Annotated in this window: 43 protein-coding genes, 1 tRNA gene and 1 pseudogene (2 of these 45 running past the window's edge); 21 read left to right on the top strand and 24 right to left on the bottom strand. The window is 37.4% G+C overall.

The window, feature by feature from the left end:
- The 3 genes in view from D0817_RS01880 to D0817_RS01890 are tightly spaced (at most 1 nt apart) and all read left to right on the top strand, a layout consistent with a single transcriptional unit that may run on beyond the window.
- Nucleotides 1–809 carry the 3' end of an AsmA family protein gene (locus D0817_RS01880; RefSeq protein ID WP_127336686.1) on the top strand. 2005 nt of this gene lie to the left of the window's left edge, so the window shows 809 of its 2814 coding nt (coding positions 2006–2814); its start codon lies off the left edge, out of view; it ends in the stop codon at nt 807–809.
- Nucleotide 810: 1 nt separating this feature from the next.
- A complete protein-coding gene (locus tag D0817_RS01885) occupies nt 811–1299 on the top strand; it encodes a low affinity iron permease family protein (protein WP_127336687.1) in 489 nt (162 codons plus the stop codon).
- Nucleotides 1296–2495: an NAD(P)/FAD-dependent oxidoreductase gene (locus D0817_RS01890; protein WP_127336688.1), complete on the top strand. Its 1200-nt coding sequence runs from the start codon at nt 1296–1298 to the stop codon at nt 2493–2495. The genes D0817_RS01885 and D0817_RS01890 overlap by 4 nt, the downstream gene beginning before the upstream one ends.
- 83 nt (nt 2496–2578) lie before the next feature.
- On the opposite strand, the gene D0817_RS01895 is transcribed toward D0817_RS01890, so the two are convergent.
- Both D0817_RS01895 and D0817_RS01900 read right to left on the bottom strand, forming a co-directional pair.
- A complete protein-coding gene (locus D0817_RS01895; protein ID WP_127336689.1) occupies nt 2579–3529 on the bottom strand; it encodes a bifunctional helix-turn-helix transcriptional regulator/GNAT family N-acetyltransferase in 951 nt (316 codons plus the stop codon).
- 202 nt (nt 3530–3731) lie between these two features.
- Nucleotides 3732–4757: a helix-turn-helix domain-containing protein gene (locus tag D0817_RS01900; protein ID WP_127336690.1), complete on the bottom strand. Its 1026-nt coding sequence runs from the start codon at nt 4755–4757 to the stop codon at nt 3732–3734.
- 200 nt (nt 4758–4957) lie between these two features.
- Between D0817_RS01900 and D0817_RS01905 the strand changes: the two genes are divergently transcribed.
- Together D0817_RS01905 and D0817_RS01910 are read left to right on the top strand one after the other, a co-directional pair.
- Nucleotides 4958–5455: a DNA-deoxyinosine glycosylase gene (locus D0817_RS01905; RefSeq protein WP_127336691.1), complete on the top strand. Its 498-nt coding sequence runs from the start codon at nt 4958–4960 to the stop codon at nt 5453–5455.
- Nucleotides 5456–5704: 249 nt separating this feature from the next.
- Nucleotides 5705–6139, top strand: a complete 435-nt coding sequence (locus D0817_RS01910; protein WP_127336692.1) for a DUF6526 family protein — start codon at nt 5705–5707, stop codon at nt 6137–6139.
- Nucleotides 6140–6343: 204 nt separating this feature from the next.
- Here D0817_RS01910 and D0817_RS01915 read toward each other — a convergent pair whose 3' ends face one another.
- From D0817_RS01915 to D0817_RS01940, 6 genes are all read right to left on the bottom strand, one after another.
- Nucleotides 6344–8362: a glycoside hydrolase family 97 protein gene (locus tag D0817_RS01915; protein WP_127336693.1), complete on the bottom strand. Its 2019-nt coding sequence runs from the start codon at nt 8360–8362 to the stop codon at nt 6344–6346.
- Nucleotides 8363–8387: 25 nt separating this feature from the next.
- Nucleotides 8388–9632 carry a glycoside hydrolase family 99 protein gene (locus tag D0817_RS01920; protein ID WP_127336694.1) on the bottom strand — a complete coding sequence of 415 codons (1245 nt, stop codon included), beginning with the start codon at nt 9630–9632 and terminating at the stop codon, nt 8388–8390.
- A gap of 245 nt (nt 9633–9877) precedes the next feature.
- Complete coding sequence (locus D0817_RS01925) at nt 9878–11389, bottom strand: RagB/SusD family nutrient uptake outer membrane protein (protein ID WP_127336695.1); 1512 nt, start codon at nt 11387–11389, stop codon at nt 9878–9880.
- Between the two features lie 28 nt (nt 11390–11417).
- The gene (locus D0817_RS01930; protein ID WP_238160801.1) at nt 11418–14417 is read right to left on the bottom strand and encodes a SusC/RagA family TonB-linked outer membrane protein; all 3000 of its coding nucleotides are present in this window, start codon (nt 14415–14417) and stop codon (nt 11418–11420) included.
- A gap of 29 nt (nt 14418–14446) precedes the next feature.
- Nucleotides 14447–15529: a hypothetical protein gene (locus D0817_RS01935; RefSeq protein ID WP_127336696.1), complete on the bottom strand. Its 1083-nt coding sequence runs from the start codon at nt 15527–15529 to the stop codon at nt 14447–14449.
- Nucleotides 15530–15537: 8 nt separating this feature from the next.
- On the bottom strand, nt 15538–16059 hold the full coding sequence (locus tag D0817_RS01940; RefSeq protein ID WP_127336697.1) for a DUF5004 domain-containing protein: 522 nt from the start codon (nt 16057–16059) through the stop codon (nt 15538–15540).
- Between the two features lie 483 nt (nt 16060–16542).
- On the opposite strand from D0817_RS01940, the gene susR reads away from it, so the two are divergent.
- On the top strand, nt 16543–18141 hold the full coding sequence (gene susR / locus D0817_RS01945; protein WP_127336698.1) for a SusR family glycan utilization regulator: 1599 nt from the start codon (nt 16543–16545) through the stop codon (nt 18139–18141).
- Nucleotides 18142–18303: 162 nt separating this feature from the next.
- On the opposite strand, the gene D0817_RS01950 is transcribed toward susR, so the two are convergent.
- The 4 genes from D0817_RS01950 to D0817_RS01965 all read right to left on the bottom strand — a co-directional run bounded on the left by D0817_RS01950 (nt 18304) and on the right by D0817_RS01965 (nt 22873).
- Entirely contained in the window at nt 18304–19527 is a 1224-nt protein-coding gene (locus D0817_RS01950) for a sterol desaturase family protein (RefSeq protein ID WP_127336699.1), read from the bottom strand.
- A gap of 129 nt (nt 19528–19656) precedes the next feature.
- Nucleotides 19657–20943, bottom strand: coding sequence for a Glu/Leu/Phe/Val family dehydrogenase (locus D0817_RS01955; protein ID WP_193555348.1), 1287 nt, complete (start codon nt 20941–20943; stop codon nt 19657–19659).
- Nucleotides 20944–21362: 419 nt separating this feature from the next.
- A complete protein-coding gene (locus D0817_RS01960; RefSeq protein ID WP_127336700.1) occupies nt 21363–22217 on the bottom strand; it encodes an EamA family transporter in 855 nt (284 codons plus the stop codon).
- 62 nt (nt 22218–22279) lie between these two features.
- Entirely contained in the window at nt 22280–22873 is a 594-nt protein-coding gene (locus D0817_RS01965) for a 2OG-Fe(II) oxygenase (protein ID WP_127336701.1), read from the bottom strand.
- Between the two features lie 297 nt (nt 22874–23170).
- On the opposite strand from D0817_RS01965, the gene D0817_RS01970 reads away from it, so the two are divergent.
- Nucleotides 23171–23674 carry an ankyrin repeat domain-containing protein gene (locus D0817_RS01970; protein ID WP_127336702.1) on the top strand — a complete coding sequence of 168 codons (504 nt, stop codon included), beginning with the start codon at nt 23171–23173 and terminating at the stop codon, nt 23672–23674.
- Between the two features lie 271 nt (nt 23675–23945).
- On the opposite strand, the gene D0817_RS01975 is transcribed toward D0817_RS01970, so the two are convergent.
- The 6 genes from D0817_RS01975 to D0817_RS01995 all read right to left on the bottom strand — a co-directional run bounded on the left by D0817_RS01975 (nt 23946) and on the right by D0817_RS01995 (nt 28469).
- Nucleotides 23946–25409: a MoxR family ATPase gene (locus D0817_RS01975; RefSeq protein WP_127336703.1), complete on the bottom strand. Its 1464-nt coding sequence runs from the start codon at nt 25407–25409 to the stop codon at nt 23946–23948.
- A 486-nt stretch (nt 25410–25895) separates the two neighbouring features.
- Nucleotides 25896–27014 (bottom strand): vWA domain-containing protein, encoded by a 1119-nt coding sequence (locus tag D0817_RS01980; RefSeq protein ID WP_127336704.1) that lies wholly within the window; start codon nt 27012–27014, stop codon nt 25896–25898.
- 106 nt (nt 27015–27120) lie between these two features.
- Complete coding sequence (locus D0817_RS01985; protein ID WP_127336705.1) at nt 27121–27501, bottom strand: YchJ family protein; 381 nt, start codon at nt 27499–27501, stop codon at nt 27121–27123.
- Entirely contained in the window at nt 27491–27724 is a 234-nt protein-coding gene (locus D0817_RS01990; RefSeq protein ID WP_127336706.1) for a hypothetical protein, read from the bottom strand. Before D0817_RS01990 ends, D0817_RS01985 begins: the two co-directional genes overlap by 11 nt.
- Nucleotides 27725–27783: 59 nt before the next feature.
- Nucleotides 27784–27930, bottom strand: a complete 147-nt coding sequence (locus tag D0817_RS26005) for a hypothetical protein (protein ID WP_167470919.1) — start codon at nt 27928–27930, stop codon at nt 27784–27786.
- Nucleotides 27930–28469 carry a hypothetical protein gene (locus D0817_RS01995; protein ID WP_127336707.1) on the bottom strand — a complete coding sequence of 180 codons (540 nt, stop codon included), beginning with the start codon at nt 28467–28469 and terminating at the stop codon, nt 27930–27932. Before D0817_RS01995 ends, D0817_RS26005 begins: the two co-directional genes overlap by 1 nt.
- 88 nt (nt 28470–28557) lie before the next feature.
- Here D0817_RS01995 and D0817_RS02000 point away from each other — a divergent pair, with 88 nt between their 5' ends.
- The 12 genes and pseudogenes from D0817_RS02000 (at nt 28558) to D0817_RS02055 (ending at nt 47365) form a co-directional block, all read left to right on the top strand.
- A complete protein-coding gene (locus D0817_RS02000) occupies nt 28558–28809 on the top strand; it encodes a hypothetical protein (protein WP_127336708.1) in 252 nt (83 codons plus the stop codon).
- A gap of 205 nt (nt 28810–29014) precedes the next feature.
- Nucleotides 29015–29455, top strand: coding sequence for a KTSC domain-containing protein (locus D0817_RS02005; protein WP_127336709.1), 441 nt, complete (start codon nt 29015–29017; stop codon nt 29453–29455).
- Nucleotides 29456–29715: 260 nt separating this feature from the next.
- Nucleotides 29716–30477 carry a DUF4369 domain-containing protein gene (locus tag D0817_RS02010; RefSeq protein WP_127336710.1) on the top strand — a complete coding sequence of 254 codons (762 nt, stop codon included), beginning with the start codon at nt 29716–29718 and terminating at the stop codon, nt 30475–30477.
- Between the two features lie 18 nt (nt 30478–30495).
- Nucleotides 30496–30882, top strand: a pseudogene (locus D0817_RS02015) (peroxiredoxin family protein); the annotation flags it as partial.
- A 419-nt stretch (nt 30883–31301) separates the two neighbouring features.
- Nucleotides 31302–31385 (top strand) — tRNA-Tyr (locus tag D0817_RS02020).
- Nucleotides 31386–31947: 562 nt separating this feature from the next.
- Nucleotides 31948–34239 carry a beta-glucosidase BglX gene (bglX, locus tag D0817_RS02025; RefSeq protein ID WP_127336712.1) on the top strand — a complete coding sequence of 764 codons (2292 nt, stop codon included), beginning with the start codon at nt 31948–31950 and terminating at the stop codon, nt 34237–34239.
- A gap of 215 nt (nt 34240–34454) precedes the next feature.
- Nucleotides 34455–38609 carry a two-component regulator propeller domain-containing protein gene (locus D0817_RS02030; protein WP_127336713.1) on the top strand — a complete coding sequence of 1385 codons (4155 nt, stop codon included), beginning with the start codon at nt 34455–34457 and terminating at the stop codon, nt 38607–38609.
- A gap of 485 nt (nt 38610–39094) precedes the next feature.
- Nucleotides 39095–42154 carry a SusC/RagA family TonB-linked outer membrane protein gene (locus tag D0817_RS02035; protein WP_238160803.1) on the top strand — a complete coding sequence of 1020 codons (3060 nt, stop codon included), beginning with the start codon at nt 39095–39097 and terminating at the stop codon, nt 42152–42154.
- Between the two features lie 59 nt (nt 42155–42213).
- Complete coding sequence (locus D0817_RS02040; RefSeq protein ID WP_127336715.1) at nt 42214–43737, top strand: RagB/SusD family nutrient uptake outer membrane protein; 1524 nt, start codon at nt 42214–42216, stop codon at nt 43735–43737.
- A gap of 8 nt (nt 43738–43745) precedes the next feature.
- Nucleotides 43746–44849, top strand: a complete 1104-nt coding sequence (locus D0817_RS02045; RefSeq protein ID WP_127336716.1) for a CIA30 family protein — start codon at nt 43746–43748, stop codon at nt 44847–44849.
- A gap of 140 nt (nt 44850–44989) precedes the next feature.
- Nucleotides 44990–46381, top strand: coding sequence for an endo-1,4-beta-xylanase (locus D0817_RS02050; protein ID WP_127336717.1), 1392 nt, complete (start codon nt 44990–44992; stop codon nt 46379–46381).
- Nucleotides 46382–46438: 57 nt separating this feature from the next.
- Nucleotides 46439–47365 (top strand): glycoside hydrolase family 16 protein, encoded by a 927-nt coding sequence (locus tag D0817_RS02055; protein ID WP_127336718.1) that lies wholly within the window; start codon nt 46439–46441, stop codon nt 47363–47365.
- A 99-nt stretch (nt 47366–47464) separates the two neighbouring features.
- Here D0817_RS02055 and D0817_RS02060 read toward each other — a convergent pair whose 3' ends face one another.
- The 5 genes from D0817_RS02060 to D0817_RS02080 form a co-directional block, all read right to left on the bottom strand.
- Nucleotides 47465–49702 (bottom strand): xanthine dehydrogenase family protein molybdopterin-binding subunit, encoded by a 2238-nt coding sequence (locus D0817_RS02060; RefSeq protein ID WP_127336719.1) that lies wholly within the window; start codon nt 49700–49702, stop codon nt 47465–47467.
- 27 nt (nt 49703–49729) lie between these two features.
- Nucleotides 49730–50749 (bottom strand): FAD binding domain-containing protein, encoded by a 1020-nt coding sequence (locus D0817_RS02065; RefSeq protein WP_127336720.1) that lies wholly within the window; start codon nt 50747–50749, stop codon nt 49730–49732.
- The gene (locus tag D0817_RS02070; protein WP_127336721.1) at nt 50742–51227 is read right to left on the bottom strand and encodes a (2Fe-2S)-binding protein; all 486 of its coding nucleotides are present in this window, start codon (nt 51225–51227) and stop codon (nt 50742–50744) included. The genes D0817_RS02065 and D0817_RS02070 overlap by 8 nt, the downstream gene beginning before the upstream one ends.
- 232 nt (nt 51228–51459) lie before the next feature.
- A complete protein-coding gene (locus D0817_RS02075) occupies nt 51460–52191 on the bottom strand; it encodes an SDR family NAD(P)-dependent oxidoreductase (protein ID WP_127336722.1) in 732 nt (243 codons plus the stop codon).
- 177 nt (nt 52192–52368) lie between these two features.
- On the bottom strand, nt 52369–53508 hold the full coding sequence (locus tag D0817_RS02080) for a Gfo/Idh/MocA family protein (protein WP_127336723.1): 1140 nt from the start codon (nt 53506–53508) through the stop codon (nt 52369–52371).
- Between the two features lie 522 nt (nt 53509–54030).
- On the opposite strand from D0817_RS02080, the gene D0817_RS02085 reads away from it, so the two are divergent.
- Nucleotides 54031–56172, top strand: coding sequence for a catalase (locus D0817_RS02085; protein ID WP_127336724.1), 2142 nt, complete (start codon nt 54031–54033; stop codon nt 56170–56172).
- 18 nt (nt 56173–56190) lie between these two features.
- The gene (locus D0817_RS02090) at nt 56191–56763 is read left to right on the top strand and encodes a YciE/YciF ferroxidase family protein (protein ID WP_127336725.1); all 573 of its coding nucleotides are present in this window, start codon (nt 56191–56193) and stop codon (nt 56761–56763) included.
- 106 nt (nt 56764–56869) lie between these two features.
- Here the strand turns inward: D0817_RS02090 and D0817_RS02095 are convergent, their stop codons facing one another.
- Nucleotides 56870–57671 carry the 3' portion of an aldo/keto reductase gene (locus tag D0817_RS02095; protein ID WP_127336726.1) on the bottom strand. 161 nt of this gene lie beyond the right edge of the window, so only the last 802 of its 963 coding nucleotides appear in the window; the start codon falls outside the window, past its right edge — the gene reads right to left on this strand; its stop codon occupies nt 56870–56872.

Here is a 57671-nt window from a genome sequence, read left to right on the forward strand (position 1 = left end):
AAATGAGCGGTGTCGTTATTATTCCGAAAAACTTAAACGTCGGACTTAGAACAAATGTGGATAAAGTAGCGTACAACGGTTTAATTCTAAACAAACTTGCCGGAAAAATCGGAATCACAAAAGGGAATTTTTACTTAGAAAAGACCACTTTCAATATTATTGACTGCATTATGGGGGTTGATGCCAACTATAAGGATGAATCGCCAACCTCGGCCCATTTTGATGCCCACTTTACAGCCAAAGATTTCAGTGTGCAAAGGGCTTACAAGGAAATTCCGATGTTTCACGATATGGTCAGTGCTGCCGAAAAAGCGCAGGGAATCATTTCTGTGGACTATAATATAAAAGGTGACCTTAACGGAAATATGGGGCCAATTTATGAATCCCTGGAAGGCGGTGGAGTTATTACTTTACGTGATGTACAGGTAAAAGGACTCAAATTATTTGACGGAATCAGTTCCCAAACAGGACAGAAAGGTTTAAATAATCCTGATATGCAAGGCATTGAAATTAACTCCACAATTGATAATAATCTGGTGCACATTGAGCCTTTTACGTTTACTGTCGCAGGTTTCAAACCAACTATAAAGGGAACTACCAGTTTTGACGGACTACTGGATTTACGAATGCGCCTGGGGCTCCCGCTTTTTGGACTTATCGGATTTCCGATTGTCATTACGGGAACACATGAAGAACCGAAAATCAAAATTTTCAGTAAGACCGGACAAAAGATAAACGACGCCGTTTATGACGAAAAAAACAATAAAGTAATACGGGAAGAAAAAGTCAGCAAAAAGAAAGTTAAATAAAATGAAAAATAAAAAACAGAAAGGCACCGGTGCATTCGAAAAATTTGCTTCAAAAGTTTCTAAGGCAGCAGGAAGTACGACTGCTTTTATAACTGCTTTTTTAATTGTTGTGGTCTGGGCCATTTGCGGTCCCGTTTTCGATTATTCTGAAACCTGGCAACTCGTAATAAACACAGGAACAACAATTATTACTTTTCTGATGGTCTTTTTAATTCAGAAAGCTCAAAACAAAGATTCTCTCGCAATACAGCTAAAATTAAATGAATTAGTAGCTTCAAACGAGTATTCGAGCAATAGTCTGGTTGACATTGAAAGCATGACCGAAGAAGAGATGATTATCGTACAGAAATACTATCACCGACTTAGTGAGCTTGCCAAAAAAGAAGAAAGCCTAAGAACATCACACTCTATTGCTGAAGCACATGAGCAGCATGAGCGAAAAGATAAAAACAGGACAAAATTGCGGACCAAAAACATCACAAAAAAATGAAGCTACGTTCAACAGAAACTTTCTGGCCATTAAAACATGCAATGGAAATAAGTTATCCGTCAATAGATTCAGATTTAGAGACGGAAATTTTAATTATTGGTGCAGGAATTACCGGAGCTCTGATTGCTTATAAACTCATCAACGAAGGAAAAAAAGTAATAATGGTGGACCGCCGTGATATTTGCAACGGGAGTACCGCTGCAAGTACTGCGCTGCTTCAGTATGAAATAGATGTTTCCTTGCATGAATTAGTAAAAATGAGAGGACTGGAATGCGCCGTTGACAGTTACAGAAATGGAAAAAAAGCCATTTTCGACCTGCGTACTATCATCGATACCATAAAAAGCGACTGTGAGTTTGAATTCAAAAAAAGCATTTATTTCTGTTCCCTTAAAAAAGATCTTCCCTTCCTTAAGGCTGAATTTAAATGCCGAAAAGAAAGCGGTTTCGATGTAAGCTGGCTGGAAAAATGGGATCTTGAGAAATTAGGGCTCAACGCACTTGCTGCCATCGAATCTAAAACGGCTGCAGTAATGGATCCCTATAAACTCGCCCAGGATTTAATACGTTACTGCGAGAAGAAAGGAATGCAAATTTTTGACCGTACCAATATTACCTCTACTCATACTCAAAAAGAAAAACTTATAGCACATGCTGAAAACAGGCACACTATTACCGCCGATCACATCGTGCACTGCAGTGGCTACGAAAGTACGGAAACAATTACAGAAAAGATCGTGGACCTGAAAAGCACGTATGTAATCGTTTCGGAAAATCTTCCTGATCTTCCCAAATCTTTTAAAAAAGCTATTTTTTGGGATACCTCGTCTCCGTACCTATATTTCCGCGGCACACAGGACAACCGAATCATCATGGGCGGTGGTGACGAAGAATTTAAAGATTCTAAAAAACGTGATAAGTTAATACCAAAAAAAGAACAGTTTTTATTGAAAAAATTTCAAAGAAAATTTCCCAATATTGACTTTAAAATCGATTATTCCTGGGCAGGAACTTTTGGTGAAACCAAAGATGGCCTGCCGTATTTCGGAAAACCAAACCCGAATAAAAACGAGCATTACGTTTTAGGTTTCGGAGGAAACGGAATTACCTTTAGTGTCATCGGAATGAATTCGATTTTATGTTCTGTTGAAGGTAAGAAACATAAGGATTTGGAGTATTACAGGTTTCATAGGTAGTTCTTTTAGGTTCTAAGGTTCTGAGATTCTAAGGCACTAAGTTTTTCTTAGCAACTTAGAATCTCAGAACCTTAGTAACTTCATTAAACAGCTAACTCCATCTGTATATTACAACGCTTATAAGGTGTTGCCAGTCCTGATACTTTTTGGAATCCTAATTTATGATACAAATTGATTGCGGGTTTAAGGATGGTATTACTTTCCAGGTATATTTTCTTCGCTCCTTGTTCTTTTGCGCTGTTTACAATCGCCTGCCCCAGTAACCAGCCAATATTTTTTCCCTGTGCTTTTGGCGAAACTGCCATTTTTGCCATCTCAAAATCATAAGTGTCATCTTTCATTTTGATCATGGCGCAGACACCGACAGGCTCATTATGATACAAAGCCACGAAAATCTTACCTCCTTTGTCCAGAATATATTCTTTCGGATTATCTAACGCCTTATAATCCGCTTCTTCCATTTCAAAATAGGTTGAAATCCATTCTACATTCAAAGCTTTAAAAGCATCCAAATATTTGGGTTCAAATGGTACAATCTGAACGTCCTGGCTTTCGCGTATTTTTTTATTTTCAATTACTCTTTTAAGCAGTGATTTTTGCTGGAGTAAAAACTCCCATTCTTCGAGTGCAGCCCAAAGATTATGGTTTGATTCTGTAATTAAAGACTCCACAGCCGCTTCAACATCAATCCATTGCAGTTTTAGTTCTTTCGAAAGCAGTATGCCTTGTTCTGTAAGAGCAACACTGTTTCTGCGTTTGTCGGCTGTTTTTAAATTTTCCTGAACGAGACCGACCGTTATCATTTCCTGAATAATTTTACTCACCGAAGGTTGCGAATGCCCAATCTCATTAGCGATTTCAGTAATGGTGATTTCCCGCTCCTCCATTAGCATATAAAAAACCGGAAACCATTTCGGCATAAAGTTAATCCCATACAGTTCATAAATCCTGGCCGCATCATCGGTAATCGTTGCAGTCATCAATCGAAGGCGGCTTCCTAAAGCTACCTTACCCACTTTATTAAAAAAATCCATTTTATAGTTGATTACATAATTAGTTATGCAAATATATGTATTTCTTAGATACTAAGGTTCTGAGCTGCTAAGTTTCTGAGTTTTTTTCTCAGTGTTCTAATAACAAGTTAACTGGTATCCTGATAAATCAACTTTTAAGGTCCAACCATTTCAAAGCATTTTCTTAGAACCTTAGCATCTTAGTGACTTAGTACCTAATAAATTAAGCTGTAATAGCCAACGGATTCAAGTTGAATTTATATTCTTTCGGACTGCAATTGAATTTTTGTTTGAAGATTTTAGAGAAGTAGCTTCTGCTGGTAAAACCGATACAATATACGATTTCTGAGATATTTAAATCGGAGGTTCTGATCAGGATCTCGGCTTTTAGGACACGCATATGGGTGATGTAATCATTCACGGTGCGATTGTGAATCATTTTAAAACCTTCCTGAAGTTTATTTGGAGACAGGCCTGATTTTTTACTTAATGATTTTATGGTAAAGGCTTCCTCCGGGTTTGCTTTAATAGCTTCCGAAAGTTCTTTTATTTCTTCCATTTCTCTTAAAGTAAGACAATTGGCATCTCTCGATGTAGCTGCTAAATCGTCTGTATGCTGCTGAATTTCCATAGCCAGGATAATTCGTAAAATACCTTCTTTCAGTAAGTTTCGAACAATTCCAGTCTGTGTTACAGCATTTAATTGTTCTATTTTCTCCCCAATTCTCAGATTATACGAACCCAGGTAAAAGAAATCTTCGCGTAAATCATTTTCAAAAAACGTTTCTTTTACTTTTACATTCAGGGAGTTAGGCTGGTTTTTATCGGCAATTTGAGTTCCGACAATAATAAGTGTAAACTTGGTTTTCACATCTTTTTCAAAAAATAAAACATTCTCATCGTCTCTCTTGGAAGAAAGTATTGCAGTCTGAAACGTTTTTAGTTTTCGTTCCTCACCCAAAATTCCAAAACTGTGGGACAGGTTTCCTTTCGAACAATACGCAAAATAAACAGGAGATGCTTTCGGATTCGTAATATTCATCCTTACATCTGCAGAGAAAGTCATGTCAAACTGAACATAAGAGATATCATCATTAAATGACGATCCGATTATGGATCCTTTAGCAAAACTATTATTGAAATCTAAAGTATATTCGTCTAAATCAAAAGTGACTTTACCTCCAATATTCAAAGCTAAAGCTTCAAAAATATCTTTAATTTTCTCTGTATTTATAGTAACTACTTTCATTTTGCTGTATTTTAAAATTCGATAATCTTAGTTTACTTATGCTCTTTTAGAAGAAACTCCACTTTGTAGAGAAATTCCTAAAATTGATAAGTCAAAGTTCCAATAAACAGCGTCGAAAATTGTTATATAATTTTTGTAAATTGTTTTATAATTTAATCTAAATGATTACTTTAAATATCAAATTTATTCCACCATAAAGCATGAAAAGTTTTTCTTTCTCCCCTATAAGCACAGAAGACGCTACCGTATTGATACTGGGAACTATGCCGGGCACTAAATCGCTGGAATTGAGTCAGTATTATGGTCACGCCCAAAATAATTTCTGGAAGTTTATTTTTACCGTTTTAAATGAAGATCCTTCCTTCGATTACGAAACTAAAAAGGCAATCCTCGTCAGGCATAAAATTGCTGTGTGGGATGTTTTGCAATTCTGCGACAGAGTCGGAAGCCTGGACAGTGCCATCAAAAATGAAATTTCAAATGACTTTGAATCATTTTTAAAAGAGCATCCTCATATTAAGACGATTCTCTTTAACGGACAAAAAGCGGCGGCCTTTTTTAAAAAATATGTATCACTCGAGAAAAAATACGAACTGATAACTTTACCTTCATCGAGTCCCGCAAATGCCAGTAAATCATTCGAATCAAAACTGGAAGAATGGAAAATTATAAGTTCATTTATTAGAGAAAACAACTAATGTTTGAATTGTATAAGATTATTGTTTTTAAATATAACAATCTCTTAACCTAATCCGATAATTTTACCAAAAGGTTTTAAGGTATTGAAATAATTTAACTCTTGTGTATTTATAAAACTCACTATTATAAATCATTTTCTAAGAAAAAAATTATAAAATATTGGTTGTTAGTTTATTTTGAGAAAAAAGCTATTCTTTTATTAGAATAGCTTTTATACTTTTACGATAGATCTCCAAACCCAAATCACTATGAAAATTCAAACTTACAAAAATCATATACGGTTTTACCCCCCTCATCATTTTGTATACTATCCTATTCTGACTGTATTTTTAACTGCCAGTATTTACTTTGCCGTGACAGAGGATGAAAAGTTAATCTGGGCTTTTATTAGCGTTGGTTTTGTCTTTTTATTTTGTCTTGCTTTTATGCTGCGTCAGCATTATGCCTTAACGCTGCAAAACAGGATCGTGAGACTGGAGCTTCGTTACCGTTACTTTACACTTTCAGGAAAAAGGTTTGAAGAATTTGAATACAAATTAACCGACGACCAGCTTTTTGCCCTTCGATTTGCACCCGATGATGAATTATTGCCACTAGTCGACTATGCCCTTAAAAGCAGCCTGAGCGGAGCCGCTATCAAAAAAGCAATTGTGCACTGGAAAGCGGATTATAACAGGGTTTAGGAAGAGTATAGAGTAAAGAATAAAGAGCAAAGAATATAGAGCTTTAGGCCAGATCCAAAGGCGATTTAACCATCACTTTCATTATATTTAAACCTCTGAACCTTTGTACCTCTGAACCTCTGAATTAACCTCAAAAAAAAAACCCGGCCTCTTTTCAGAAACCGGGTGTGTTGCTCAAATATAACTCAAATAAACTCAACTAACTTATTTTTCGACCGGAGTAAATTTTATGGCTGTTCCTCCTCCGGCTGCCAGTTTAATATTTAAAACTGTTTTACTATTTACTTTTTGCTTCGAAATGGTAACCGGATACGGATTTGTTTTATAGTTTGCTCCTGCACCATCTGCGTATATTTCTGCTTCGTATTCTTTGTTTTTATCCAAAAATGATAAGGTTACTTTCAGGTCACGGGCATCTCTGTTCGTGATTGAGCCCAGGTACCAGTTTTTTTCATTCCAGTCTTTACGGACAATTGTGGTATATGCTCCAATTTTAGAATCTAATACCTTTGTATCAGACCATGTGCAGGGAACGTCTTTAACAAACTGAAATTCCGGTTTTCCTTCGTAATTCTCAGGCAGGTCGGAAGCCATTTGCAACGGACTGAAAATGATTACGTACAAAGCCAGCTGATTGGCTAATGTCGTTTGTACTCTCGCTCCTGAAGGCGTTTTATAATCAAAATTGAAATTTCCCGGTGTATAATCAAATGGCCCTGATAACATTCTGGTAAAAGGCAAGGTCGTTAAATGCTCGGGAGTATTTCCGCCATCTGCAGACCACGCATTGTATTCCTGCCCTCTTCCTCCCTCTTGTGACATGAAGTTTGGATAGGTACGCTGGATTCCGGTTCCTTTCATCGGTTCGTGATTATCGATCATGATGTGATATTTCGCTGCCGTTTCAATTACTTTTCTGTAATGACGTGCTCCGTACTGGCTGTCGTGCCACTCTTTTTTATCTAAAAATTTGTTTACATAACCGGTCTTCACTGAATTTACCCCCATTTTCTGATACAATTTAAAGGCATCTTCCAACTGATTTTCGTAGTTTTTAGTAGCCCCGGCAGTCTCGTGATGTCCGATTAAGCGAACATTTTTCATGGCGGCATATTTGGTAATTTCTTCCAGATTAAAGTCCGGATACGCTTTTACAAAACTGAAAGCAGATCCGTCGGCAGTCCAGTCTCCGTCCCAGCCTTCGTTCCAGCCTTCCACCAGAACGCCGTCAAAATTGTTTTTCGCAGCAAAATCAATGTATTCTTTGGTATTCTTGGTGGTCGCTCCATGTTTTGCGCCTTGTCCCCAGGTAAATTTTTCCAAATGCATGCCCCACCAGATTCCAATATACTTGGAGGGTGTGATCCAGGATAAATCTTCAATTTTTGAAGGTTCATTTAAATTCAGCACGATGGTTGAAGTAGCCACGTCGCCCGGCTTTTTACCGACTATTATCGTTCTCCATGGGGTTTTAAAAGGCGTTTCCGCATATACTTTTACACCATCTGCCCAGGCTACGAGATCACTTTTATATTGCTTATCCGATGTTTTCAATAAGGTCATTGAGGCAAAATCGGTCAGGTTCGCTTCGTGAATGGCAACATACAATTTGTCTTTCGTTTCAAAAGTGGCGGGTGTATTGATCGTATCGGTTTTACTCATCAGCGTTTTGCGATAGGTGCTTTCGTAATAGCTGTTTTCGCGGTGTACGGGAATCCACCAGACTTCATTATTCTCTTTGAAAGTAAACTGGGTGATTTCATTGGAGATTTTTACTTTCCCTAAATGGGGCTGTTTCGGAAATTCATATCTGAACCCCAAACCATCGTCAAAAACCCTGAAAATAATATCTACCAAACGCTCTTCGCCTTTTGATTCCTTCAAATGAACAATCATCTCGGTATGATGATCCCTCACTTTTTTGAATTCCCCCCAGGGCTGTTCCCAGATTTCATCAGCCGTTTTTTCTTCGGTTGAAACCACCTCAAAATCTTCTGTCATCTTCCGGATTCCCTGAAATTCAAAACCTAATAAAGAAGGTTCAATAACTGATTTCCCATTAGATGAAAAGCTGTATTGAGGCTGTCCTGAAGCCGTTAATTCAAAAACCAGTGTAGCGTTTTTATCAGGTGAGCTTATGGTATATGTTTTTTTAGTATTGCACGCAAAAATCAGCATCGAAGCTAAAGTAATCAGGCAATAGCTATATCTTATGTTTTTCATTATCTAATTGTATTAATGACAACTCTTATTTAATTTCATTTAATAACTGTTTTGCTTTTGTAGGCTGCATGGAAACAAAATAATTAAAAGCCTGGTCTAATTTTCTCTGGGCATCGGCATTGCCTTTCTTTTGTGTGCGTAAATTGTATAACTGGCTGATATCGGGAAATACATTTTCAGTGTTTTTAACTCCTGCAAAAGCTTTCACTTTTTCGATATAAGTGTATCCGAATTCTACGGTAGGTTCGAACATCGTACCTTCTCCAAAGTCGTTCCAGGTAATTAATTGCAGATAATTCAGATTGGCATTTTTGGCCATGGCAAGTGTTTCGTCAAGTGTTGCCCCATTATTGTGTTCAATGGTCCATCCAATGGCTGCTCCGCCTCCGCCCTGCGCATAAAAATCTTTAAAACCCGGATAGGCACTTCCTATCGCCACTGAAAGTTTTGGTTTTGTATTCGTGTAAAAATTAGTCAGATACGTGCTGTTTTTATACACCCAGGCATATTCGCCTGAAGCATTATCCCCAGCTTCAACCGATTGGTCCCAAAGGGTAACGAAGGTCGGTTTTGCGGTCAGGGTATTAAAAATGTTGGTCCATTCTGCCGGTGTCTGTAATACAATTGGCCCGAAATTCAGCAATAATGGTTTACCGTTTACCTTGATATAATTTTTATCATCGAAATAATTTTTCTCCATGTAAGCTAAATCGGTTTTAGCGGCGCTGGTCACCGAAATGGCTTTACCTGCGTCGACAGCACTTTTCGTTACTCTGTCTTCATATACAATCGCATATTCCAATCCCACCTTTTCCAGCATGGCAATAAGCTGTTCTGTATTTTCTTTTACCATTCTGTAATCGTAAACATCATAAGTGCCGTACCAGTCAATCAGAACACCATCAATTCCTGAATATTTCATCAATAATAAATGATTCTCAATCACACTTTTATCGCCTGAATGATACGGACCGATAAGCGGGTAATAATAAGAAGCGATCTCCCTGCGGTTGTTTGCATCTTTGTTATTTGGATTTTTGTTGGCCATTGTCCAGTGATAGCCCCATTTTTTATCGGCACTGCTTTCGTTGGTTTCAAACCAGGGCATATAGTGCACATAAATTTTAGTGCTGTTTGTTTTTTCAATCGCAACGGCTGCAACGGTTTCCGGCGTTGTTGGTGTATCTGAATTTTTATCGTCGCTGCTGCAACCGAGCGCCACTAAAAAATTTATAATTACACATAATAATAATGTGATGTATTTTTTCATTTGAATTGATGTTTGTTTTTATACCTCGTCTTTCGCTCTGCTTAAAAATGTCTGCCAAAATTTAGTCTGTATCTTTTTGCTACTGATTAAGAGATGAAAAAAGATTTTATATAGTGTTTTCTTAACTTTAGAATCTGTGAAAATCTTTTAATCTGTGGCTAAAAATATATTTTTGTGAAAATTGAGTATTTAAAATATGTCAGCCTTCCACGACTAACCAACATGGAAGACTGACATTCAGAAATCTAATTTACAGGATACCCGGGATTCTGATTCAGGTTTTTATTTGTCGTTAAAACACTGCTCGGAATAGGAAAAATAGCTCTGGTTTTATCGGTAGCCCCTTTTTCCCACCAAGGCAAAAAGAAAGTTCCGAAACGAATGTTATCTGTTCTTCTTCTTCCTTCGAAAGTAAATTCCTTAAGCAGCTCCTGATCGATAAAATGAAGATCTATTGTGGCCGGCATTTCTTCTCCGGCACGTGCTGTAATTTGTTGCAAAAACGGTCTCGCTAACTCAGGTGAACCTAAACGCACATAACATTCTGCCTGCATCATAAGGATTTCCGCATAACGAATCAGGACAAAATCGTGATCACGTTCCCAGTTTTCCCCGGCTTTCATTTCATACTTACCTAAACGGACTCCTTCGTTTTCTTTGGCATCGCCTAAACTCGTCAGGTTTTCTGTATAAGTAAGCGGTTCTCCGTTATCCATAATAATTACTGACCCTGTTGCCAGATTGATCTGATCACCCGCAAGCATACATTTTTTTCTTTTGTCTGTATCGGCAAAAGCAGAATAAACGCCCGGTTGTGCACACATTCCGTTGGCGCTCCAGGGATAATTTCCCGTGGGGGAAAGCGTCAGTTTGTGCAGATAATGACAAGACATTGAACTCATATAATTCCCTACTGTTCCCGCTTTTGAATCATATGGAATAGCAAAAATAATTTCGGTTGATGTCTGGTTTTCTGTGGCGAAATTGGCAAAGAAATCCGGTGTTAAAGTATAACCCGTCACTTTCTGGCACATCGAAAGACAATCCTGCCAGCGCGGTGTTCCGATGAATGCTTCTGAATTAAGATACAATCTTGCCAAAATGGAGTAAGCCACATTTTTAGTCAGTTTTGAATACACTACATTGGAGTTCAGATGCGGAATGGCATCCAGTAATTCTTTCTCTACAAAATCATATACCTGTTTTCTTGTCGAATTAGAAGGCAAATCAAGATCCTCAAAATTGGTTACAATCGGCACATTGCCAAACATATCCAAAAGGTTGTAATAGTAATACGCTCTTAACGCTTTTAACTCTGCATAAATCGGTGTTTTTGCCTGAGTGGTCAACGATGATTTGTCTATCTGATAAATGATCGCATTGATTTTGGCAATTCCGGTGTAGTTGTAACGCCAGGCCGAAAGAATCATTCTGTTGTCGGGTTTCCAGGTATGTTTTTGCGCGTCCTGATATTGTCCGCCATCGTACCAGTTTGTTCCTCTGGTCGGAATGGTCGCTTCATCAGAAACCACTTCATTCAAAAAGAAAACATATTCACAAGTTGGGTAATTATTGGATATCCCGTCTGCAAATCCTCTTAAAGAAGAATAAGCTCCACCTACCAGCGCATCAATTTCTTTTGGAGTATTTCCAAAATTTCCGTCTTCTACTTTATCATATAAATCTTCATTCAAATTTGTACATGACACCGTAAAAAGCATGCTTAAAAGTATCGCTGCTGTTATTTTGATTTTCATTTTTAATATTTTATGGTTATCAATTCGCTTAGTTATTCAGCGTAAAATTTAATCCAACAGAAATCGTTGTTGGTCGTGGATAATTGTTGTATCGGTCAATTCCGGGCGCAGCCAGTCCGGTTTGGTCTGCACCATCTTGTGCATTTAGGCCAATTTCCGGATCTACACCTTTGTAACTTGTAAATACAGCAAGGTTTTCTCCCATTAAATAAATTCTGAGCTTAGAGCCTTTGTATTTCAGCGGTAATGTATATCCCACAGAAAGGCTCTGAAGCCTGAAAAAAGAAGCATCTTCTATCCAGTAGCTGGAATATTTCGGTGCAGAAGTGATTCCGCTTGACAGGAAATCATCCGGAACGTTGAAAGCCGGAAGCCTGTTCGGATCGTTCAGCATCATATTGGTCGCATTCAATGCTTTTTGTCCAAACATTCCATATCCTGAAATACCCAGATCAAAATTTCCGTAGGTAAAGTTCATTCCGATTCCTAAAGTCAGATCCGGCTGTACATTTCCTAAATCTTTTTTATCGGCATCTACCAAGGCACTCTCTGCTACCGTCTCCCCTCCTGCATTGTAGTATAACATTTTTCCATCGGCATCAAGGCCAGCACTTTGAAATCCCCAGAACGTTCCAACCGGATATCCTTCGGCAATCACCTGAGAATATTGTCCGGACATACCGGCTAATCCGTGTAAAGATCCGCTGTAGATTACATCTGTTTTATAGGTTGGATTTGATAATTTTTCAATTTTCTGAATGTTGTGTCCAAGCGTCAGATTCGCATCCCAGGTAAATTTATTTCCTTTAATGATGTTGGCATTCAAAGTAAGTTCGACACCTCTATTGGACATTTCACCCACGTTGGCCAGCATGGTTCCCACTAAATATGGAGGCTGCGGTACTTCATACGTATACAATAAATCTTTTGTCGTTTTGGAATACCATTCGAATGAACCCGTAATTCTGTTGAATAAACCGAAATCTACCCCAATATTAATTTGTTGTGTGGATTCCCATTTCAAATCAGGATTCGGGTTTTGCTTTGGAGAATACGCTAAACTCCAGGTCTTCGTAACCGGATCGTAGTAACTGTCGTTTCCAACTCCTAAAATAGAAAGTGATTTGTACTCGCCAATTCCGTCCTGATTACCCGTAACTCCGTAACCTACTCTTAGTTTGAGGTTGTCTAACCAGCCTTTGGACGAATCCATAAATTCTTCTCCTGAAATTTTCCAGGCAGCAGAAGCAGACGGGAACGTTCCCCATTTATTGTTTTCACCAAAGCGGCTTGAACCGTCACGTCTCACCGTAGCGGTCAGAAGGTATTTTCCGTCGTACGAATAATTCGCACGGGCAAAAAACGAAACCAGGTTTGATTTTCCTTTATACGAATACACATCGCCCAAACGATAATTGTAACCGGCACCTAAATTGTTATATCCGAAAGCATCGGTCACAAAACCGCTTCTTTGTGCTCCGAAACCTTCATACATATTTTCGAAATATGAATATCCGGCTAAGGCCCCAATAGTGTGTTTGTCTAAAGTTTTGTTGTAATTTACAAAGATTTCACCCTGCGCATTGGTGTATTCCGCATAGGTTCTTTGCGCATAACCGTCTTCTGTTCTTCCTTCCATAACCGCGTACGATGGTTTGTAAGTCGCTCCTTTTACGGCATTATGTTCAAGTGAAATATTTGCTGAAGCTGTAAAATCTTTCAGAAATTTAACCTCTGTTTTAAAATATCCCAAAAGTCTGTGTCTTTCGTTGTCAACGGTTCTGTTGGTTAGAATTTCTACCGGATTTTCGTAGATATTTCCACTCACGGAAGAGAAATTTCCATTGGCGTCATACACCGGAATCGTTGGGTTTAAATTATAAGCACGTTCAAAAATTCTGTAATCGATAGGATTCCATTTGTCGATATTGGCAAACAATCCCATATCGAATTTCACGTCTTTGTTATCGCCAAGATATTGGTAGGCACTAACATTACCGCTGATTCTTTCCAGGCCTGATTTTTTTATCACTCCTTCATTATTCAAATAGGAGATGGAAGTTCTGAAACCGCTGTCTGCTTTTCCGGAATTGATACTTAAAGTGTGTGATTGCGAAATAGCAGTTTGTTCTATGGCTTTCTGCCAGTTGGTATTTCCGCCGTAATCGACAGCATCTGTATTTCCGGTCTGACGTACATGGCCTCTCCATTGATTGGCAGATAAAAGATCTAAATTATCAGCCACATAACCCGTACTTGATAAGCCGCTGTAAACGACAGAAACTCCTTTTGTCCCTGATTTAGTGGTAATCATGATCACCCCGTTTGCCCCTCTTGAACCGTAAATAGCCGTTGCCGAAGCATCTTTTAAAACGTCTATCGATTTGATATCTGAAGGCTGAACGACGTTGATATCAACTCCTGCAATACCATCGACCACAATCAGCGGACTGTTACTGGCGGTCAGGGAAGTTCCTCCACGCAAACGCAGCGTAGCTCCTGCAGCCGGATCACCGGAAGGACGAATGATATTCAGTCCCGCTACTTTTCCCTGCAAAACCTGCTCGGTAGAAGAGATCGTTCCTTTTACTAAATCATCTGCCCCAACGGTAGAAATCGCACCGGTTAAATCTGATTTTTTTACTTTTCCGTATCCGACAGAAACCACCTGAACTTCTGCCAGTGCATACCCGTCATTTTGCAGACGGACATCCACATTAGCAGTTGTTGCAGTAATCTGAACTTTTTGGGTCGTAGATCCAATGAAGGATACTTCGATCGCACCTCCTACGGCTACCTGCAAGGTAAATTTTCCGTCGAAATCTGTAGTGGTTCCGTTTTTGGTTCCCACCTCAATAACAGAAGCTCCCGGCAGTACACTTCCTGTATTGTCGTAAACGGTTCCTGATACCTGCTTTTTTCCCTGGGCAAAAGCGCCTGCCGAAAGGAAAAGCATGAAAATCATCAATACCGCCGATTTAGTAGTCCACATAAGATGCAGGACTCCTTTTTTATTTTTACTATTCATTAGAATTGGTGTTTTAATTTGATAGTGAATTATTTGTCTAAAGTTTTAAGCGGAATCGAAGTATCCGAAATCGTCTTGTCCTTGTTATCTTTTACCAGGACATGGATTTCAGTTAAATTCGGAACTCCGTTTAGTTCTGAAACTAAATTGACAAATCCTTTGATTTCAGCGGTTCCTCCCATAAACTCACCAGAAATTGTTTTACTGCCGGCTGTAATCGTGTAAATCAATTTGTTTACACCCGATTCATTATTTTTTCTTGACATTCCCAAAAAGTCTCTCTGACTGATCTGCAAAGGGAAGAAAGCAAAAACCGGTGGCGGTGGCGGCACAAATTCACCAGCATAAATAATCTGATCACCGGAATTCGTAGTCCAGTCTTTTGCGACCATTAAAAACGTTATGTTTTCCATCACAAAACCAGGTTCCGTATTATAATATTCCTGTGGAATCAAATCCATTCTGTAAAAACCATTTCCTAAATCCTTTAGTTTTGTTTTTTCGGAAACTTCCGGAAGCCAGGCCTGATATTCCTGCAGCACCGCCCAGTTGTTTAAACCACTATGGAAGTGAACACTTGGAACGCCTGCGAAACCGTCTTTTAAATTAGAATTAAATAAAATACTTACCGGTTTATCAATGGTTGGTTTGGCAGGATAAGACCTGATTAGTTCGTTTGCGGTATAAAAGGACGAAAAATCAGTATAGGTCATGTTGGCCACATCACTTTGTTTCGATCCGTTTTTGTTTTTCAGGCGGAACCAGAATCCGGCACTTGCGGCGATTTCCTCCGGAGTTTTAGAAAAATACGTTGTCGGGGTCAGCTTAAAACTCCAGATTTTATCGCCCTCGTATTTTAATTTTGCAAAATCAGAGGAGTTTTCCCAATTGCCTGCGTCCGGTTCAGAGGGTGACCAGATCCAGATATAGAGTTCTTCTGTTTCTGCGAAGGTGGTTCCTGAAAGGTCAAAGTACCAGGTTACTTCTTCATCATATTTGTACACTACCGGATAGGATGACATAGGCCCTACGGCTCCTGCATTTTCCTGCGCCGTTACAAAATTTGGAGCCATTAAAAGGGCAAGTAAAATTGTATATATAAACTTTTTCATAGTACTTTTTAATTAATAGCATTTAATTTGAATACGTACGAAACAAAATCAGCTCCGCCGGAAGTACGCATCAGCTGAAGCTGCATTTCTTCGTTTTTACCCGGAACAGAAATGATCCTCAGCTCATCTGTTTTTTGGGTTTTCTGAGCATCGCTGTACAAATAGATTCGTATTGCACTGGCATTTGTCTGCTGAAAGTCTGAGCTTAATGCCCAATATCCTTTTGGAGCAAATAGTGGAGGAACATTTCCGGTAACCTCATAACTTGTAGGTCTATTTTGAGCATCTGTTACGAAATTGATTTTAAAATCCTCGTAATTAAAATAGGTACTCAAGTTTTCTTCGCTTGGTTCGATTTTATTTGCTTTCGCAAATTCATCAACCATTTTCAGATTTGTTAATCCCCAGTTTCCGTTTACTTTCTCATAAATGGTAATGGGATCAACGTGGCTTCCGTCTTCAGTGTTGTCACAGCCAATGGCCGTTAAACTCATCATAACAGCCAACCAATAAATACTTTTACATCTCATAAATTTGTGGTTTGATTGTTAGTTTTTTTTATCCGTAAGGACAGAGCGAATCTATAAGTTAAATAAATCTTAAAAAAAATATCTTTGAAAAATCAAGATAAAATTCAAGTCAATTTTAAAACAAACAACTAACAATCAGTTAATTATAATAATTTTGCAGTAGAAAAAATCAAGACGTTGTTTAGATGAAAAACCGCAAATAATTAATGGTAGAAATGACAATATCAAAATTAAAGCGGATATTTTTTTCACTATACATATATATAATTGCTTTTTATTGTATAATTGCAAATTATTAAACTACTTTTAACATTTAGGTCCTGTTTTGAAACGGGATAGCCCTTGTTTTTTAAACGTATTGCACCTAAATTTGTTAAATCCTAAAAGTTTACATGCGTAAGCGCTTATGCTTACTTTGAATTAAAAACGAATTAACTCAAGCCAGCCAAAAAACTATTTTTTACCCTAAACCAAAACATGACCATGCAAAAAATATTAATGCTATATTTTTTCATTGCAGGTTTTTCTCTCGCTGCGAAAGAGACAAATCCTGTCCTGGAAGAATTAGATAAGGTGCTCCTTAAAAAAGAAGTATATCTCAAAAAGAAATATCAAAAAATAGAAGCCTTAAAAAAAAATGTATCAAAATTTACATTGAGCCAGAACAACACAGCACTTTATAATTGCTACATGTCGTTGTTTGAAGAGTATAAATCTTTTAAATATGATTCTGCCTATTATTATTTAGAAGAAGCAAAAATCAAGGCAATTGTATTGAAAGACCCGAAGTATCTGGCCAAAAGCCGTATTAAAGAAGGGTTTGTGCTCCTTTCCTCCGGTTTGTTTAAAGAAGCTATCGATACTTTGAATGTGGTTGACGACAAAAAACTGGACCTGAGAAACAAATTTGAGTATTACAATATAAAAGCCCGCGCTTATTACGATTTAGCTGATTATAACCGCGATCAGCGCTTTAATATCCATTACGTACAACAGGGCAATCATTTCCTGAAAAAGGCACTGGAATTAATCGGAACGAACACCAACGAATACTGGGCCGCCGAAAGTTTAAAAAGACTCAAACAGCAGGATTGGCGCGGTGCCGAGTTTGCATTTAGCTACTGGATTAACAATTATGACCTGCCTCCGGATTATTACGGAATTGCCACTTCAAGCCTTGGTTATATTTATTCTGAAAGAGGATACACCAAAAAAGCCATTCAATATCTGGCGCTTGCTGCCATTGCGGACGTGAAAAATGCCACTAAAGAAACCGTTGCCTTGCGAAATCTGGCCAACGAACTCTTTAAAATGGGGTATCTCGACAAAGCCAACGAATACATCAACATTGCCATGGATGACGCGACTTTTTATAACGCCAGACACCGCAAAATTGAGATTTCGTCGATTTTACCGATTATCGAAAAAGCACAGCTGAACAATGTAAAAGAAAAAAATGATAAACTTGAAAGAATCATTATTCTGTTAACCATATTGACCGTGATTATCATTTTGTTTTCGATCATTATTTTCAAACAATTAAAAGAAAGAAACAAGGCGAGAAAAATAATGGCTTCTTCGTACAGTCAGCTGCAGGAAATGAACATCAGCCTGAGTGAAGCCAATGCGATTAAGGAAGAATACATTACGTATTTTATCAAAGCAACTTCGGCATTCATTAATAAAATAGATCATATCCAGAAAAGTACGCTTCATAAGATCATTACAAAGAAAACCGATGAAGTTATTGCGAGTTTAAAACGGTATAATGTAAAAGAAGAACGCGAGAATTTATTCCATCAGTTTGATGAAATCTTCCTGAAGTTATTCCCCACTTTTGTAACCGATTTTAATCATTTATTTCCAAACGATCATAAATGCATCGTAAAGAAAGGCGAGCTTTTAAACACCGAACTTCGAATTTTTGCACTCTACCGACTCGGAATCCAGGACAGCAGCCAAATGGCCGAATTTCTCGAGCTTTCTGTAGCTACAATCTACACCTACAAAACCAGAATCAAAAGCAAATCGGACTTTAAAGACACTTTCGAAGAGAAAATCATGGCGATTAAAACGATATAACTTAAAGAATACATGCCACAGATGCCACAGATTCACACAGATTAATAATCTTTTGAGTCCTTTATCCCGATAGCTATCGGGAGTTGCAAAAAAAAAGCGACACCCATTCGGATACCGCTTTTTTTCTATGCTCATTCTTCTACGCTCTTTATTCTATGCTCTTCACTCCGAAGACTCCAACTGCAGCACCACATTCTGATACCTTTTACTCAAGGAGAATAATTGTTCCGCGAAAATCATGACTCCCAGTGGTATAAAGAAAAAAATCATCAGGCCTTCTTCGTATAAAAAATACACTGCGATCATATAAATCCGGGCATATTCCAGATAGTAAATCCATTTTCGCTGTTCCAGTAAAGCCCCGCAATTAATGAGGGTGATCAGGATAATCGACAGCACAAAAATTTTATCAAAGCCATTTAAAAATTCAAAATAATACGTAAAAACAGTCAGCAGTAAAGTCGAAATTCCCAATTGGATGTAAAGATAATTTTTGAATCGAAGCCGCTGATTCGGATTGGCCTTATCCTGTAAAAACCGTTTTTCCAATATCGGCCGAATGTCCTGATCCATATGAGCGGGACTTCCAAAAACCGCTTTCCATTTTGCTTTGAACCCTTTCGAGCGTTTCATTAATTCATAAATCTCAAAGTAATAGTGAAAATGCTGCCATAAGAAACTGTAGCTTTTTAGCGGATGCGTTAATCCGTATTTTGGTTTTTCTTCTTCCGTCTGGAAAGTTCCGAAAAGACGGTCCCAGAAAGTGAACATATCCCCATAGTTTTTATCGAGGTACTTCTCGTCGGAAGCGTGATGCACTCCATGAACAGAAGGCGTTACGAAAACATATTCCAGCCATTTTATTTTTCCGATGAGCTGTGTATGCGTAAAAAAAGAATAAGCGCCATGGACAATCAGCATCGTGATCACCATTGTCGGATGAAACCCAATATAAGGAAGAACACACCAGAATCCGGTGCGGATAATGGCCTGAAAAGTGGTAATTCTCGCTGCAGCGGTAAAATTAAATTCTTCGCTATGATGATGAACAATATGCGCTGCCCAGAAAAAATTGACTTCATGTCCTAATCTGTGGTACCAGTACCAGACAAAATCGGTAGTGAGAATTAACGCAAACCAGACAAAGGCATTCGCCGGAATATCGAAAATGCGATAATTATTATAAATGAAATAATACGCCTGGTAAAAACTTGCAGCGACAAATAAATTGATTAATCTTTCGGCAATACCAATACTAATATTCGAAACGGAGCTTTCATAGTTGAAAATTTCCGGTCTTTTTTTTCGTTGTGCAATCTTAAATTCAATAAATAAAAACAGAAAAAAAGCAGGCATTGCGAAAGCAAGAAAATTAATATGTTCCATTTTAAAAATTACTTTGTTTATTCATAAATAATTCAAAAAGAAAATATTTCCACCAGTCAATACCTTTCTTTCCCTTTAAAAAAGCATCAATTGATGAAAATTATCTTCCTCTGCATTTAGCGTAGATTTTTAATTCTGTTTGTATTTAGGGGCATCGGCTGCCACTTCTTTTACCGATTGTGTTTCAGCTACTTTTTTCAAAGCAATAATATAAGCAGCAATACGCGGCGTTACATTATATTTTGCCGCAACCCTAAAAACAGTATCAAAACCTTTTTCCAGTATATCTTCCAGACGTTTGTTGATCTGGTGAATTTTCCATGATTCCAAAAGTGAATTCTGCAGCCATTCAAAGTACGAAACGGTCACGCCGCCCGCATTTGCCAGAATATCAGGAACCACAAGGACATTATTTTCGTGCAGTATTTTATCCGCATCAGAAGAAACGGGACCGTTTGCGCCTTCCACAATAATTTTAGCACGAATGTCATTGGCATTTTTTCCCGTAATCACGTCTTCTTTTGCAGCCGGAATCAGGACATCAACATCCAGAAGCAATAAATCCTCATGCTTGATCGCTACAGAATTCGGATATCCTTTTATGGATTTATTATTCAGGTTGTAATACAGAATCAGTTCGGGGATATTAAGTCCGTCGGGATTGTAAAAAGCTTCCGAAACATCACTTACGGCGACAATTTTCAATCCTTTTTCGAACAAAAACAAAGCCGAATGCAAACCCACATTCCCAAAACCCTGAATCGCGGCCGTAGCTCTTGCAGGTCTTATCTTTAGTTTCTCCAATGCCAGAATACTGATGATGCTTACGCCACGCCCGGTCGCTTCTACCCTGCCCAGAGAACCTCCGGAATGCAGGTGTTTTCCGGTCACTACGGCATGAATCGTTTTGCCGTGGACCAATGAAAATTCGTCCATCAGCCAGCCCATTTCGTCAGGACCTGTTCCCATGTCAGGCGCAGGTACATCTTTTTCCGGGCCGAAAATATCAGATAGTGCTTTGGTATACGCTCTGGTAATTTTTTCCAGTTCTGTTTTCGAAAGTGTTCTCGGATCACAGATTATCCCGCCTTTTGCTCCTCCAAACGGAATTCCTGTGACGGCAGATTTCCAGGTCATCCAGGCCGCCAGTGCTTTTACTTCATCAAGATTTACGCCTGTGTCGTAACGAATGCCTCCTTTAGACGGTCCTAATGCCGTATTGTGAATGACACGATAGCCTTCAAAATTCTGAATGGTTCCGTTGTCCAGCGTAATCGCAAAATTCACAACGATTTGTTTTTCCGGGCGCTGCAATTTCTGCCTGATGGATTCCTCCAGGTTAAGAATATCGGCGGCGATATTAAATCGATCAATCATGGATTGAAAGGGATTCTGTTTTATTATTTCTGTACTCATTTTATATCTTTTTAATGGGGGATTTTCTTTTTTTTCAGTGCTTCTAATTCCTGCAACACATACAACATGGTATTTTTATCAGACAGCACTGCATCATTATATTGGTATTTCTATTTGATCTCATCTTATAATTTTTTAATAATTCTAAAAAAAAGCCTTTCATGGTGCATGAAAGGCTAAAAAAAAAAAATAACTAACAAGTCCATTTTCTATTAAGGCCATTTCATTACATAGTTCATCATGCAACACATCGTGAAGCTGCACATAAACGGACTGCTATTTTGGCTATAGTTTTTCATTGTCATTGCAAATTTATAAATTACTTTATATATTCTATAGAATTAGTCGAATTAATTTTCAATAAAATAAAATATATTGCAAAACAGGCTGTAAATAAAGGCTTTAGAAAAGTAAAAAAATTACTGTAATTGTGAAAAAACTATAAAAACAATGGCAATTAAGGCTAAAAACAGCCCAATGAAATTAATTTTGGATAGTCTTTCCTTAAAAAAAAGCAGGCCCACCACACTCCCAAGAATGATGACTCCCATATTCATTCCGGCAAAAACAGTCGAAGGATTATCCGAAAATGCTTTATGCGCTTTCAGGTAAAACAGAATATTTCCGAAATTAAAGAGCCCTACCAGACCGCCAAAAAGAATGTTTTTGGATTCGAATCGCGCTTTTTTATTTATAAATTCATAAGTAACAATAAGCAACGCTACAAATAATGCAATTGCAAAAACTACCAATAAAGATGTAGGATAAGGAAGCGTAGTAAAAAGAGCAATCTGCTTAAAAAGAATATCAATAATCCCAAAACCAAATAGGACAATTGCCGGATAAATCCACTTATTCCCCGTATTTGCAGCCGGCTTTTTTAAGATCAGCAAAAGGGCCACAAAACCTGTCAGAAGCCCAATGACCTTATAGCGGTTGAATTCTTCGTTAAAAATAAACCAGGCAGCCAGAATAGGTATAAACAGTGATAATCGCTGGGCTGCATCCGTTTTTACGATTCCCATGTTCTTTATGGACGCCACCAAAAACAGGAACACCACAGGCAACAAAATTCCAATGGCGACATAAATTGTCCAGGGTGCGTTTACAGTAACCTCACTCAGATCCGGACTGAAAGTAAAATAACAAAGCAGCAGGGCAAACACATAATTGAAAGCGACAATCTGTGCCGGATCTGTATTGTATTTTCTAGTGATTTTAAAAATAATACCCACAACAACACTGCAGATAATACTTAAAGCGAGAAATAACATAAGGTTTCTTTTTGAATGCAAAAATAACGTTTATCTCTTTTAAAATTTCCAAAAAAAGTATATTAATCCACCTTAAGCCAGCCCGTAATGCTCATTCGCGTATTTTGGGTAACTAAAACTTCGTGCACCAGTTCGTCACTTTTGAAGAAAACAGTTTTACCCTGAGTTGGTGAAATCTTCTGATTATTATTGAGTTGATGAATCAGCAGTTCGCCGCCATCCACTTCCTGCCAGTTGCTATTGAGGTAACTGATCATAGAATATTTACGACTGGGATTGTTTTTGAACTGATCTAAATGTTTCAGGTAAAAATCTCCTTTTTCGTATAGAGCATAATGAAACTCATAGCCTGTAATTCCGGTATAGCAGCTTTGATTGAGGTACACTATAAAAGCTTCGATTTTGGCAAAAAATTCATTTTCGAAAACATTATTATGCTTTTTATCCAGCCAGTAAATAGAATCGCTTCTGATGGCTCCATCGTACAACAGTTTATCCGAATTTCCGACTCCGGCAGTTACCAATACCTTTCTCTGATTTAAATCGAGTAAATTCTGTTTTAAGTGATTGGCCAGTTCAGGGGTTAAAAAATGCTCCGCTATGCCTACTTTATTCTCGATGTACGAAGCAATCAGATCTTCAAAACTATCTTCCATTTTATTTTAGGAAAGACTGCAATTACAGCCAACAGAACAAGGTAGACTAATTAAAAATGGCAAAAGACTTATTTTTAAGAAATAAAAAAAATGACAGACGTAATCTTAAAAATGAATTGCCAGGCTGAGCATTCTATAATAAAAAACAAATACTTATAACAGTAACTCTTATTCTATGTAACCCTCATTTTTATCTACGTCAGTCACTTATTTCAAGAAACACACCACTTATTACTTCATACGTTTATTATTTAATTTACTAAACTACTTTTACTTTAAAGCAAAAATAAAAATAAAATGAGTGTAGAGGTATACAGATTAATTTCCAAGGAGGAAATTGATAATTTTATAAGGTTTCTTAATAAAGAAGGTATCGATTACGTCGATGAGGATAAACGCAGTTTATTTATGTTGGTAATAATTTATATATCTAAGGCTCAAAAAATTAATAATATACTAAATAGTAAAAGAGAAGTAAAGAATAATACTGATTTTTATAAAAAAGGTATTGAATTAGTTAATATCCTTATCCAATATCATTGCAATATTAACACCCAGGACAGGTATGGTTTTAGTGCATTACATTATGCGGCTCAGAGTAGCTATGATGAATTTGTTGAATTACTGATATTAAATAATGCTAAAGTGGATTTACAAGACAACGAAGGAAACACACCTCTTTGGCATGCTGCAATGAATAGTAGCGGGATAACAAATACTATTCAATTACTATTAGATGCGGGAGCAGATATCAATAAAGCCAATAAGCATGGAGTCTCTCCAAAAGACCTAATTGAATGAAATACTTGCCGGAATATAAAAATATATTCTGGTCACATTAAATATTTACACGTGAAACATTAACGCGCTCTGCGAAGTCGAGGCCCTGCTAATCTTTACATAAATTTTAGAATTAAATCTATTGTTCATATTTAACTTTTTATGGCATGGCTTATTATTTCCAACGGCTTACAATCCGTTACTACAAAATGTGTCGTTCCTCCGAAACTTAACAAAAACAAACCCGACAGGTTTTAAAAGCCTGTCGGGTTTGAATTACTATCGCAAATATCTACAATTTACTAATGTAACTTCCGTACATATCTTTGAACTGATGTCCTTTTGCAAAACGGTCTTTACTCAGCTTTTTATACTCAACTAAAGCCCATAAAATAAATTCCTTCATGAAATACTGATCTTTTTTATCCAGTTGCGGCTGGTATTTTTTCAGTAAAACATCTAAAGGTGTAACTTCATCTAAGATACTTTGATATTCTTCGTCGGTGCAGTCGTCTAATAGTTCGAAACCACTTTCTGCAAAGAACCATTCGATTAAATCAGAATAAGGTGTTTTTTCGCCCGGTTTTTCTAATTTTTCAATTTTAGGAAAATGCTCCGAAAACAAAGTTCTCACTGCCAAACCTATCAGAGTCTGAGCTACTGAAGCTGCTCCCTCCTGCTCTCCTTCGTAAACTAATTCGACTTTTCCTGTAATAGCAGGAATGATTCCGATAAAATCAGACAAACGAAGGGTGGTTTTATCTGCTCCGGCAATCAAAGCACGACGTTCTGCCGTACTAATTAAATTTTCGAAAGCCGTAATACTCATTCTGGCACTTACGCCACTTTTATTATCAATATATTCACTGTCACGCGCTTCGAAACTAATTTGCTCCAGAATATCCTTAGCCAGACCGGGAACGTATACCGTTTCGCTTTGGTTTTGATCTAATTTAGCTTCCTGCTCCGTAATGGTTCTGGCAATGGCTACTGTTTCAGGATAGTGCGTTAAAATTTGCGAACCAATTCTGTCTTTTAACGGCGTAACGATACTTCCCCTGTTGGTATAATCTTCCGGATTTGCAGTAAATACAAACTGCATATCAAGCGGCATTCTCAATTTGAAACCTCTGATCTGAATATCGCCTTCCTGCAGAATATTAAACAAAGCCACCTGAATTCTGGCCTGTAAATCCGGTAGTTCGTTAATAACAAAAATACAGCGGTTCGCTCTTGGAATCATTCCGAAGTGAATCACGCGGTCGTCCGCATAGGACAATTTTAAATTGGCAGCTTTAATCGGATCGACATCACCAATTAAATCAGCAACCGTTACATCCGGAGTAGCCAGTTTTTCAAAAAACCGTTCACTTCTGTGCAACCACGAAATTGGGGTTTCGTCGCCTTTTTCAGCAATCAAATCCTTTGCGAATCGGGAAATCGGATTCAACGGATCGTCATTGATTTCAGAACCGGAAACAAACGGAATGTACTCGTCTAACAATTCAATCATTTTACGGGCCAGACGTGTTTTTGCCTGTCCGCGCAGTCCTAATAAATTGATATTATGACGGGATAAAATGGCTCTTTCCAATTCCGGAATTACCGTGTTCTCAAAACCGTGCACGCCTTCAAAAACAGGCTGTCCGGATTTGATTTTTTCCCGAAGATTGTTTCGCAATTCGTCTTTAATACCTGTATTTTTATATCCTGCGGCTTTTAACTGACCTAGTGTATGTATGTTGTTTATTTCCATTTTTATTGAAATATCTATTTTGTTATTTATATTTTTTGTTTTGTACAAATGCAGCTGCTTTGACGAGACGCACTGCTGTGCGCCTCTACGGATATTCGTTTTCTAAAAAAACGCTTCGACTCCGCTCAGCGGGACAATCAAAACCTAATTTATAAAACCTTTAAACCTTTGCTCCTATGAACCTCTATGTCTCTTCAATTTCGATTCTTCGCTGTGAGGAGACGCACTGCTGTGCGCCTCTACGGGTATTCGTTGTCTAAAAAAACGCTTCGACTCCGCTCAGCGGGACAATCAAAACCTATTTATAAAACCTTTGAACCTTTGTGCCTTTTCAACTTCGATTCTTCGCTGTAAGGAGACGCACAGCTGTGCGCCTCTACGGATATTCGTTGTCTAAAAATGCTTTGACTCCGCTCAGCGCGACAATCAAAACCTATTTATAAAAACCTTTGTGCCTTTGTTGCTATGAACCTTTGTACCTTAAAATTAGCGAACCCTTTTCTTTCTATTCGTTTCATAATCTTCAAAAATCATTTCACCCAGACCTTTAAGTCCGGTGTAAAATGCTTTTCCCTGATTGGCTTCTGTAAAATGATTCACGAAACGCTGCAAATAAGGATCGTTTGCAATCATAAATGTCGTAATCGGAATGTGTAATTTTCGGGCTTGCTGTGCCTGTGTGTAACATTTATCTACAATATAATCGTCGAGACCGTTACTGTTCATATAATAGGAACCATCACGCTCGCGTACGCAGCTTGGTTTCCCGTCGGTAATCATAAAAATCTGCTTGTTGGTATTTCGTTTCCTGCGTAAAATATCCATCGCCAGCTGAAGTCCAGCAACCGTATTGGTATGATAAGGTCCTACTTGCAGATACGGTAAATCTTTAATTGGAATGGTCCAGGCATCATTTCCGAAAACCAGAATATCAAGTGTATCTTTCGGGTAACGGGTGGTGATTAATTCGGCTAAAGCCATGGCCACTTTTTTGGCCGGTGTGATTCGGTCTTCGCCGTACAAAATCATACTGTGGCTAATATCAATCATCAGGACAGTACTCATTTGCGCTTTGTATTGCGTTTCTTCTACCACCAAATCATTTTCGGTAAGCATAAAACTCTCCACACCATTATTGATTTGGGCATTTCTTAAACTTTCTGTTAAAGAAATACGTTCTAAACCGTCTCCAAAATTAAATTCACGAAACTCTCCGGTATGCTCATCACCGTTTCCGGCATGCTTTGTTTTATGATTTCCGCTTCCGGAGCGCTTTAAATTACCGAAAATCTGATCTAAGGCCTGTTGCCTTATTGCCCGTTCTGTTTTAGCAGTGATTCCAAAGCCCGGCGTACCATCGTCTTTGGCTTCGTCTTTTATGTAACCTTTCTTTTTTAAATCTTCGATAAAATCATCGATTGAGTAGTTCTCGTCAGTAAGTTTGTACTCTTTGTCCAGCTCCCTGAGCCAGTCTATAGCTTCGTCAAAATCACCCGAAGTATGGGTGATCAGCTCTTTGAAAATACCAAAAAGTTTTTCAAACGGAGACTGAAACGGGGCTTCGTAAGTCTTAAAATAAAAACCTTTTTTAAAATCATTTTTCATAATTCTAAAATTACGGTTTTTTAGAATTACGAAAAAAGAAACGTTTATTAATTTTTAGTTAAAAAAATATCAGACAATAGACGGAAAATGGCCATAAATCTATAAATTATTCAAACTTTCCATCCACATAAAACCAGACACCATTTTCACACCTGAAAGTTGAAAATTCGTAATGTGCCTGAGGCTTTTGATCCGCATTTAAAAAATAAGCTTTGAATTCCACTGTATCTTCAGAAGAACTTAGAATTTCTAATTTTTGCCATTGATTACTGGTTGCCCATTTCAGGATTTCTGTTTTCGAATAATACTGCCTTTCTGAAACATGTGTCGTTTCCAGAAGATAATCGGCGTTATGAGTCGCATAGGCCGAATATCTTGAACGCATTAAAGCCAATGCATCAGGTGCTTTTTGATTTTGCTGAAGGTACAATCCGCAACAGGAATCAAACAACAAACCTGTATCGCAAAAACATTTTTTACTCTCCATCAACCTGCTCTTCGCCATTGATTTTCACATGCAGCTGATTCAGCAAAACCTGATATCTGCTGATTTCCCTTAGATCTTCGTCTTCTTCGGCATGATCCAGCATTTCATCTAAGGTTTCATTAACTTCCAGTAATTTATTATTGGCTTCCCTATTATTTTTTGCTGCAATCAAATCAATTATTTCCTGCACGCTTGCTTTTAAATCTTCAAATTTTGTATTCATATTACTTTTGTTTTTTTGTTTCAGATCTAAAATTTCACTTTCACCTGAAACTATTTTTTCTATTCTTCCTTTTTATCTTCGTTAAACTTTCTCACAATCTCTTTCAGTTTTTCCTTTCGCGCAATTACAGCCTGCTTGGCTTTATCCTGCGCTTTGTGCAGCTTGTCATTGTGTTTTTTAATATTCCTCTCGTTGTTGCGTCCCATTATATCTCTCTTTTAATTTCTTCTAATGTTTTTTCGGTATAGATCAGTTCTGTAATTATTTCCGTTCTTAAAACATCTATATCTTCTTCAAAATGTTTTGCCCAGGAAGTTAATTGCTGCAAATTCCGAATCTGTTTGATGCGTTTGGTAGTTTCAAAACTGGTTCTTAAAACAGCTTTCTTATCATAATCGGGATTATTCCTGTGCTGATACGTAACGGTGTTTTTTTCAAAATCTGCCTGAATATAATACAATTTATCTGTGGCATTGTCCGGGTAAAATTCACTCCAGGCAGCAAAACCTGTTTTAGTTTTCGATGGAGTTTCGGGTTTCATTGCCACTAAACGCCACTTGCTGTTGGCCAGTCTTCCCCAGTGGTTGGAAACCCTGTACATTCCTTCTTCCGTGTAATAATAGGTGCTTCCGGCTTTGCTTTCGAACTGAATTTTTAAACCGCTAACTTCATCGTGTAAAACTTCATGAAAAACACAAAATGTATTTTTAAAAGAATTTGGATGGGGCTTAAAGTTTTTTTGCATGTGCAAATATACTGAGATTGTCTCAAACTCCCCAAACCAAACGATATATTGATTAACTTTGCAGCTTCAATTCTAAAAATAAAAAGTCATGTCGAAAGGATCACACGAAAAAATGTTGCAAAAGGGAGTTTACACCGGCATCATTGAGAAAGATGAAAACAACAATTATTTTTGTGGAGAATATCTTTTGGATTATAAATTAGCGCACTCCAATTTTAATGTAGGAGATATGATCACAATCAAATCTGTAATTGAGAATCCAAGCGATATCAGCTACGACAAATATCCCAAGAAGTCTAAAAACTTCGATAAGGCGAATTACAAACCGGAGCAGAAATAGTTTTTTGTTTCAGGTTTCAAGTTTCAGGTTTCGTGAACTTGAAACCTTAAACTTGGAACTCTATAAGTTTTCGACTTAAATATTCCGAATATTTTTTCCTTCAAAACTAAAAAGTTAAAAAAAAGTGTACCTTTGCAAAAAATTTGTCGTTTTGAAGTATTAAATACAGATTTCAAACTAATAGACAATAAGTTACCTTTTATTTATGAAAAAAATAGTTGAATACCGTAAGTTATTAAACGTAGAAAAAACTGCAGAATTAAAAGATTTGAAAACCATTTATCGTAATGCGATGAAGGAAGCTCATCCTGATAAATTTCAAGGTGATGATGCTGGTCTGAAAGCTGCAGAAGAAAAAAGTAAAGCTATCATTGAAGCTTATCACTTTTTGGTAAGCATTAATCCTGAAACGATTAAGGCTAATTTACCTGAATACACTGAAACAATTTCGACTTGTTCAATTACAGATTATAAATTTGTTGAAGGTCGTTTAATTATCGATTTCTCTAACGGTAGTGTTTATGAATACATCAGTGTTCCTAAAGCTACTTATGTAAAAATGGTAAATGCAGATTCTCCCGGAAGATTTGCAAAAAGACATATTCTGAACTCTTTTACCTGGAGAAAGAAAACAAATCAGGAATAGATTTACATTCAAATTATCTATAAAAGCATTCTGGCAACAGGATGCTTTTTTTATGCTTTAAAATTAAAGAATTATGCTTTTACATCCTTAATTCTGGTATTATTAAAAGTTTTAAGTTAAATTTCACAAATAAATACCCTGATAACATGAGAATTACGCATCAAAAAACTATAACAAAATTTTAGGCAACAAAATTCTTTATATTTTATATTTTTAGATACTTTTGTTGCACAAATCAATTAACTAATTAATTTTTTATAATGAAAAAAATATTTTTTTTACTTACTGCTTCTGTAGCAATCATTTCATGCAGCAAAGTTAAAGACGGAGAGTACCTAATTACAGGAACTGCAAAAGGAATTGAAAACGGAAAAACTATCATTCTTCAGGGTCAGGATCCTACTACAAAAATGGCAGTAGCACTTGATACTGTAAAAGTTGAAAACGGAAAATTTGAAATAAAAGGAAAAGTAACTGAACCAGCTTTCCATACATTAATCCTTCAGGGGGCTAACGGGCCAATCCCTTTTATCTTAGAAACAGGAGAAATCAATATTGCTATCGATAAGGACAGTATCCATAAATCTAAAATTTCAGGAACTTACAATAATGATGAGTATGTGAAATTCAATGAGGAACTTACTAAAACTCAAAAGAGATTAGCTGATTTCCAGAAAAACAACACTCAGAAAATGCAGTCAGCTCAACAAGCTCAGGACACTGCCACTATCAACGGTTTGATGAAACAGTACATGACTATTCAAACTGAAGTACAGGCTGATTCTAAAAAGAAATATGTAGCTTACGCTGAAAGTCACCCAAAATCATACATTTCTGCTTTGATCATTCAGGGTATGTTAGGTGATCCTTCTACTGACATTAAAAAAACTGAGGCTTTGTACAATTCATTAGATGAGTCATTAAAAAATACTACGCCTGGTAAAGAAATCAAAGCAAAAATCGGTCAAGCAAAAATGCCTGCAGTTGGTGCAACAGCTCCTTCTGTTGGTGACGCTAAATGAAGATCAGATTTTTCTGCGCCTAATCCGGAGGGAAAAGTAATTTCTCTTAAGCAGAGTTTGGGCAAAGTAACAATTGTTGATTTCTGGGCTTCATGGTGTGGACCGTGCAGAAAAGAAAATCCGAACGTGGTGGCTATTTATAAAGAGTTACACGCAAAAGGACTAAACATTGTTGGTGTTTCTTTAGACAAAGAAACTGGTGCCTGGAAAGAAGCTATCGCAAAAGACGGCTTAACATGGACGCAGGTTTCAAACTTAAAATACTGGGACGAGCCAATCGCTAAACAATACAATGTTGAATCGATTCCCGCAACTTTTATACTTGATGCAACAGGAAAAGTAGTTGCACAGGATTTAAGAGGCCCTGAATTAAAAGCAAAAATCTTAGAGCTTTTAGCTAAATAATACCAATGTTCAGCATAAAACAAAAAAATCTCCCTAGTGGAGATTTTTTTGTTTTATGCCATACTCATATGGTCTGACTATAAATATTAGATTTTCCTAAAAAGTTCATAGAAATCAATAGAGCGTTCAAAATAAATCCGCCAAAATTCAATACCATGTCCATCAAAAAAATAAAAAATAAGCATTCAAGAGTCAACACTTTTAGTAAAAACCCTGGTAGTTTTAGCAAAAAAATGCTGCTATTAAAAATAAAGCAAAAAAACTTCTTCTTTAATATTTTTTTATTTTATTCAATACCAATGAATTAAAAATTAATTGAAAAATAACTCAAAATTAAGTGCGATTTTAGTTTGTAAACATCAAAAACGTTTATATATTTGCAACCGCTTAGAACAACAAAGCGCAACAACGCTGAGATCGGGGAGATACTCAAGCGGCCAACGAGGGCAGACTGTAAATCTGCTGTGAAAACTTCGCAGGTTCGAATCCTGCTCTCCCCACCAAAAAGTCCTAATGAAAATTAGGACTTTTTTTATGGGTAAAAGTGAAAAATCTATTTCAGGGATTCGCAGTTTTTTTGCATTAAAAACAATTTTCGATCTTTATAAAAATAAGCAAAACTTTTTTGGCACAATGACAGCGTATTTGTGTTTTGGAAAATAAAAAACAAATATTTATAAGGTCAGTCGAATTAAGGTTCGAAACTTCATAAATTCAAAAATTTACAAAATTGGTTTAGGCCAAAACAAATTTATTGATATCCCTTTACAACGTCAGAAATTTTGCTTTCTGATAACAGTTTTTTAAAGTACTCTAATGCACGTTTTTTTAGAATTGAAAACAAAATATTTAGCCCACATCTATTTTTGTGAGTGATCACAGAGGTGCCAGATGCATCATTTGTAGTACATAATGCTTCAAATGTATTAGTATCGTTACTGCCGTAAAACTACATTTACAATCCTAAAATGCAACCTTTTTGATGACCATACTTCTGCAAGGGCAAAGAAGATAATCTTACGGACCTGACATTACTAACCTCATACGAAAACTAAAACCACACCAATGAAAAAACAAATTAAAAAATATGCCTTTGTACTCCTAATCGTTTTTGGAAACGGATATGCCCAGACAAAAAGGTATATGGATCCCCAAAAACCGATTGAAGACCGAATTTCACTTTTAATGAAAGAAATGACATTAGAAGAAAAAGCAGGCCAAATGAATCAATACAATGGTTTTTGGGACGTAACGGGACCGGCTCCGAAAGGCGGGAGCGCTGAATTAAAATACGAACATTTACGAAAAGGCCTGGTTGGTTCCATGCTTACCGTTCGGGGCGTTAAAGAAGTTCGCGCCGTACAGAAAATCGCGGTAGAAGAAACCCGTTTGGGAATTCCGCTGATAATTGGTTTTGACGTGATTCACGGTTATAAAACGTTAAGTCCTATTCCGTTGGCAGAAGCGGCAAGCTGGGATCTGGAAGCCATTAGAAAATCGGCGGCAATTGCGGCAGATGAAGCTTCTGCATCCGGTATTAACTGGACTTTTGCCCCTAATGTCGATGTTTCGAACGATGCGCGCTGGGGACGTGTTATGGAAGGTGCCGGTGAAGATCCTTATTTGGGAAGTAAAATCGGTTATGCAAGAGTAAAAGGTTTTCAGGGAGAAACCGTTGCAGATCTGGCTAAAGTAAATACGATTGCGGCTTGTGCAAAACACTTTGCAGCATACGGTTTTGTTGAGGCAGGATTAGAATATAATATGGTAGACATCAGTACTTCTAAATTATACAACTCGGTTTTGCCGCCTTTTAAAGCAACTGTTGATGCAGGAATTCGCACGTTTATGAATTCATTTAATACGTTAAATGGCGTTCCGGCGACGGGAAATGCATTTTTACAAAGAGATATCCTGAAAGGAAAATGGAATTTTGACGGATTTGTCGTTTCGGATTATGCTTCTATTCGTGAAATGATTGCACACGGTTATGCCAAAGACGAAGCCGATGCAGCAGCAAAAGCGGTCCTTGCAGGTTCTGATATGGATATGGAATCGTATTTGTATGTAGCAAAATTAGTGGCACTTGTCAAAGAAGGAAAAGTAAAAGAATCGTTAGTTGATGATGCCGTTCGCAGAATCCTTCGTGTAAAATTTGAATTGGGCCTGTTTGATGATCCGTACAGATATTGCGACGAAAAACGTGAAAAAGAAGTTGTCGGAAGTAAAGCCAATAACGACGGCGTTCTGGACATGGCAAAGAAGTCTATCGTTTTATTGAAAAATGAAAAGAATTTGCTTCCGCTAAAGAAATCCGGACAAAAAATTGCTTTGATCGGCGCTTTAGCCAATGATAAAAACAGTCCGCTTGGAAGCTGGAGAATTGCAGCCGACGATAATACTGCGGTTTCGGTTTTGGAAGGAATGCAGCAATACAAAGACAATCAGCTGACTTTTGAAAAAGGTGCCGATTTACTTTCACAAAAAGCTACTTTCCTGACAGAAACAGTTTTCAACACAACCGATAAAAGCGGATTTGAAGCGGCAAAAACAGCTGCAAAAAATGCCGACGTCGTGGTAATGGTCTTAGGTGAATATGGTTTTCAAAGCGGAGAAGCAAGAAGCAGAACTGATCTAAATTTACCCGGAGTGCAACAGGAATTACTGGAGGAAATCTACAAAGTAAACCCTAATATCGTTTTGGTTTTAAACAATGGACGTCCGTTGAGTATTCCCTGGGCTGCGCAAAACATTCCGGCAATCGTAGAAGCCTGGCATTTAGGAACACAAACCGGAAACGCGGTGGCCCAGGTTTTATATGGAGATTATAACCCAAGTGGTAAACTGACAATGTCCTTCCCTAGAAATGTTGGACAAGTACCTATCTATTACAATAAATACAGTACAGGAAGACCCATTGATAGTGATAAAAACGTCTTTTGGTCTCATTATATGGATGTAGAAAAAACGCCTCTGTTCCCTTTTGGTTTTGGACTGAGCTATACCACTTTCGATTATAAAAATCTTAAAATAAACAAAACCGTTTTTTCCAAAGGCGAAAAAATTCAGGTGAGCGTTGATGTTACCAATACAGGAAATGTTGACGGAAAAGAAGTGGTTCAACTGTATATAAACGATGCTGTTGCCAGTATAGTTAGACCTGTTAAGGAACTAAAAGGCTTTGAACTTGTTACTTTAAAAAAGGGAGAAACCAAAACAATTCAATTTACACTGACAGACAAAGAACTTGGTTTTTATGACAACGAAGGCCAATACTTAACAGAGCCCGGCTTATTCAATATTATGGTGGGCTGGAATTCTAATGAAGGTCTTACCGGTAAATTTGAACTGAAATAACTGGAAAGAGGTTCCTAATTCTTTGCATAAAACACAATTGTGTTAAAACAACCCAATAACCTGAGCACGATTAATTAATAATCGGGCTCAGGTTTTTCGCAATAGGATAAAATTTACACTTAAAAAGTATATTTCCTGTTTAGTTTTATTAATATTGTTTACTGCACTTAAAATAAAAGGAAATTTTCGGCGGAATTGATCAATACTACTGTTAAATGAAAAAGATTAAATATATCATCCTATGCTTCTTTATCGGTCTGAATTGCCTGTTTTCTCAGGAAAAATTTGACAACTACCAATTTAGAAGCATACAGGAAACTACTTCAAAGAGAGCCATTTCCTCTATTATTCAGGATAAAAATGGCTTTATCTGGATAGGTACAAACGGCACGGGTTTGTATCGATATGACGGGGTAAATTATTTTGGATACCAATACAATAAAAAGCGCGGTTCCATCAACAGTAACTTTATTTTTGCAACTTTTATTGATTCTGATAATAATTTATGGGTAGGTACAGATGATGGTTTATGCCTGTACAACAGGGATTTAGATAATTTCACTAAAATCAATATTGAGGATGTAATTAGAAAAGGTTATGACGAACCCATTACTGTAAAAACAATTATTCAGGATAATAACGGCAACTTAATCTTAGGTACTTACGGTTTTGGATTGTTCAAACTCAACATAAAAACTTTAAAAACAACTATGATTCCGTCGAAGGTGCTGGAGAAATTTAATTTCCTAATCAAATCTTCGGTAAAAAATAAGCACGGAATTATTTATCTGGGAACGAGTTATGGCCTTTTGGAACTTGATTTAAACGGAAAACTTAAGCAGGTTTACAAAGACAAATTTAAAAGAGAACCTCTATTAGAGGATATAGAAAATCTTGTCATCGACAAATTTGGATATATATGGCTGGGAACCACGGAAAGCGGGCTGATCAAAATTAAACCCGAAACAGATAATTACCAATTTGAAAATTATGCTATCACCAAAAACAAAATCTTATCGATTATAGAAAGCAGTCAGGATTATATCATCTGTGGTACTGAAAATGACGGATTACTGGTTGTAAATTATAAAGGACAGGTATTGCAGAAGTATTTGCATAGTAAGTATAATGACTTTAGTTTAAAATCCAATTCGGTCTGGTCCTTATATGAAGATAAAGAAAAACGACTTTGGTTAGGCTATTTTAATAAAGGACTGGGCGTTTTTGACAAACCCAATAACAAATTCAATTCCCTTGAATCGCAGGTCAACAACGATAATTCACTACAAACCAGTTATGTAACTTCGGTTATAAAAGACAAAAAAGGTAACCTGTTAATCAGCAATGAAGGCGGAGGGCTTGATATTTACAATCTTACCAGTAAAAGTTACATTCATGTAAACAAAAACAATCAAAACTACTATTCCGGTTTGGATGCTGCTGATATTCAGACCATATTTATAGACAGCAAACAAAATATCTGGATAGGAAGCTGGGATCGCGGCATCTACTTTTTGAAAAATGGCACTACCCGCTTCATAAACTACAATACAGCAAACACAACAGGTTTAAAATCGAACCGGATTTTCAGTTTTTCGGAAGATTCGAAAGGCCGCATCTGGATTGGAACTTTCATCAAAGGACTGCATTATTTTGATAATAAAAGCAACACGTTTATGCATTGTGAATCGAAATCATTTACAGAAAACGCTTTAGACAACGCTTTTATTCGTAAGGTTTTTGTAGACTCCGATAATGTTTTGTGGGTAGGAACAATCCTGGGGTTATATCAGGTAAGTTTAAAAGACGGCGCTGATTTTAAAGTGACCAAAATGCGCGATGCCATGTTCAGGGACAAAACGAAGTACAACAGCATTCAGACTATTTTATCGATCTATGAGTCTAATGATAAAACAATATGGATCGGCACAGATGGCGAAGGATTGTTTAACTATAATAAAAAAGACAAGGCATTTTCGAACTATAATAACTTTCCGGGTTTTAAAGAAAAATCTGTCCGTGCCATAATTTCCGACAACAATGGTTCTTTATGGATCAGTGGCGGATTAGGATTAACAAAACTCGATTTTAAAAATAAAAAAAGTACCCATTTTACTAAAGATGATGGCCTTGTTGATAACGATTTCAACAATAACGCGGTCTTTAAGGATGGAAACGGAGCATTGTATTTTGGCAGTTACGAGGGAGTAAATTATTTTAATCCCAATGAGATCAAAAAAACAGAGAAAGCACCTAAATTGTATTTCAGTGATTTTAAACTATTCAACCGATCTGTAAAACCCAATGAAGAGGCCTCGCCCCTAACCAAAGTAATTACTCAGACCAAAGAAATTACCCTTAACTACACCCAATCTGTTTTTACGATTGAATATGTGGGTATTAACTATAACTATTCCAAGAAAAACCAATACGCCTATTATCTGGAAGGTTTTGAAAAAGACTGGAATTATGTGGGCAATAACAGAACGGCAACCTATACGAATCTGGCAGCGGGCGATTATGTTTTTAAAGTAAAGTCTGCTAATGCCGATGGTTCGTGGAGCAATACTCCATTAGAATTAAAAATAAAAATCCTGCCACCCTGGTGGAAAACCTTTTGGGCTTATTTACTATACGCATCGGTTTTGATTTTCCTGATCAGATACTTCAATAAAATTTATCAAAACCGTTTTAAAGCTGCACAAGCCATAATTTTAGAAAAAGAAAAGAACATTCAGGCAGAGAAATTAAACAATAAGAAATTGCAGTTTTTCACGAATATTTCACATGAATTCAGAACTCCTCTTACTCTTATCATTAACCCGCTGGAAGATATTCTGCGAAGCAAAAATCTGTCTCCGGAAATACATAATAAATTAAAAATTGTACACAAAAGTTCCGACAGGCTTTCGAGATTAATCAATGAGCTGATGGATTTTAATAAATTAGAGTTTAACAAAATTTCCCTTCAGGCCAAAAAAATTGAAGTTGTGGCATTTACGCAGGGAATCATTGGTTATTTTGATGAAGAAGCTGCGGCACGAAATATTACGATTAATTTCGAATCTGCATTTGATGAGCTTGAAGACTGGCTGGACCCTAAAATGCTGGAAAAAATACTCTTTAATATTATTTCAAATGCCTTTAAATTTACTCCGGATAATGGTTCTATTACCATCTCGATAGACAAATCAGATCCCGGTAATTCGTTGCTGATTAATGACAATAAAGTTCCGTCTTTTTCCATCACAATTACTGATACGGGCTCCGGCATTCACAAAAAAGATCTCAAAAGAATATTTGACCGGTTTTATCAGGTTAATAATGTAAATAAAGAGTACTACGGCAGTACAGGAATTGGTTTAGAGGTTGTAAAAGAATTTATCGAGCTGCACAAAGGAAGAATTGATGTTGAAAGTCAGGTAGGACAAGGCACAAAATTTACGGTAACCTTTCCTTTAGGGAAATCTTTGTATAAGAAAAGCGAAATAGCCGACAATGTTTTCAAAACAGAAAAAAGCAAAAACCAATTTCTGACTGAACATGTTAATCATTCTTCTGAAGACGATGATGAAACAAACCATACTGTTGAAAATGCAGCTATTGAACCTGCAAAACCCTACACTGTTTTAATTGTTGAAGACAATCCGGAATTAAGAAATTACCTCAAACAGGAACTAAGCAAAATATATAAGGTTATTACAGCCGAAAACGGTCAGAAAGGCTACGAACTTGCGGTTCAGAAATTACCTGATTTAATCATTACAGATGTTATTATGCCTGTAATGGACGGATTGCAATTGTGTAAAAACATAAAGGGGGATTTAAAAACAAGTCATATTCCCTTATTAATGCTCTCGGCAAAAGCAATGGTAAAAGACCGACTAGAAGGTATAGACTCCGGTGCCGATATGTATTTGAGTAAACCGTTTGAGTTAGACATCTTAAAATCGAGTCTGGCACAGCTTATTACAAGCAGGCAGATCATGTTCAAAAAGTTTTACAGCGGCATCACAAAAGACGGCAAGGAAAAAACAACTTCACTCGATAATGATTTCATGCAAAAGATTCTTGTATTTATTAATGAAAATATTAGCGAACCTGAATTAACGGTGGAGCTGCTTTCTTCTAAAATTTTCCTGAGCAGAAGTCAGTTGTATCGAAAAATAAAAACATTAACAGGCGTTTCGGTTAATGAATTTATTAGAAATGTTCGATTAGAAAAAGCAAAACAACTGATCGAAAAAGGAAATAATAACATCAACGAAATAAGCTATAAAGTAGGATTCACTTCTCCCTCCTATTTTACCAAATGTTATAAAATTAAATACGGACATTTGCCTACACAGGAAAAAAAGACAAAAGAATAAGCGTTAAAAATAGTTCTGTAAATGAAATACAATCAGCAGGAGAGTTTCGATATAAAAATCGGAGCTCTTTTTTTTGTAAGTCAATTTTTTCAAAAAACATCTTAGTAATCGCAGACAAAAAATAAGATATCAAAAGTATTTTTCCATTTTTTTATACAAACAATAGTTTTTAAGCATTTATTTTAGCAATACTTCACTTCTTCTTTTTAGTACTGTAATTACCTTTTTTACACCATATAACGTTGTAGCTTCATTTTTTGCATCATTTGTTGCACAATATGCTTCATCTGTTCTACAATGACACCCCGCTAGATTTTACTTTCGTTAAGAAATATTTAAGAAAAAAGTATTCTTTCCATGATTCCAATTTTAAGCATGCATAAAGACACTTCTGTTAACTATTTTCCAATAAAAACTAACTAATTAATCAACCAAATTTTATGCAAAAAAAGACATTAAAAAAACTGTTATGTTTAATAGTATGTATGTGGGGAAATTTTTTCTTTGCTCAGACTGTTAAAGGGAAAGTAACATCAGGCGGAATGGCCTTACCCGGTGTTAGTGTAATAGTGCAAGGAACAAAAAATGCAACTACCAGCGATTTTGATGGTGGTTTTGTGCTAAACAATGTAGAACCAAAAAGCACATTGCTCTTTAGTTATATAGGCTATAAGAACGTGTTAGTACCAGCAGACACCAAATCAGTAATGCAGGTCGTTATGGTGAATGACCTTGAAAAATTAAATGAAGTGGTGGTTATTGGTTACGGAACTTCAAAAAGAAAAGATGTAAATGGTGCCATTTCTTCTATTAAAGCTTCAGAAATTCAGGACAAACCCTTTACGTCTCTCGATCAGGCCCTTGTGGGTAAAGCTGCGGGGGTAAATGTTACTCAGAATTCCGGTACACCGGGAGGTGGAATCTCAGTTCAAATTAGGGGAATTACTTCTATTAACGGAAATGAACCTTTATATGTAATTGACGGAACTCCTGTTTTTGCGGACAAGAACAACGACTCCTTTTCATTCAGTGCATTGGGTGGAGGAAACGGACAAACTAAAAATTCTGCTTTATCCGGATTAAATATTTCAGATATCGAAACTATTGACATCTTAAAAGATGCTTCATCAACGGCAATATATGGCGCAAATGGTGCAAATGGTGTTGTTTTGATTACCACTAAAAAAGGAAAAAAAGGAAAATCGACTTTTGCCTATGAAACCTATATCGGTAGTCAGCAAGTAACAAACTCCGTTGATGTTTTAAACTTGCCACAATATGCTGCTTATCAGGCTAAAATTTTCAAACTAAATGGGGAGCCTGTTCCCTATCAGTATCAAAAGCCAAATTTATTAGGAAACGGAACCAACTGGCAGGATGAACTTTTCAGGACTGCTACGATGTACAATCATCAAATATCTTTTTCCGGTGAAAAAGAAGGAACCAGATACTATACCTCTTTAAATTATTTCGATCAGGAAGGAATTGTTATGAATTCAGATTTCAACAGAATGTCGCTGCGATTAAACGTCGATTCAAATGTAAAATCATGGTTGAAAATTGGCAACAATATGTCAATCAGTAAATCATCTCAACAAGTGGTACGAAACGATGACAGAGGTGGTTTAGTAATGAATACCTTAAGACAATCTCCGGAATTACCGGTTAGATATGCTGATGGTTCTTTTGCAGGCCCTACAAGTGGTTTGGGTTCTTCGGCAAATGAGGCCACCAACCCAATCGCTTTGTCAGAATACAATAATGCCAAATCAGACCGCTATAAAATCAATGGAAATGTATTTGCTGATTTTACGCTTATCAAAGGACTGGTTTTTAGAACGGAATTGGGATATGATTTAAATTTTGCAAAAAGCAGTTCATTTGCGCCTGCCTATACCTTAGGAAATGTGTCTGAGCTTTTAAACAAGTCATTCAAACAACAGGATCAAAGCTATTACTGGAGTTTAAAAAACTATTTAACGTATAATAAAACCTTAAACGAAAAACACAATTTTACCTTCTTGCTGGGTCAGGAAGCGCAGGAAAGTCAATACGAATACTTAAGCGGTTACCGATCGGGTGATTTTCTAAGTAAAGATTTTAATAACTTAAATATAGGTGATATCGATACAGCCGTTAACGGAAATGGTTCCGGCAGATGGTCGATGACTTCTTATATTTCGAGATTAAACTACAGTTTTTCTGATCGTTATTCTTTTTCAGCGTCTTTACGGGCAGATGCCTCTTCAAACTTTGGACCGAATAATAAATGGGGGTATTTCCCGTCATTTGCCGCAGGCTGGACGGTGAGTAACGAAAAGTTTTTTGAGCCATTATCTTCTACGGTAAACTATTTAAAATTCAGAGCAGGTTACGGCTCAGTAGGAAATCAAAATATACCGGCAAACCGATACCAGACCATTCTTTCCCTGACGGCATCTCCATTTGGAGGCGTATCCCCAACAATTGATAATTTAGGTAATCCGGATATCAAATGGGAATCCCTTAAATCTTTTAATGCCGGTTTTGAATTAGGAATGCTTAATAACAGAGTAAGATTAGACTTTGATTATTACGTTAAAAATTCTTCCAATTTCCTGACCAAGCAAATCAATGATGAGTCGAATCAGAGCGCGCTTAACTATTATTTGAATACGGGTGAAATTGAAACTAAAGGAATCGAGCTTACCCTGAATACCAAAAATATCGTTACCGAAAATTTTACATGGGACAGTACAATTATTTTTTCAAAATATAATAATGAACTGACTAGTTTTCAGGGAGCAGGCAAATCTTTATTAGGAAAAGTACAATTTGATTTATATAACGTGACCAGAACAACAGAGGGGCAGCCAGTTGGACAGTTCTACGGCTATGTTACGGACGGATTATTTAAAAATGCTGCAGAATTAGCTGCAGGACCTACTCAGGAAACAGGAACCGGAATTGGTGACATCCGTTTTAAAGATCTTAATAGTGACGGAAAAATTGATGCAAAAGACCAAACCGCTATAGGAAGTGCAATTCCTGATTTCACCTACTCCTTTACCAATAACTTTAAGTATAAAAACATCAGTTTATCTGTTGTTTTAACCGGAAGTCAGGGGAATGAAATCTACAACTTTACGCGTCATTATACAGATGGTATTTATCCCGGATTTGGAGATCGTTTTGCAAACGTGAGTACCAGAGCTGTAGATGCTTTTGAACCGGGAGTAAATGAAAATACAAATGAACCGAGAATTAGCCTGAATGACCCTAATGGAAATGGCAGAATCTCGAACAGATTTGTAGAAGACGGTTCTTATCTGCGAATTCAGAATGTTTCTTTAAGCTACGATTTACCAAAGAAAATATTCGAAAAATCGATTATATCTAAAATTAGATTGTTTGTCAATGTTCAAAACTTATATACGTGGACAAAATATTCCGGTTTTGACCCTGCTTTAGGAAATTTAGATCAAAATATAACGCTTAGCGGGATTGATCTGGGAAGATATCCGGTACCAAGAACGACTTCAATGGGTTTAAATTTAGAATTCTAAAACTGATAAAAACACAATTAACTTAATGATTCATAGTCATTAAATAAAAAATAATAGTCATGAAAAAACTTTTTAAACTTTTTATGATGGGAATGCTGATACCATTGCTGTCTTTGTTTTCCTGTTCTGATGATTTTCTGGATGCACCATCTGAAAATCAATTAACACCGGGCGATTTACCGGAAGGAGTTACCGCTTTTGACGGAATTGCTGAGAGTTTATACTTTAAGCCCTGGTTTACTTTTAACGATAAATTCCTGATTGCCGTAGGAGATATGTATGCCGGCAACGCTTTTACCTTTGATGGTGCCTATGCACAATTTAAAGATGCTCAGGTAACCTCACAAAATCCAATCCTGACAGAAGGATACGTTTCGTTATTTTCAGTTATCGATCAATCCAATAATTTGATGAGTTTAGTCGAAGCAAGAAAAAGCGAATTGCCTGAAGCATCGTATAAAAATGCCATAGCAATTTCCAGATTCATGAGAGCCAATGCCTATTTTTATCTGGTAAGAACTTTTGGCGCTGTACCTATTATTAGTAAGGCAGGAACCGCAGCGCAGCCCAAAAGAAATCTGGTGGCAGACGTTTACAAATTCATAAAACAGGATTTGGAATATGCCATAGAAAATTTGCCCGCCACTTCAGTAAAAAAAGGATATGTTACCAAATTTGCAGCCATGGGTATTCTGGCAAAAGTGCATTTAACTCTGAATGAATATTCGCAAAGTGCCGCGTTAACCCAAAAAATTATAGGAAATCAATATATTTTAATTTCCGATTACGGCAATTTATTTAGCAGTCCGGAGAATAACAATAGTGCCGAAAGTATGTTTGCCCTGCAATGGAAAGCCGTTGCTACGGAATGGGGAACACAAAATACAAATCAGGCGTACATAGTTCCCGGAGGTACCGGAATAACCGGTGGCGGAGACGGTTGGGGAGTTTACCTCCCTTCCATTTCACTGCAAAGCGGCTTTGAGCCAAATGACACCAGAAAAAAGAACACCATCATGACAGATGGCGATTTTTATCCTGAGTTATTAAAAAATCAGGGAGGTTTCAGATATAAAAAAATATACTCATCTACTGCAGCTAATTTCAGAAAGTACATTGTAGGTTCTGCTGCTGAAAGAAACGATGTGTTTTTTATGAGAACGTCACAAAACACGATTATACTTAGGTATTCTGATGTTCTGCTTATGAATGCTGAAGCAATTTTAGCAGGAGCCAGTTCAACAACTTCTGCCGCTGCTTTAAGCTCATTCAATGAAGTACGAGCCAGAGCCGGATTACCAGCCAAAACCGTACTTACACGAAATGATTTATTTAACGAAAGAAGAATTGAATTTGCACTAGAAGGACAATATTTCTTTGATTTAAAACGACGTGGTCTGGCTGAAGCAACAGCCATTATTTCGCAGCAGGAAGTTGGTTTTTATTCTGATGATGCCAGAACAGCCTTAATTTCTGTAAAGATAACGCCTGGAAGCAATTATTTCGAATTGCCGTTACCGCAGTCCGCAATTGATACTAATCCATCATTATTAGAGCCACCGGTTCCTTTTAACTTTAATTAATTTTTATTATGATTAAGAAAATAACCTATAGAATTATAATTCTTTTGGCATTGGCTTCTTTTACAGCTTGTCAAAATGATGATGCCCCTACTGCAAGTATAGATGCCATGGTAGCTGAACCCGGAGATTTACTGAATCAGGCTTTTCCGTTAAATAAGGTAAGAGTGGAAGGTGAAGGTTTAAAAGGATTAAAGAAAATTACGCTGGATAATAAGATTGATATCAGTTTTAATCCTAACTATAATTCAGATAAAGCGTTTATTTTTACTATTCCCTTTGATGAAAAACTAGGAAGCCGATTTGGGGTACAGCCCATTACGTTTATCACCGGAACCGGATCTGTAACCAAAAACATAGAGATTTTACAGCCTGTTCCTACTATTACGAAAACAATTCCGGCAGTTGCCACTCCGGGATTTCCGTTAGAAATTGAAGGTACCTGGTTTTATAATGTTTCTTCGATCACTTTAGGCGGAAAAACACTAAGCTATACTGTAAAATCATCTACGTCCATTATCATCGGTTTGCCTTCAGATGCAGTCTCCGGATCAGAGTTGGCAGTTACTACTCCGGGAGGTTCTGCAAAAAAAACAATCAATTTTGCAACTGTGGTTCTTCTGTCTGATTTTGACGGAAACGGTACCAGACGTGACTGGACTTCTTATGGTGATTTCGATAGTTTTAACGCCAGTACTGCAGGCGGTGCAACAGGCAATTATGCATCATTAGCATGGGCGGGTTCAACCGCCAACGGTTATAACGGAAGCAGTGCCGGCGGTGGTGCCAGTTTCCTAAGCGCTTCCAATAATGATGCTTCAAAAACATATATAGATATCGATGTAAGTGCGAATGTTACAGGTGCTCAGTTTGCCATTCAGTTAAATACTATTGATGGTGTAAATTATGGCTATAACTTTAAAGTAACCGATGTAAACTGGACTACAAAGACGATATTATTAAGTGATTTTAAAGATAATTACGGTTTTGGTTCAAATACAGCTGCAGCATTGGATCCTTCAAAAATCAATGAAATTAAAGTTGGAATCGCTCAGGGAGATACACCAAATCCCAGCGTCATAAAATACGATAATATTAAAATTCGCTACCAATAAGTATTGGTCTTGTGTTTTAATCTTTAGACTTCAAAAAAGAGGTTGTGACCAAAAACAACCTCTTTTTACAACAAAAAAACAGAAACTATAAATAAGAATATTCACAATCACAAAAGGATATTCTATAATAAAAAGACAGTATGAAAATTAAATTTTTACTAATGCTGACCGGTATCTTCTTCTTTTTTAATTCTTGTTCAAAAGAAGACAATATAGCAGCCAATACTTTAGAAACACCTGTTGCAAACGCACCAAAAGACGTAAACGATGCAGGTTTCAGAGCAAAATGGAATTATGTTTCCTATGCAAAAAGCTATCTTCTGGATGTTTCGACAACTGAAAATTTCTCCACTTTTGTCGCAAATTACAATGCAAAAGAAGTTATGGACTTAAACGAAGTTGTCGTGGGTTTAACCGGAGGTACACAATATTACTACCGCGTTAGAGCCAAAAACACAACAGAGATTTCCGGTTATTCAAATGTTATTAGTGTTGTAACGACAGGTACCAGCAATGTTCCGGAAGATCCTGCATTCTTAAAAGTAAAAGCAAATAAATTAGCCAATCCGTTTTTTATAGGTATGGCCATAAAAGCTTCGCAATTAACAAACGGAAGCCCTTATGATATTATTCTGGAAAATGAATTCAGCAGTATTTCTGCCGAATACGAAATGAAAATGGATCAAATTTCTACCACAAGCGGTGTTTATAACTGGACAGTGGCCGACAAAATTGTCGCTTACGGAAATGCCAATGGCATCAATGTTCACGGTCATGCTTTGGTATGGCATAATTCAGTGCCACAATGGTTAAAAGACTTTTCGGGTACAGATGCCGAATTTAAAGCAGAAGTAAAAAAATACATTACGGATGTCGTGACCCATTATGCCGGAAAGGTAAAATCCTGGGATGTGGTTAATGAAGCAGTAGATGACAATGGCACTACCATGAGAAATACTATTTTTCTGCAGCGAATGGGTGCCGGCTATGTAAAAGATTGTTTTCAATGGGCAAGAGATGCAGCAAAAGCAGCTGGAGACAACTCTTTACTGTTGTTTTATAATGATTATGCAACCTCAACTAATATCCCAAAACAAAATAAAGTCTTTAGCATTGTAGATGATTTAAAGGCAGGTAATCTTATTGACGGTCTTGGTTTTCAGATGCATAATAATTACTTAAACCCGACAAAAGCCCAAATCCAGACTGATTTGAATAAAGCGGTAGCAAAAGGGCTTAAAGTCCATGTTTCGGAATTGGACATACAGGTAAATCAATCGAATGACATTTCGACTTTTACGAATGAAAGAAGACTGGCCCAAAAAGCAAAATACAAAGAGATGGTGCAACTTTATAATGCACTTCCTGCAGCAAATAAATATGCCTTAACTGTCTGGGGAATGAGGGATAATGAATCCTGGATCCCGTATAGCACAGAACTTAACCACCCGGGAAATGACTGGCCTTTACTGTACGATTCAAATTTTGCAGTTAAAAGCGCTCATACCGGATTTCTGGAAGGCTTAGATTAAATTTTTTAAGACTATAATACTTTACTTCAACTATTAATAAACCAAAAAAATTAAATTATGAAAAAATTAAATTTATTAGCATTAACAGTGACATGCGTACTAGGTTTAGGATTTGCCTCCTGCGCAGAAGACGCAAGTCCAACAGCAAAAGAGCAGTCAGCAATTGCAGGTACAAAGACCAGTACAGGCAAAGTAGCCGGTGCGCCATGGATAAAACAATTTGAAGATACATTTAATGTAGGTTCAAATTTGTCACAATGGACGAAAGAACAACGAGCGGATTATAATTCCTGGTATTGCGACTATGCCAGTTCGGTCCCAACTACGCAATGGCGAGACGGGAAACAATGTCTGGAAATCAAGACTACAAAGTTGAGCACGTACAAATATCAGTCCGGATTCATTTCTTCTCATTATCAATATAAGCCTGAAAATAATACCGAGTACATGCTTTCTGCCAATATTAAATTAGTAGCGATGGATGGCGGAACTTACAAATCTTTCACGCAAACGTACGGTGCCTGGCCTGCCTTCTGGTCTGTGCAGCAAAATGGCTGGCCAACCAAAGGAGAAATTGACATCATGGAAGGGTATTCTTTTGCGCCTAATGCAAGTCGTTTTACTTCAAATCTTTTCTATGGGACTTCCAGCGGAACGAACCTTATAGGAAACGCTGCAGAGCGCAACTATCCGGGTAATTTTGATATAAACGGAAATGGCGGATGGCATTTATATGAATCCTTTTGGAAAATGAAAGACAATGTCGTAATCGTAACTATCAAGGTGGATAATGTAACCGTCTCAACGTATACCAATAGTAGTGCAGGGAATCTTAATTTAAATAATTTCGGACCACACTCGATTATATTTAATCTGAATGTTGGATCAAAAGATTCCAATTTTATTGATCCTAATAAAATCAACCTATTTTCTACAGTAATGATGTGGGTAGATGATGTAACGGTGTACAAAAGACCAATTTAATTTATACCATAATTTATTTAAACTAAAAATTTGATCCTGTAACTGTCCCATACCCGGGCACTTTACAGGATCAATTTAATTTCATGCAAAAATGACTGATTACAATAATTTATCAAAATGTATGGGCAGATCATATATGCGTTTTCCGGTGGCATGAAAGATGGCATTTGCAATCGCAGGCGGCATTCCCACAATTCCGATTTCTCCAATACCTTTTACGCCAAGATCATTGACAAAATAATCTTCTTCCTCTACAAAAATTACATCTAATTCATGAATATCAGCATGAACCGGAATATGATATTCAGCTAAATTGGCGTTCATGTATTTTCCAAAACGATTATCGAGAATTCTTTCTTCGTGAAGCGTTTTACTGATTCCCCAAATCATTCCCCCTAAAATCTGGCTTTCGGCTGTTTTCGGATTGATAATTTTTCCTGCTGCAACGGCTGTTACAGCTCTTTTAACTTCAATAATTCCCAATTCCTGGTCCACTTCCACTTCCACAAAAACAGCACTGTGCACTGCTCTTGCTTTTTTTCCATATACCAAAGGATTTGGCATTGAAGTATTTGTTGTTTTGATTTCTTTTCCGTCATTAGCTTCCAAAATTTCAGCTACACTAATTTTCAGTTCAGGATTATTTTTCAGAAAGATAAAACCTTCATTAAAAATAACATCTTCAAATCTGGCAGCACTTAAAACAGAATCCTGAATATTTTTTGCTTTTTTAAACAGCTTTTTATTCAATGCCTTACAGGCTGCTTTTACAGCCGGACCAACTGTCGCCACCGTAAAAGACCCGCCTTGTATCGGTGCAAAAGGCATTGCACTGTCTGCGTAGGAAAATGTAATTTCATCAATAGGAAGGCCTAATTCATCTGAAGCAATTTGTGTCATAATGGTCAGCGTTCCGGTACCAATATCTGTTACAGCGCTTTTTATTTCTACTTTCCCGTCACTTGTCATGATTGCCTGAGCGCGCGCTAAAAGCCGGTTGGCATCCCAAATTCCGGTTGCCATTCCATAACCCACTAATTTATTGCCGCGTTTCATGCTTCCGGGTTCCGGATTTCTCTTATTCCATCCAAATTTTTCAGCAGCTTGCAAATAACATTTTTTAAGTTCCTTACTCGAATATTTTTTATCGGAACTTTTATCTGTTTCAGAATAATTAATCAAGCGCAATTCGACCGGATCGATATTTAACCTGTATGCAAGATCATCCATCGTAATTTCGATCGCGTGCATTCCCGTACTTCCACCGGGAGCGCGCATATCAAGCGGAGAATACACATCTAAGGGCACTAATTTGTGTTCCAGCAAAGTGTTTTCTGCAGGATAAAGCATATTTGCCCAATTTACAACCACTTCAACATAATCTTCAAATTGCGAAGTTTCACCTATTGCTTTATGAAAAATAGCGTTTACTTTTCCGTTTTCATCAGCTCCAAATTTCACAGATTGCAGTGTGGGCGGCCTGTGGCCGAAAGTATACATTTGAGCACGGTCTAAAGTGACGCGAACATTTCTTTTTAAATGAAGCGATGCCATAACAGCCATAAAAAGCTGATACTGTGGCCGAAGTCCGGATCCAAAAGCACCGCCAACAGAAGGCGCAATCACCTGCACATTTTTCATTTTTAAACCAAAAACATTCGCTACATACATTTGAGAATTTATGGTTCCCTGTGTCTTATCGTAGATTTTTAGTTTGTTTTTACCTTCATAAAGAACAGTAGTTGCAAACATCTCCATCGGATTATGATGCTCTGTTCCGTGTTTAAATTCACCTGAACTTCGAACAAAAGAATTTTGATAGGCTTCCTCGAAATTACCTTTTGGTTTTGGCGGAGGCGGTTTGAGCATCGAAGCTAGACCTTTTTTAGGATCTCTGGCCTGGTTTATATTTGATTCCAGGTCTGTTTCAAATTCTTCTTCAATATAAGCTACTTTTATCTTAATGGCAGCATACCGTGCCATTTCAAAAGTTTCGGCAACAACCAATGCAATAGGCTGACCGTTGTATTTAATTTCATTGTCTTTTAGGGGTTTAAAAACCGTACCGGGCGGTGCATCCATATCGGCATACTGAAAATCAAACCAGGCAGTTGAAGGTCTGTTTTCATGCGTAAAAACTTCAATTACTCCTTCTAAGGCTTTTGCATCTGTAGTATCTATCACTGCAATTTTTCCTTTGGTTATGGTACTGTTCACAACATAGCCATATAATAAATCGGCTGCTTCGTATTCGCCTGCATACTTTGCGCTTCCGGTTACTTTTAAACGTCCTTCTAAACGGCTTACTGGTTTTCCTATGGAGGGTAATTTTGTCATTTTGCTGAATTTTAAATGGAGGGGGATTTACAGAGATGGTTTTGCACCCGGACGTTGTGATTCTGGATTTAAAGCCATAAAACAATTGCGTATAATCGCTCTTTTTGCCAGGTCGATTTTAAACATATTATGTTCGTATCCTTTTGCCCCCCTTAAGATAAGATCGGCAACGGCTGAAAAATTTTCACGGGTGGGTTGTTTATCTTTCAGAAAATCTTCCGCTTCTAAAATACGCCATGGTTTGTGTGCCACTCCGCCCAAAGCAATTCTGGCTTCTTTTATTACATTATTTTCAATTTCAAAGCCAGTAGCGACCGATACCAGTGCAAAGGAATAAGAACTCCGGTCCCTAAGTTTTAGATAAGAATAGTTTTTTTCAAATCCCTGTGCAGGAAGGTCTATACTGGTTATTACTTCGCCATGTTTAAGGTTATTATCAATATTCGGAGTATCTGCGGGAAGCCGGTGAAATTCAGCGAAAGCCAAAACCCTTTCTCCTTCCGGGCTGCTAATATTTACCGTGGCATTTAAAGCTGCCAAAGCCACGCACATATCAGAAGGAAAGACAGCAATGCAATTTTCGCTTTGCCCCAAAATAGCGTGAATCCTATTATAACCTGAAATAGCTGAACAGCCTGAACCGGGATCACGTTTGTTGCAGGGCGTATTGATATCGTAAAAATAATAACACCTTGTCCGCTGCATCAGATTACCGCCATTGGTTGCCATATTTCTAATTTGTGCCGAAGCGCCTGCAAGTATTGCTTTGGACAATAAAGGGTAACGCTCTTCTATAATAGGATCGTAAGCCGTGTCTGCATTGGTATGTAAAGCGCCAAGACGAATCCCTCCATTGTCAAGACGAATTATGGAATTGTTTTCAGTAATCGAATTGATATCGACAAGTTTATCGGCTTTGGTTATAAAATATCTCAGAAGATCGTTTATGTTGGTACCTCCGGCAACTATTTTGTTCCGGATATCGCCATCGATATGAGAGATGGCCTGATCTACAGTAGAGGCTTTTGCGTACGAAAAATTATTCATGGTAAACTCCTTTCTTTACTTCCATAATCGCATCAATTATTCCCTTGTTAGCACCACATCGGCACAGGTTTCCGCTCATTAATTCCTGAACTTCTTCCCTTGTATTTGCTTTGCCTTCTTTTAGCATTCCGATGGCGCTGCAAATTTGCCCGGGCGTACAATATCCACACTGGAAAGCGTCACATTCTATAAAAGCTTTTTGAATGGGATGAAGATTTTCACCATCTGCTACTCCTTCAATGGTGGTGATTTCTGAACCGTCTTTCATAACACCAAGCGTAAGGCAGCTTAAAATTCTTTTGCCATCTGCTATTACGGTACACGCACCGCATTGCCCGTGATCGCAACCCTTTTTAGTTCCGGTGAGATGAATTTCTTCGCGAAGCACATCCAGCAAGGAAACCCATGGCAAAAGTGCTAAATTATAAACTGATCCATTAATAGTAAGCTTTGTTGTATGGGATTGATTTGTTTCCATAGATACTGCCTTTTGAATTAAAAATTTGTTGAAAAAAAATCCAAAAATTGCTTTATCTTTCTGGTCAACAATACAACGTCAACAATACTACGCAATTGGATATGAACATCAAAGCTACTTAAAACCAACAATTAACACTTACAATATTTAGCATGCAATCTTTCAAAATATCAATCGGGAAAATGCTTCAGGTCACAGCTATTCCGGGTTTTTTTTAAGGAAAGGAACAGATCTATTCTCCGTGGTAGATATCGTGAAATATCCCTGCCAATTTTGAAGGCTCCTCTTTCCATGCATTGAACATTTGAATTCCCATCAGGTCCGGAACAATGTCTAATTCACCATTTTCAACCTGATCCAATATTATTTTTGCAATACCATCGGGTGACGGCATTTCCCAATCACTCTCCTTATTCATATCAGTATCAATTGCACCGGGGTTTACAGTATGAACGGTAATTCCTTTTTTTGCCAATTCTGTACGTGCGGATAATGTTGCGGAAAAAAGAGCTGCTTTCGATGCAGAATACCCGGCAATTGTGGGAAGTGGTGAATAAGCAACGATTGATACGATATTTACAATTTTAGAGGGAGCGTTACTTTCTAAAATTGCACTAAATGCCCGCATCATATTGATAGTCCCCAAATAATTCGTTCTCATGTCATATTCCAATCCACTAATTTCTCCTCCTAATATGGTTCCATTATTAAGTGATCCCGCATTGTTGATCAGAATTTGAACATCCTTCGTAATTGCGCTAACTTCCGAAAGCTGTGAATTATTCGTGATATCCAGCTTTAATGTTACTACCCGTTGGTCCGCGAAATCCGGCATTGTATTTAAATTTCTGGAAGTAGCATAAATTTTTGCTGCGCCTTTTTCCAATGCTGCCTTCACAAGTGATTTTCCAATGCCCCTGTTTGCTCCTGTAATCAGGATTACTTTGTCTTTTAGTGTATTCATGTCTATTTTTTAATTAATAAATATTACACAAATATATATTGGCGTTTACAGTCCTAAAATCCGATACTTGCTGAACTGCGGTTCAATAGATATAAATTACACCTATAGACAGGAACTTTTAATTTGGGCATGGGAATCAACATTGATATTCCGATGAAAACTTCAGATTGAAACGATCTATTTTGTAGATAAAATAGCAGTCATCAATGCCTCAAAACCATCCTCGATTGTTATTGCTAATTTGTGATCTTTGTTTTCTATCTTCTCAATTATGTCCAGAAGAATTGATTGTACACACTTACCATATACCTCGCCTTTAGTTTCAGCAAGCTCAAAAGTTCCTGATATCATTTCATTAACATCATAAGCTATTCCACCGCAGTACGTCAATTCTTTCGGAGATGCTATCGACGGATCTGAAGCACCCCAGCCCTCTGGTCTCGAATTATCCCTGAAATTATCAAGTGCCTGAGTCTGGGTTATTTTCCAGCCAGGGAGATCCTTTAATTGTTCTTTAACTGCTTCATTTACCATGGCAGTTACTTTTCCATTAAGAGGCATCCAGCCCTCTATTTCTATCCTGGCCAGATCATAGGCAAGGCTAATGGTAGTTTGTTCAAAAAAGCCCGGACCGGAAAAAGCATGATAGTAATTGGCAATAAGTCCTTCATTGTACAACACCATCGCCGAAACTCGATCTCTCTGCGATTCATTACGGCGCTTTGAAAGTCCATACACTTCAGTATATTTCTGGCCGCTTAGTGCGTTAACAATATCAAAAAAATGTACTCCATGTTCAATAAGGATTCCGCCGGAGATTTCTTCATTCCAAAACCAGTGGTCTGCAGGTAACGCCGCATCCTGGGCATAATTATTTACAACCACATGTCTAAGCTTGCCAAGTGTACCGCTTTGCTCGAATTGAATGAAATTTTTAATAATAGGATTGTAGCGTATCATATGGTTAACTGTAATAATCATTCCAGTTTCCTTTTGTGTTTCTAATATTTGTCTGGCGTCTGCTTCGTTTATGGCTGCAGGCTTTTCAAGCAGTACATGTTTTCCTGCCCGCATGGCTGCACAGGCCATTTCAGCATGCAGGCTGGGTGGCGTCACGATACTCACAATATCTACTTCCGGATCGCTTATCAGGTCATTCCAGTCGTGATATACCTTAACATTCTCGATATTTTCCTGATGGTGCTTCCCGGAATCTGCAATTGCCACACCTTCCACATTTTCAAGCTTACCCCACCAATGATGAAGAAACTTACCAAAACCTCCATAGCCAATTATTCCTATTTTATATTTTTTCATATTGTCTGAATTGTATTTTATTAATAAATTTTATTTACAATAATTATGAGGGAAATCCACCATTTTTCCTTTAGCATTGCGTCCTGAAAATTTGTTTTCAGCAATCACGCGCTTCAAAATACTTTTACTTTCCTAATTCATTTTTAAGCTTTTCAAACTTAAAGATTTTAATAATTTGATCCTTATACATTTACACTATATCCTTACATTTTACCAATCCTTATAATGCTCAAAATACAGGACAGCAAATCTTACCATACGCTTTTGTTTTTTTGTTTCAGCCAGGAGATCCCTATTGTAATTATAAAGATTTGAACTCCTCTTCAAGTCATCCACAACTCTTTTTTTTTAAGAATGGTAATTGTACAATCTTCACGAATAATCTTATAAATACAAGTTAATCTTATCGATTAATTTTGAATTTGCAGAGAATCACCTGTTTTTAAATAGCTCATAATGTGATTATAAGATACTAAAAATTAAAAAAACAAAAAAATAAACCTAACAAAGCAAATTAATTATATGAAAAATTTTCAAGACGAAAAACAGCGTGATTTGTCGACAAACAAATCTGACGGAACAAACAAGTTCCTGACCACCAATCAGGGTGTTCGCGTTAATGACGATAATAATTCGCTAAAAGCCGGCGAAAGAGGACCTTCTCTACTAGAGGATTTTATTTTAAGAGAAAAGATTACACATTTTGACCACGAACGTATTCCTGAAAGGATTGTACATGCACGCGGTTCAGGAGCACACGGGTTCTTTGAAGTTACAAATCCAATTCCGGAATTAACAAAAGCAGGATTCCTTAAAGAAGCAGGGTTAAAAACTCCGGTATTTGCAAGGTTTTCTACCGTTGCAGGTTCTCGTGGTTCTACTGATCTTGCGAGAGATGTGAGAGGTTTTTCTGTAAAGTTCTATACCCAGGAAGGTATTTATGACTTTGTTGGAAATAACATTCCTGTATTTTTTATTCAGGATGCTTCAAAATTTCCCGATTTAATTCACGCCGTAAAACCGGAGCCTCACAACGAAATTCCGCAGGCTGCCTCTGCACATGATACTTTCTGGGATTTTATTTCATTAATGCCGGAATCCATGCACATGATTATGTGGGTGATGTCTGACCGTGCCATTCCAAGAAGTTACAGAATGATGGAAGGATTTGGAGTTCACACCTTTAGATTAATTAATGAAGCTGAAGAATCTACATTTGTAAAATTTCACTGGAAACCTAAATTAGGAACTCACGCTGTTGCCTGGGATGAAGCTCAGAAAATTTCGGGTAAAAACCCTGATTTTCACAGAGAAGATTTATGGGAAGCGATCGAAATGGGGAATTTTCCTGAATGGGAATTAGGCGTTCAGGTCATTCCTGCTGAAGATGAACACAAATATGAATTCGATTTACTTGACCCAACGAAAATCGTTCCGGAAGAATTAGTACCGGTTACAATCGTAGGAAGAATGGTTTTGGATAGAAATCCGGATAATTTCTTTGCGGAAACAGAACAAATCGCTTTCCACCCCGGACATGTTGTTCCCGGAATCGATTTTTCGAATGATCCCCTTTTACAAGGAAGACTGTTTTCATACACAGATACTCAATTATCAAGATTAGGAAGTCCGAACTTTCATGAAATTCCGATTAACAGAAGTGTTGCGCCGGTTCATAACAACCAGCGTGACGGACATATGCGTCAGGAAATCAATAAAGGACGTGTAAGCTATCATCCAAATTCATTGGGCGGAGGATGCCCTTATCAGGCTAAAATTGCCGAAGGTGGATTTGCAAGTTTCAACGAACGTGTGGATGCACATAAAGTAAGAGAAAGAAGCGAAAGTTTTGCCGATCATTTTGGTCAGGCCAAATTATTCTTCAACAGCCAGACAGAAGTAGAAAAAAGCCATATCGTAAAAGCATTGCGTTTTGAACTTGGAAAAGTAGAAACTACTGCAATCAGAGTCAGAATGTTAGGGCTTTTATCTCAGGTAGACATGCAACTGGCAGAGCAGGTTGCCGCAGGTCTTGGGGCTACCGTACCACCAATCTTAGAGACACCGGTGAATCACGGAGTATCTCCTGAAAATGAAAACGGAAATCAGGAACCTAAAACAGTAGAATCATCCGTTGAAAGTTCTGATGCACTTTCTATGCTTAAAAATCCAACTAATTCGCCAACAATCGCTTCCAGAAAAGTTGCGATCCTTTGTGCCGACGGAGTTTCTGAAGCAGCTGTTCAAAACATAAAATCGGCGCTTTTAAAAGAAGATGCAAAAGGTTTGGTTATTGCGCCTCATTTAGGATCAGTTCTTACTGATCAGGATGGAGCACTGGCAGCTGATTTTAGTTTCTTAACTGCATCTTCCGTATTATTTGATGCCGTTTACATTCCGCATGGTTTAGGACTTGCTGCTTTAGCTGAGAATGACGATGTAATGGAATTTTTAAATGACGCTTACAAACACTGTAAAGTAATTGGTGCCGATGGTGAAGCTACAGCTTTATTAAGCGCAGCACCTTTCGCTTCAAAAATAACAAACGATGACGCCGGGCTTATACTGTCCGGAGAAATTGCTGCCGAAGCGTTTGCACTGGATTTTATTGCTGCTATGGCACAACACCGTTTTTGGGAACGTGAAACAAACCTATACAATTAACATTCAAAATAAAGAGATATGAAAAATGCAGAAAAACCAACTGAAAGCAAAGTAAATGCTGTAAAGAACGCTAAAAATAATTTTGTAGAGCCGGCAGCAGATGCCGCTCAGGATTTAAGAGAATTATTTATTGACAGCCTTAAAGATATTTACTGGGCAGAAAACGCACTTGTCGGCGCATTGCCAAAAATGTCGGCAAATGCTACGGCTTCAGGTCTTTCCAGTGCGATATTAGAACACCTTTCGATAACTGAAAATCAAGTAGCAAGACTTGAAAAAGTTTTTGATTTACTGGGAGAAAAAGCCGAAGGAAAAAAATGCGAAGCCATGGCCGGACTATTAAAAGAAGGCGACAGCATTGTACTGGAAACAACTCCGGGAGCTGTGAGAGATGCTGGAATTATCTCGGCCTCGCAAAAAATCGAACATTATGAAATTGCAACTTATGGTACTTTAGTGGCTTTTGCAAAAGCACTGGGCGAAAATGATGCTGCAAAATTATTAACGCAAACACTTGCAGAAGAAAAAGAAGCAGACTGCATCCTAAATGATGTGGCTTTAAATACTGTAAATGTTGTAGCGGCAGAATAACTAAAGAGCTGCAGGCTCTTACTACTATTATTATTTTCATTTTACTAAAAAACACCTGTACTTCGTGCAGGTGTTTTTGCATTCAGCTTTAGTCATCAGCCATTCATCAGCCCCGGACTTGTTGAAGCAATTCGTGCGGATAGCCTAAAGATACCTCACTGATCTGATCTAAAAGTAGAATTTGCTCTGCTGTAAGGTGGACAGATACTGCTTCTAAAGCATCCTTTAGGTGAGATGCAGTACGAGCACCGACTATTGGAAAAGCATCCCTAGATAAAATCCATGCAAAAGCTGCCTGACCCGGCGTAGCGCCAATTTCTTCAGCAATTATGAAAAGCTGATCTATGATTTTTTTTGCAGAATCATTTTCATTGTATTCCGGGTTTGAGGCTGGGCTTAAACGTCCGGATTCTCCCTGACGGTATTTTCCTGTCAATAGTCCACCGGCTAATGGGGAATACATCATTGTCCCTAAACCAAATTCTGAAGCCATAGGTATGAATTCCCTGTCCGCCGTCCGTTGTAGCAGATTATATTCAATCTGAATGGCACTTAAATTGGTACTTCTTGCAATTGCCGCGGCTTTCCATGCAGGAAAATTTGTTAAACCTGTATAAAGAACTTTTCCCGCATTTACCAGATCCTCCAAACCACGTACAATTTCGTCAATGGGTGTAACACCATCATCAAAATGTGGCATATAAATGTCTATATAATCTGTTTTTAGTCGTTTCAGACTTGATTCTACGGCCTGTCTCATTGCTTTCCGATGATTGCCGTAGTTGCTTATTGCCGGATTATTTTCATTGCTTTGTGTATATTTAGTACAGATAATAAAATTACTGCGCTGATGCTCCAGAAACTTACCCACAATTTCTTCGGACTCACCCAGCTGGTAACGGTCAGAG

The organism is Flavobacterium cupreum, assembly GCF_003996965.1.
In the GTDB taxonomy this organism is placed as follows: Bacteria; Bacteroidota; Bacteroidia; order Flavobacteriales; family Flavobacteriaceae; genus Flavobacterium; species Flavobacterium cupreum.

What these genes read in the sequence shown, in the direction of transcription:
- D0817_RS02090 (WP_127336725.1), top strand. Translation starts at nt 56,191, where the DNA reads ATGAAAAATGCAGAAAAACCAACTGAAAGCAAAGTAAATGCTGTAAAG.
- D0817_RS01965 (WP_127336701.1), bottom strand. Translation starts at nt 22,873, where the DNA reads ATGGAAGATAGTTTTGAAGATCTGATTGCTTCGTACATCGAGAATAAA.
- D0817_RS02060 (WP_127336719.1), bottom strand. Translation starts at nt 49,702, where the DNA reads ATGACAAAATTACCCTCCATAGGAAAACCAGTAAGCCGTTTAGAAGGA.
- susR (WP_127336698.1), top strand. Translation starts at nt 16,543, where the DNA reads ATGCAAAAAATATTAATGCTATATTTTTTCATTGCAGGTTTTTCTCTC.
- D0817_RS02080 (WP_127336723.1), bottom strand. Translation starts at nt 53,508, where the DNA reads ATGAAAAAATATAAAATAGGAATAATTGGCTATGGAGGTTTTGGTAAG.
- D0817_RS01935 (WP_127336696.1), bottom strand. Translation starts at nt 15,529, where the DNA reads ATGAAAAAGTTTATATATACAATTTTACTTGCCCTTTTAATGGCTCCA.
- D0817_RS02050 (WP_127336717.1), top strand. Translation starts at nt 44,990, where the DNA reads ATGAAAATTAAATTTTTACTAATGCTGACCGGTATCTTCTTCTTTTTT.
- D0817_RS02000 (WP_127336708.1), top strand. Translation starts at nt 28,558, where the DNA reads ATGTCGAAAGGATCACACGAAAAAATGTTGCAAAAGGGAGTTTACACC.
- D0817_RS02065 (WP_127336720.1), bottom strand. Translation starts at nt 50,749, where the DNA reads ATGAATAATTTTTCGTACGCAAAAGCCTCTACTGTAGATCAGGCCATC.
- D0817_RS02010 (WP_127336710.1), top strand. Translation starts at nt 29,716, where the DNA reads ATGAAAAAAATATTTTTTTTACTTACTGCTTCTGTAGCAATCATTTCA.
- D0817_RS01955 (WP_193555348.1), bottom strand. Translation starts at nt 20,943, where the DNA reads ATGAGTACAGAAATAATAAAACAGAATCCCTTTCAATCCATGATTGAT.
- D0817_RS01985 (WP_127336705.1), bottom strand. Translation starts at nt 27,501, where the DNA reads ATGGAGAGTAAAAAATGTTTTTGCGATACAGGTTTGTTGTTTGATTCC.
- D0817_RS02070 (WP_127336721.1), bottom strand. Translation starts at nt 51,227, where the DNA reads ATGGAAACAAATCAATCCCATACAACAAAGCTTACTATTAATGGATCA.
- D0817_RS01975 (WP_127336703.1), bottom strand. Translation starts at nt 25,409, where the DNA reads ATGGAAATAAACAACATACATACACTAGGTCAGTTAAAAGCCGCAGGA.
- D0817_RS01925 (WP_127336695.1), bottom strand. Translation starts at nt 11,389, where the DNA reads ATGAAAATCAAAATAACAGCAGCGATACTTTTAAGCATGCTTTTTACG.
- bglX (WP_127336712.1), top strand. Translation starts at nt 31,948, where the DNA reads ATGAAAAAACAAATTAAAAAATATGCCTTTGTACTCCTAATCGTTTTT.
- D0817_RS01995 (WP_127336707.1), bottom strand. Translation starts at nt 28,469, where the DNA reads ATGCAAAAAAACTTTAAGCCCCATCCAAATTCTTTTAAAAATACATTT.
- D0817_RS02030 (WP_127336713.1), top strand. Translation starts at nt 34,455, where the DNA reads ATGAAAAAGATTAAATATATCATCCTATGCTTCTTTATCGGTCTGAAT.
- D0817_RS01930 (WP_238160801.1), bottom strand. Translation starts at nt 14,417, where the DNA reads ATGAATAGTAAAAATAAAAAAGGAGTCCTGCATCTTATGTGGACTACT.
- D0817_RS02045 (WP_127336716.1), top strand. Translation starts at nt 43,746, where the DNA reads ATGATTAAGAAAATAACCTATAGAATTATAATTCTTTTGGCATTGGCT.
- D0817_RS01990 (WP_127336706.1), bottom strand. Translation starts at nt 27,724, where the DNA reads ATGAATACAAAATTTGAAGATTTAAAAGCAAGCGTGCAGGAAATAATT.
- D0817_RS01950 (WP_127336699.1), bottom strand. Translation starts at nt 19,527, where the DNA reads ATGGAACATATTAATTTTCTTGCTTTCGCAATGCCTGCTTTTTTTCTG.
- D0817_RS02055 (WP_127336718.1), top strand. Translation starts at nt 46,439, where the DNA reads ATGAAAAAATTAAATTTATTAGCATTAACAGTGACATGCGTACTAGGT.
- D0817_RS02005 (WP_127336709.1), top strand. Translation starts at nt 29,015, where the DNA reads ATGAAAAAAATAGTTGAATACCGTAAGTTATTAAACGTAGAAAAAACT.
- D0817_RS26005 (WP_167470919.1), bottom strand. Translation starts at nt 27,930, where the DNA reads ATGGGACGCAACAACGAGAGGAATATTAAAAAACACAATGACAAGCTG.
- D0817_RS01920 (WP_127336694.1), bottom strand. Translation starts at nt 9,632, where the DNA reads ATGAAAAAATACATCACATTATTATTATGTGTAATTATAAATTTTTTA.
- D0817_RS01900 (WP_127336690.1), bottom strand. Translation starts at nt 4,757, where the DNA reads ATGAAAGTAGTTACTATAAATACAGAGAAAATTAAAGATATTTTTGAA.
- D0817_RS01940 (WP_127336697.1), bottom strand. Translation starts at nt 16,059, where the DNA reads ATGAGATGTAAAAGTATTTATTGGTTGGCTGTTATGATGAGTTTAACG.
- D0817_RS01980 (WP_127336704.1), bottom strand. Translation starts at nt 27,014, where the DNA reads ATGAAAAATGATTTTAAAAAAGGTTTTTATTTTAAGACTTACGAAGCC.
- D0817_RS01970 (WP_127336702.1), top strand. Translation starts at nt 23,171, where the DNA reads ATGAGTGTAGAGGTATACAGATTAATTTCCAAGGAGGAAATTGATAAT.
- D0817_RS01890 (WP_127336688.1), top strand. Translation starts at nt 1,296, where the DNA reads ATGAAGCTACGTTCAACAGAAACTTTCTGGCCATTAAAACATGCAATG.
- D0817_RS01960 (WP_127336700.1), bottom strand. Translation starts at nt 22,217, where the DNA reads ATGTTATTTCTCGCTTTAAGTATTATCTGCAGTGTTGTTGTGGGTATT.
- D0817_RS01905 (WP_127336691.1), top strand. Translation starts at nt 4,958, where the DNA reads ATGAAAAGTTTTTCTTTCTCCCCTATAAGCACAGAAGACGCTACCGTA.
- D0817_RS02035 (WP_238160803.1), top strand. Translation starts at nt 39,095, where the DNA reads ATGTGGGGAAATTTTTTCTTTGCTCAGACTGTTAAAGGGAAAGTAACA.
- D0817_RS02075 (WP_127336722.1), bottom strand. Translation starts at nt 52,191, where the DNA reads ATGAATACACTAAAAGACAAAGTAATCCTGATTACAGGAGCAAACAGG.
- D0817_RS02040 (WP_127336715.1), top strand. Translation starts at nt 42,214, where the DNA reads ATGAAAAAACTTTTTAAACTTTTTATGATGGGAATGCTGATACCATTG.
- D0817_RS01895 (WP_127336689.1), bottom strand. Translation starts at nt 3,529, where the DNA reads ATGGATTTTTTTAATAAAGTGGGTAAGGTAGCTTTAGGAAGCCGCCTT.
- D0817_RS02085 (WP_127336724.1), top strand. Translation starts at nt 54,031, where the DNA reads ATGAAAAATTTTCAAGACGAAAAACAGCGTGATTTGTCGACAAACAAA.
- D0817_RS01885 (WP_127336687.1), top strand. Translation starts at nt 811, where the DNA reads ATGAAAAATAAAAAACAGAAAGGCACCGGTGCATTCGAAAAATTTGCT.
- D0817_RS01910 (WP_127336692.1), top strand. Translation starts at nt 5,705, where the DNA reads ATGAAAATTCAAACTTACAAAAATCATATACGGTTTTACCCCCCTCAT.
- D0817_RS01915 (WP_127336693.1), bottom strand. Translation starts at nt 8,362, where the DNA reads ATGAAAAACATAAGATATAGCTATTGCCTGATTACTTTAGCTTCGATG.